Source organism: Rhizobium sp. 2MFCol3.1, from assembly GCF_000377565.1.
Taxonomy (GTDB): Bacteria; Pseudomonadota; Alphaproteobacteria; order Rhizobiales; family Rhizobiaceae; genus Rhizobium.
This window is the reverse complement of sequence record NZ_KB898355.1, coordinates 57,672-115,342: the sequence shown is the minus strand read 5'-3', so window position 1 is coordinate 115,342 and position 57,671 is coordinate 57,672. Positions and strand designations below refer to the sequence as shown.

At 61.6% G+C, this 57,671-nt stretch carries 51 protein-coding genes (2 of these 51 cut by a window edge); 10 read left to right on the top strand and 41 right to left on the bottom strand.

All coding sequences use genetic code 11. From position 1 onward, the window contains the following. Positions 1-379, top strand: the 3' end of a protein-coding gene (locus D460_RS0106485) for a LacI family DNA-binding transcriptional regulator (RefSeq protein ID WP_348625617.1). 632 nt of this gene lie to the left of the window's left edge; 379 of the gene's 1,011 nt are visible here — the last part of the coding sequence; its start codon lies beyond the left edge, outside the window; the stop codon is at positions 377-379. A 215-nt stretch (positions 380-594) separates the two neighbouring features. Here D460_RS0106485 and D460_RS0106480 read toward each other — a convergent pair whose 3' ends face one another. The 5 genes from D460_RS0106480 to D460_RS0106460 are packed head-to-tail and all read right to left on the bottom strand — an operon-like array spanning position 595 to position 7,188. Next, entirely contained in the window at positions 595-1,086 is a 492-nt protein-coding gene (locus D460_RS0106480; protein ID WP_018897708.1) for a hypothetical protein, read from the bottom strand. Beyond that, the gene (locus D460_RS0106475; protein WP_018897707.1) at positions 1,083-4,163 is read right to left on the bottom strand and encodes an efflux RND transporter permease subunit; all 3,081 of its coding nucleotides are present in this window, start codon (positions 4,161-4,163) and stop codon (positions 1,083-1,085) included. Before D460_RS0106475 ends, D460_RS0106480 begins: the two co-directional genes overlap by 4 nt. Further along, on the bottom strand, positions 4,160-5,242 hold the full coding sequence (locus tag D460_RS0106470; RefSeq protein ID WP_018897706.1) for an efflux RND transporter periplasmic adaptor subunit: 1,083 nt from the start codon (positions 5,240-5,242) through the stop codon (positions 4,160-4,162). The genes D460_RS0106475 and D460_RS0106470 overlap by 4 nt, the downstream gene beginning before the upstream one ends. Then, positions 5,239-6,396 carry an efflux RND transporter periplasmic adaptor subunit gene (locus D460_RS32645; RefSeq protein ID WP_018897705.1) on the bottom strand — a complete coding sequence of 386 codons (1,158 nt, stop codon included), beginning with the start codon at positions 6,394-6,396 and terminating at the stop codon, positions 5,239-5,241. The genes D460_RS0106470 and D460_RS32645 overlap by 4 nt, the downstream gene beginning before the upstream one ends. Positions 6,397-6,429: 33 nt before the next feature. After that, entirely contained in the window at positions 6,430-7,188 is a 759-nt protein-coding gene (locus D460_RS0106460) for a glucose 1-dehydrogenase (RefSeq protein WP_018897704.1), read from the bottom strand. A gap of 178 nt (positions 7,189-7,366) precedes the next feature. Between D460_RS0106460 and D460_RS0106455 the strand changes: the two genes are divergently transcribed. After that, entirely contained in the window at positions 7,367-8,059 is a 693-nt protein-coding gene (locus tag D460_RS0106455; protein ID WP_018897703.1) for a TetR/AcrR family transcriptional regulator, read from the top strand. Positions 8,060-8,349: 290 nt separating this feature from the next. Here D460_RS0106455 and D460_RS0106450 read toward each other — a convergent pair whose 3' ends face one another. The 7 genes from D460_RS0106450 to D460_RS0106420 form a co-directional block, all read right to left on the bottom strand. After that, entirely contained in the window at positions 8,350-9,129 is a 780-nt protein-coding gene (locus D460_RS0106450; protein WP_018897702.1) for an SDR family oxidoreductase, read from the bottom strand. A gap of 10 nt (positions 9,130-9,139) precedes the next feature. Further along, positions 9,140-10,288 (bottom strand): galactonate dehydratase, encoded by a 1,149-nt coding sequence (gene dgoD, locus D460_RS0106445; protein ID WP_018897701.1) that lies wholly within the window; start codon positions 10,286-10,288, stop codon positions 9,140-9,142. A gap of 13 nt (positions 10,289-10,301) precedes the next feature. Continuing rightward, positions 10,302-11,927, bottom strand: coding sequence for an FAD-dependent oxidoreductase (locus D460_RS0106440; protein WP_018897700.1), 1,626 nt, complete (start codon positions 11,925-11,927; stop codon positions 10,302-10,304). A 23-nt stretch (positions 11,928-11,950) separates the two neighbouring features. Beyond that, the gene (locus tag D460_RS0106435; protein ID WP_018897699.1) at positions 11,951-12,841 is read right to left on the bottom strand and encodes an aldose 1-epimerase; all 891 of its coding nucleotides are present in this window, start codon (positions 12,839-12,841) and stop codon (positions 11,951-11,953) included. Positions 12,842-12,845: 4 nt separating this feature from the next. Then, entirely contained in the window at positions 12,846-13,847 is a 1,002-nt protein-coding gene (locus tag D460_RS0106430) for an ABC transporter permease (RefSeq protein ID WP_018897698.1), read from the bottom strand. Positions 13,848-13,858: 11 nt separating this feature from the next. Beyond that, entirely contained in the window at positions 13,859-15,385 is a 1,527-nt protein-coding gene (locus tag D460_RS0106425) for a sugar ABC transporter ATP-binding protein (protein WP_018897697.1), read from the bottom strand. 74 nt (positions 15,386-15,459) lie between these two features. Beyond that, entirely contained in the window at positions 15,460-16,440 is a 981-nt protein-coding gene (locus D460_RS0106420; protein WP_018897696.1) for a substrate-binding domain-containing protein, read from the bottom strand. A gap of 260 nt (positions 16,441-16,700) precedes the next feature. Here D460_RS0106420 and D460_RS0106415 point away from each other — a divergent pair, with 260 nt between their 5' ends. Next, the gene (locus D460_RS0106415) at positions 16,701-17,462 is read left to right on the top strand and encodes a FadR/GntR family transcriptional regulator (RefSeq protein ID WP_026282859.1); all 762 of its coding nucleotides are present in this window, start codon (positions 16,701-16,703) and stop codon (positions 17,460-17,462) included. 326 nt (positions 17,463-17,788) lie between these two features. On the opposite strand, the gene D460_RS0106410 is transcribed toward D460_RS0106415, so the two are convergent. The 3 genes from D460_RS0106410 to D460_RS0106400 are packed head-to-tail and all read right to left on the bottom strand — an operon-like array spanning position 17,789 to position 21,314. After that, the gene (locus D460_RS0106410) at positions 17,789-19,741 is read right to left on the bottom strand and encodes an iron ABC transporter permease (protein WP_018897694.1); all 1,953 of its coding nucleotides are present in this window, start codon (positions 19,739-19,741) and stop codon (positions 17,789-17,791) included. Next, positions 19,738-20,571, bottom strand: coding sequence for an ABC transporter ATP-binding protein (locus D460_RS0106405; protein ID WP_018897693.1), 834 nt, complete (start codon positions 20,569-20,571; stop codon positions 19,738-19,740). The genes D460_RS0106410 and D460_RS0106405 overlap by 4 nt, the downstream gene beginning before the upstream one ends. Beyond that, the gene (locus D460_RS0106400) at positions 20,568-21,314 is read right to left on the bottom strand and encodes a helix-turn-helix transcriptional regulator (protein ID WP_018897692.1); all 747 of its coding nucleotides are present in this window, start codon (positions 21,312-21,314) and stop codon (positions 20,568-20,570) included. The genes D460_RS0106405 and D460_RS0106400 overlap by 4 nt, the downstream gene beginning before the upstream one ends. A gap of 470 nt (positions 21,315-21,784) precedes the next feature. Here D460_RS0106400 and D460_RS0106395 point away from each other — a divergent pair, with 470 nt between their 5' ends. Together D460_RS0106395 and D460_RS0106390 are read left to right on the top strand one after the other, a co-directional pair. Beyond that, positions 21,785-23,821 (top strand): TonB-dependent siderophore receptor, encoded by a 2,037-nt coding sequence (locus D460_RS0106395; RefSeq protein WP_245267718.1) that lies wholly within the window; start codon positions 21,785-21,787, stop codon positions 23,819-23,821. Between the two features lie 47 nt (positions 23,822-23,868). Continuing rightward, on the top strand, positions 23,869-24,690 hold the full coding sequence (locus D460_RS0106390) for an iron-siderophore ABC transporter substrate-binding protein (RefSeq protein ID WP_245267717.1): 822 nt from the start codon (positions 23,869-23,871) through the stop codon (positions 24,688-24,690). 91 nt (positions 24,691-24,781) lie between these two features. Here the strand turns inward: D460_RS0106390 and ugpC (D460_RS0106385) are convergent, their stop codons facing one another. The 14 genes from ugpC (D460_RS0106385) to D460_RS0106310 all read right to left on the bottom strand — a co-directional run bounded on the left by ugpC (D460_RS0106385) (position 24,782) and on the right by D460_RS0106310 (position 41,452). After that, the gene (gene ugpC / locus D460_RS0106385; protein ID WP_018897689.1) at positions 24,782-25,846 is read right to left on the bottom strand and encodes a sn-glycerol-3-phosphate ABC transporter ATP-binding protein UgpC; all 1,065 of its coding nucleotides are present in this window, start codon (positions 25,844-25,846) and stop codon (positions 24,782-24,784) included. Between the two features lie 11 nt (positions 25,847-25,857). Continuing rightward, positions 25,858-27,948, bottom strand: a complete 2,091-nt coding sequence (locus D460_RS0106380) for an ADP-ribosylglycohydrolase family protein (RefSeq protein WP_018897688.1) — start codon at positions 27,946-27,948, stop codon at positions 25,858-25,860. Between the two features lie 13 nt (positions 27,949-27,961). Then, a complete protein-coding gene (locus D460_RS0106375) occupies positions 27,962-28,795 on the bottom strand; it encodes a carbohydrate ABC transporter permease (protein ID WP_018897687.1) in 834 nt (277 codons plus the stop codon). After that, the gene (locus D460_RS0106370; RefSeq protein WP_018897686.1) at positions 28,792-29,637 is read right to left on the bottom strand and encodes a sugar ABC transporter permease; all 846 of its coding nucleotides are present in this window, start codon (positions 29,635-29,637) and stop codon (positions 28,792-28,794) included. The genes D460_RS0106375 and D460_RS0106370 overlap by 4 nt, the downstream gene beginning before the upstream one ends. Positions 29,638-29,737: 100 nt before the next feature. Continuing rightward, entirely contained in the window at positions 29,738-31,048 is a 1,311-nt protein-coding gene (locus tag D460_RS0106365) for an extracellular solute-binding protein (protein WP_018897685.1), read from the bottom strand. A 25-nt stretch (positions 31,049-31,073) separates the two neighbouring features. Beyond that, a complete protein-coding gene (locus D460_RS0106360) occupies positions 31,074-32,072 on the bottom strand; it encodes a LacI family DNA-binding transcriptional regulator (RefSeq protein ID WP_245267716.1) in 999 nt (332 codons plus the stop codon). A 326-nt stretch (positions 32,073-32,398) separates the two neighbouring features. Beyond that, on the bottom strand, positions 32,399-33,040 hold the full coding sequence (dhaL, locus tag D460_RS0106350; RefSeq protein WP_018897683.1) for a dihydroxyacetone kinase subunit DhaL: 642 nt from the start codon (positions 33,038-33,040) through the stop codon (positions 32,399-32,401). 57 nt (positions 33,041-33,097) lie between these two features. Continuing rightward, complete coding sequence (locus tag D460_RS34965; protein ID WP_018897682.1) at positions 33,098-35,122, bottom strand: bifunctional sugar-binding transcriptional regulator/dihydroxyacetone kinase subunit DhaK; 2,025 nt, start codon at positions 35,120-35,122, stop codon at positions 33,098-33,100. A 200-nt stretch (positions 35,123-35,322) separates the two neighbouring features. Then, positions 35,323-35,970: a dihydroxyacetone kinase subunit DhaL gene (gene dhaL, locus D460_RS0106335; RefSeq protein ID WP_018897681.1), complete on the bottom strand. Its 648-nt coding sequence runs from the start codon at positions 35,968-35,970 to the stop codon at positions 35,323-35,325. 11 nt (positions 35,971-35,981) lie between these two features. Next, positions 35,982-36,974 (bottom strand): dihydroxyacetone kinase subunit DhaK, encoded by a 993-nt coding sequence (locus D460_RS0106330; RefSeq protein WP_018897680.1) that lies wholly within the window; start codon positions 36,972-36,974, stop codon positions 35,982-35,984. Positions 36,975-37,007: 33 nt separating this feature from the next. Next, positions 37,008-37,781 (bottom strand): SDR family oxidoreductase, encoded by a 774-nt coding sequence (locus D460_RS0106325; protein ID WP_018897679.1) that lies wholly within the window; start codon positions 37,779-37,781, stop codon positions 37,008-37,010. A 62-nt stretch (positions 37,782-37,843) separates the two neighbouring features. After that, a complete protein-coding gene (locus D460_RS0106320; RefSeq protein ID WP_018897678.1) occupies positions 37,844-38,830 on the bottom strand; it encodes a substrate-binding domain-containing protein in 987 nt (328 codons plus the stop codon). Positions 38,831-38,914: 84 nt separating this feature from the next. Further along, entirely contained in the window at positions 38,915-39,919 is a 1,005-nt protein-coding gene (locus D460_RS0106315; RefSeq protein WP_018897677.1) for a sugar ABC transporter permease, read from the bottom strand. A gap of 54 nt (positions 39,920-39,973) precedes the next feature. Further along, a complete protein-coding gene (locus D460_RS0106310) occupies positions 39,974-41,452 on the bottom strand; it encodes a sugar ABC transporter ATP-binding protein (protein ID WP_018897676.1) in 1,479 nt (492 codons plus the stop codon). 127 nt (positions 41,453-41,579) lie between these two features. On the opposite strand from D460_RS0106310, the gene D460_RS35860 reads away from it, so the two are divergent. Beyond that, positions 41,580-41,840, top strand: a complete 261-nt coding sequence (locus D460_RS35860) for a hypothetical protein (RefSeq protein WP_155947691.1) — start codon at positions 41,580-41,582, stop codon at positions 41,838-41,840. A 504-nt stretch (positions 41,841-42,344) separates the two neighbouring features. Here the strand turns inward: D460_RS35860 and ugpC (D460_RS0106290) are convergent. From ugpC (D460_RS0106290) to D460_RS0106235, 12 genes are all read right to left on the bottom strand, one after another. Next, on the bottom strand, positions 42,345-43,490 hold the full coding sequence (gene ugpC, locus D460_RS0106290; protein ID WP_018897672.1) for a sn-glycerol-3-phosphate ABC transporter ATP-binding protein UgpC: 1,146 nt from the start codon (positions 43,488-43,490) through the stop codon (positions 42,345-42,347). Positions 43,491-43,495: 5 nt separating this feature from the next. After that, positions 43,496-44,440: a carbohydrate ABC transporter permease gene (locus D460_RS0106285; RefSeq protein ID WP_018897671.1), complete on the bottom strand. Its 945-nt coding sequence runs from the start codon at positions 44,438-44,440 to the stop codon at positions 43,496-43,498. After that, positions 44,424-45,320 (bottom strand): sugar ABC transporter permease, encoded by an 897-nt coding sequence (locus tag D460_RS0106280; RefSeq protein WP_018897670.1) that lies wholly within the window; start codon positions 45,318-45,320, stop codon positions 44,424-44,426. Before D460_RS0106280 ends, D460_RS0106285 begins: the two co-directional genes overlap by 17 nt. A gap of 57 nt (positions 45,321-45,377) precedes the next feature. Then, on the bottom strand, positions 45,378-46,658 hold the full coding sequence (locus D460_RS0106275; protein ID WP_018897669.1) for an ABC transporter substrate-binding protein: 1,281 nt from the start codon (positions 46,656-46,658) through the stop codon (positions 45,378-45,380). A gap of 260 nt (positions 46,659-46,918) precedes the next feature. Next, positions 46,919-47,119, bottom strand: coding sequence for a hypothetical protein (locus D460_RS0106270; protein ID WP_018897668.1), 201 nt, complete (start codon positions 47,117-47,119; stop codon positions 46,919-46,921). 349 nt (positions 47,120-47,468) lie between these two features. After that, positions 47,469-48,266 carry an SDR family oxidoreductase gene (locus D460_RS0106265; RefSeq protein WP_018897667.1) on the bottom strand — a complete coding sequence of 266 codons (798 nt, stop codon included), beginning with the start codon at positions 48,264-48,266 and terminating at the stop codon, positions 47,469-47,471. Positions 48,267-48,322: 56 nt separating this feature from the next. Continuing rightward, positions 48,323-49,108, bottom strand: coding sequence for an SDR family oxidoreductase (locus D460_RS0106260; RefSeq protein ID WP_018897666.1), 786 nt, complete (start codon positions 49,106-49,108; stop codon positions 48,323-48,325). A gap of 13 nt (positions 49,109-49,121) precedes the next feature. After that, positions 49,122-49,967 carry a sugar phosphate isomerase/epimerase family protein gene (locus tag D460_RS0106255; RefSeq protein WP_018897665.1) on the bottom strand — a complete coding sequence of 282 codons (846 nt, stop codon included), beginning with the start codon at positions 49,965-49,967 and terminating at the stop codon, positions 49,122-49,124. A gap of 21 nt (positions 49,968-49,988) precedes the next feature. Further along, positions 49,989-50,690 (bottom strand): deoxyribose-phosphate aldolase, encoded by a 702-nt coding sequence (deoC, locus tag D460_RS0106250; protein ID WP_018897664.1) that lies wholly within the window; start codon positions 50,688-50,690, stop codon positions 49,989-49,991. Positions 50,691-50,752: 62 nt separating this feature from the next. Continuing rightward, positions 50,753-51,997: an MFS transporter gene (locus D460_RS0106245; protein WP_018897663.1), complete on the bottom strand. Its 1,245-nt coding sequence runs from the start codon at positions 51,995-51,997 to the stop codon at positions 50,753-50,755. 33 nt (positions 51,998-52,030) lie between these two features. Then, positions 52,031-52,912 carry a sugar phosphate isomerase/epimerase gene (locus D460_RS0106240; protein WP_018897662.1) on the bottom strand — a complete coding sequence of 294 codons (882 nt, stop codon included), beginning with the start codon at positions 52,910-52,912 and terminating at the stop codon, positions 52,031-52,033. A gap of 117 nt (positions 52,913-53,029) precedes the next feature. Beyond that, a complete protein-coding gene (locus D460_RS0106235) occupies positions 53,030-53,809 on the bottom strand; it encodes an SDR family NAD(P)-dependent oxidoreductase (protein WP_018897661.1) in 780 nt (259 codons plus the stop codon). Positions 53,810-54,026: 217 nt separating this feature from the next. On the opposite strand from D460_RS0106235, the gene D460_RS0106230 reads away from it, so the two are divergent. From D460_RS0106230 to D460_RS0106215, 4 genes are all read left to right on the top strand, one after another. Continuing rightward, positions 54,027-54,872, top strand: a complete 846-nt coding sequence (locus D460_RS0106230; protein WP_245267715.1) for an amidohydrolase family protein — start codon at positions 54,027-54,029, stop codon at positions 54,870-54,872. A gap of 64 nt (positions 54,873-54,936) precedes the next feature. Beyond that, positions 54,937-55,710 (top strand): SDR family oxidoreductase, encoded by a 774-nt coding sequence (locus tag D460_RS0106225; protein ID WP_018897659.1) that lies wholly within the window; start codon positions 54,937-54,939, stop codon positions 55,708-55,710. A gap of 20 nt (positions 55,711-55,730) precedes the next feature. Beyond that, positions 55,731-57,239, top strand: a complete 1,509-nt coding sequence (locus D460_RS0106220) for an aldehyde dehydrogenase (NADP(+)) (RefSeq protein ID WP_018897658.1) — start codon at positions 55,731-55,733, stop codon at positions 57,237-57,239. A 104-nt stretch (positions 57,240-57,343) separates the two neighbouring features. Next, on the top strand, positions 57,344-57,671 hold the 5' end (the start) of the coding sequence (locus tag D460_RS0106215; RefSeq protein ID WP_037110901.1) for a GntR family transcriptional regulator. The gene runs 653 nt beyond the window's last position; the window shows 328 of its 981 coding nt (coding positions 1-328); the start codon lies at positions 57,344-57,346; the stop codon falls past the right edge of the window.

The following is a 57,671-nucleotide window of genomic DNA, read 5'->3' as shown; positions in this document are numbered from 1 at the left end:
TGCTGGCCTCGACAGCCACCGGATAGTGCTTGTCGACCAAGCGGACGGTTTCAGTGCCGGCGCAAAGGCGCTTGAGAGGCTATGCGCGATCGATCCGGAATTCGATGCAATCGTCTGCCCTACCGACATCGTGGCCGCCGGTGTCCTGTTCGAATGTGGCCGCCGCGGCTGGAAGGTTCCCGACCGCCTCGCTGTAGCCGGCTGGGGCGATTATGAGATTGCTTCGGAGATCACGCCCGGAATTACCACGATACAACCCCATTCCTATGAGATGGGGCAACGGGCGATGACAATGATCGTAGAGCGCGCGAGCGGCATCGATCACCGAGGTGTCAGCCATGACACAGGCTTCCAGGTCCTTCGGCGAGAAAGCGCCTGACATCGAACGCAAGGTCCGCGCATCACTAAGCACTGTCGCTCAACGCTTCGATATATTTCAGGCGCTTGCGACCTTCAGCGCCGGCCCTCGAGAATTAACGATGACCTGAAGTATTGGATGCCGAGGGGCGATTGTGACAGTCGAGACCGTCTGGCAAATGCAGGATGCGGTTCCTCTGATGGATCGGAAACGCCGCTCCCATGGGAGCATCCACGCTATTCACCTGCCTTCACGCGGCTCCACTCCCTCTTTAGGATCACCTGCGACTTCTGCACCACTTCTTCGACCGCCTGGCGAACGCTGGGGTCGAGATCCTCGTCCAGCGGTGCCGTGCGCAATGTGGTCATCGTTTTCGTGAGCACCGTGATGAGCTCCTGATGATCCGCTTCCAACGGGTTGGTCATCAGCCGGATCATCGTGAAGGTCTTCATGATCTCCTGCAGCCTGTTGAGGATATCCGGGTCCGTGACCAGGATACCCCCATTGGCGTCAAGCAGCGTCCTACGCATCGGCGCCGCCGTCGTCACCTGCGCGCAGAAGGCCGCGATCAGATCGCGCAGGGTCTCGATCCAGCGCTGCCGGTTGTTGGAGATCACCGAAGCGCGGATCTGGGCGCGGCCCATGCGCATGGTGATCATCGGCGCGACCACCGATGACACCAGCGCCGTGCAAGCCGTGACGAAGGCGACGGCGATGGGGCTGATCATGCGACGTGGCCTTCTTCAGCCGCATCATCCGCGTGCACTTCCGGCTCCTTCAAGCGGAACCAGCCGATGTAGAGCGCGGGCAGGAAGAACAGCGTCAGCAGCGTGCCGACGACGATACCGCCCATCATCGCGAACGCCATCGGTCCCCAGAAGATCTCGAAGGCGATCGGGATCAGCGCCAGGCTGGCGGCAGCCGCCGTCAGCATGATCGGCCGCATGCGGTGTTCGGTGGCTTCGACCACCGCCGTCCAGCCATCAAGGCCTTCCGCCCTGGCTTCCTCGATCTGGACGACGAGGATCACCGAGTTACGGATCAGGATGCCGATCAGCGCCAGCACCCCGAGGATCGCGACGAAGCCGAGCGGCGCGCCGCTGGGCACGAGTGCCGCCACCACGCCGATCAGTCCGAGCGGCGCCACGACAACGACCAGGAACATACTCTGGAAGCTTTGCAGCTGCAGCATCAGGATCGTCGCCATCACCAAGAGCATCATCGGGATGACAGCGAAGATCGGTGCCTGCCCCTTGGCGCTCTCCTCAACCGCACCGCCGGTTTCGGCCTTGTAGCCGACGGGCAAGGCTGAGATCAGCGTATCGATCTTCGGCTTCAGCTCCTCGACAATAGTCGCCGGCTGGGCATCCGAGGTCACCGCGGCCTTCACCGTGATCGTCGGCATGCGATCACGGCGCCAGACCACGGGCTGCTCCTGCTCGTAGCGGAAGGTGGCAATCGCCGCGAGCGGCACGGTGCCGCCGTTCTGCGTCGGAAGCTGGAGATTATAGAGGGTGTCGATGTTCGAGCGCTCCGTATCGTCGGCGCGCCCAACGATATCGACCAGATAGATCGAGTCGCGCACCTGTGTCGCCGTGCTTCCGCCGATGACGCCGTTCAGCGCCGTCGATATGGCCTCGTTGGTGATGCCGAGCTGCGCGATCTTGTCCTGCAGCACATCCACCTTCACCACGCGACCGGGCTCGTACCAGTCATACACCGCGACACCGAGATTGGGGTTTTCGGATACGGCGGAGGCGAATTTCTGTACCTGCGCGCGTACGCCATCGATATCGGGACCACTGATGCGATACTGAATCTCGCGACCGACGGGCGGGCCGATTTCCAGCAGATGGACCCAGCCATCCGTACCGGGGAAATCCTTGTGGATCACGCCCTCAAGCTTCTCGCGCAGCCGATCGCGTGCCTCGATATCCTTGGCGACGACGATGATCTGGCCGTAGTTCGGAAGCGGCGGCTGGACGTCGAAGGAGAGCAGGAAGCGCACGGCGCCCTGGCCGATATAGGTCGACCAGCGCTCGACATCGGCATCCCCCTTGAGCGCGACCTCTTCGAAGCGGCTAAGCTGTTCGCGCGTATCGGTGATCGAGGAGTTCTGTGGCAGCGTCCAATCGACCACCAGCTCGACACGATCCGAAGACGGAAAGAACTGCTGCTGAACGAAGCGCATGCCATACATCGATGCGCCGAACAGAAGCACCGTCACGACGACGGTCGTCCATTTGAAGCGCACGCAAATCCGCAGCATCTTGCCGAAGCCGCGAGTGAACCAGCCCTTGTGGTCTCCATGCTTCTTCATGGTCTTCGGCAGTAGGGTGACGCCGAGCAGCGGCACGAACAGCACCGCGACGACCCACGAGATCAGGAGCGAAGCCGCGATCACGATGAACAGCGTGAAGGTGAACTCGCCGGCCGAACCGCTGTTGAAGGCGACAGGAAAGAAGCTCACGACCGTGACGAGCGTACCCGTCAGCATCGGAAAGGCCGTGTGGCTGTAGACATAGGTCGCCGCCTTGTGCAGCGGATCGCCCTCCTCCAGCCGCGCCACCATCATCTCCACCGCGATCATCGCGTCATCCACCAGAAGGCCGAGCGCGATGATCAGGGCGCCAAGCGAGATGCGCTGCATAGAGACGCCGTAGATCTCCATGATGATAAAGGTGAGTGCCAGCACCAGCGGGATCGTCACCGCGACCACAAGGCCGGCCCGCATCCCGAGACTGACGAAGGAGACGACAAGCACGATGGCGACGGCCTCGAGCAGCGCCTTGACGAAGCCGCCGACGGCCTCCTCGACGATATGCGGTTGGTCGGAGACCAGATGCACGTCAATGCCATGCGGCAGCTTGTTCTGGATTTCTGCAAGCTTCTCAACGAGCTGCTCGCCGAAGGTGGTGATGTTCTCACCGGTCTTCATGCCGATCGCCAGGCCGATGGCCGGCTCGCCGTTATAGCGGAACTGCGGCTGTGGCGGATCGACATAGCCGCGACTGATCTCGGCCACATCGCCCAGGCGGAAGAAGCGGTCGTTGATGCGAAGGTTGATCGACCGCAGGCTCTCCTCCGAGGTGAACTGTCCTGATGTGCGCACCGAGACGCGTTCGCCATTGGCTTCCACCACGCCCGACGGCACGACCGCGTTTTGCGATTTCAGTCGCTCGATTACCATTTCCTGCGTGAGACCGAGGGCTGCTACCTTGCGTGTCGAGAACTTGAGATAGATCACCTCGTCCTGCGCACCGATGAGATTGACCTTGCCGGCGGCGGGAACTTCGAGGATTTCGCGGCGCACGTCCTCGACATAATCGCGCAGTTGGCGCTGCGAAACGCCGTTGGCCGTAAACGCGTAGATATTCCCATAGACGTCGCCGAAGTCGTCGTCGAAGACCGGCCCCTGCACACCCTCGGGCAGTTCAGGGCGGATGTCGCCAATCAGGTTACGCGCACGGATCCAGGTCGCCTCCACGTCCTTGGCGGGTGTCGTATCTTTGAGATAGAGGTAGACAGCCGTCTGGCCCGGAGACGAGATGCTCTTTGTGTAGTCGATATTATCGATCTCCTCGAGCTTCTTCTCGATTCGGTCGGTGACCTGATCCATGGTTTCCTGGACCGTGGCGCCCGGCCAGCTGGCGCGAACGATCATCGTCTTGATGGTGAAATCGGGATCTTCGGCACGGCCGAGGTTGAAATAGGCAAGCATCCCGGCGACAGCGCCAATCAGCATGAAATACCATATCAGCGACCGATGACGGAGTGACCACTCCGAAAGGTTGAAGGACTTCATTTTGCATCCGCTCCATCGAATTGGATCTTCTGGCCGTCCTTGAGGTCCGAAACCCCGGCGACGACGATGATTTGGCCTGAAGACAGGCCGTTCGAGATCTGCATTTCATTGTCCGTGCTTTGCTGGATCGTGACGGCGGTGGCACGAACGGTTTGCTGCTGCGGGTCGACGACCCACACGCTTGCGCCGCCATCGGCGTCCATGACCGCACTGCGCGGAATGCGCATGGCGGCGGCCGTGCGAGGCGGGTTGCTAAGCTTGGCCGTTACCGTTGCGCCGAGCCTGAAAGGTTCCGGCGGCGCTTCCAGCGCGATCTTGACGCGCCGTGTCCGAGTTGCGGCATCCGCTTGCGGCGCGATCTCCCGCACGCGGCCCCTGGCCGTGACCGAAGGATCGGCCTGCAGCACGATGTCGAAGGCTTCCTGCGCGCCGAGTGACGCGGCAAGCTCGGGGGCAACGTCCACCACCACTTCCCGCGCATCGGTCCTGGCAATCGTCACGACGGTCTGGCCGGGATTGACGGTCTGGCCGACATCCGCATCCTTACTGACCACGACGCCGTCCTCGCCGGCATTAAGCGTCGTGTAGTCGACGCGGGTTCTCGCCTTGGCGAGCTCGGCATTGGATTGATCCAACGCCGCTTGTGCTGCGGCAAGCGCCTGGATATCGGCTTCAAGCTTGGCCTGCGTCGAGGCTCCGCTCGAGACGAGACGTCTGGTGCGATCGAGCGTCGAGGCCGCATTCTTCAGCCTGGCCTCGGCGCGCGCGGTATCGCCGATCTTGGAGTTGACATCGAGCTGGAACGAGGTCGGGTCGAGTGCGGCCAGCCTCTGGCCTTTCTCGATCCAGTCGCCGACCTCAACGTCGAGGCTTTCGATCCGGCCCAGCACCTGGAAGCCGCGCGCCGTCTGGTAGCGCGCCTCCACGGTGCCGGCGAAACCAGGACCGTCGTCAAAGGCGGAAGCGACCTTCATCGTCAGCACCGGCCGCGGCGGCTGCGGCGCCGCTTCATCCTTGGCATTGCAGGAAGCGAGCGAAACGCAGGCGGAGAGAATAGCCATGCGATAGGAGATGTTCATTGCGCATCTCCCTGCATCCTGGGCTCGACGGTGATGCCCGGCTTCAGAAACGGGATGCCCGCCGTGACGACGAGATCGCCTTCGCCAAGCCCATCGCCGACGAGGACGGTGTTCGAACGATAGGCCGAGACGGTGACCGGCTTGACCGACACCGTGTTCGTTGCGCGATCCACCACCCAGACGGCGGGCTTTCCGCCTTCCCTGCTGAGCGACCGCCAAGGCACGGTGACACCATGCCCTGCGTCGAACCGCGCCGTGCCGGCAACCGGCGCGCCAAGCGAGAGCGGAGCCGGCGACTGCCGCGGCAGACCGACCTTGACGCGTATCGTTCCAGTCCCGGTATCGATGACCGGCGACACCTCCCGCACCGTGCCGGTGACCTTAACCGCAGGGTTGGCCACCAGCCGGATATCGACGCGATTTTCGCTGAGCGGCCTAGTCAACAATGCCTCGTAGACCTCGAAGACCGCATCGCGATCGCCATCCTCGGCAACCGCATAGACGGCTTGCGCCGCCTCCACCACCTGTCCCGCCTCTGCCTTGCGCGCAGTCACCACGCCGGTGACCGGCGCCCGCAGCACCGTGTTCGCGAGGTTGTCACGGGCAATGCCGAGATTGGCGCGCGACGTCGTCTGTGTCGCGGCGGCGGCTTGCAGTTGCTCCTGGGCGTTGTCGACCTGGGCCTCGGTGCCGACGCCATTTTCGAGCAGCGATACCTGCCGCTGGAAATCGGCCTCCCGCTGCCGGTAGGTGGCGTCGGCCGATTGCACCGCCGCCTCGGCGGCAAAGACGTCGGCGTTTTGAACATCCGCTTCCATGTTGGCGAGGACCTGCCCCTTCGTCACCCTGTCGCCGACATCCACTTCGCGAGACCGCAACCGGCCGCTGATGCGAAATCCGGCCTCGCTGACCTTGCGCGCGGCGACAGAACCGGTGAGTTCCACGCCGAATTCAGGCGTGTCGGCAGTGGCGGCCTGTACCGTCACCGCGATCGGGCTGGAAGCATCGGCCGCATGGCCGGGGATTGCCGCGGCAAGGCTGAGGCCGCATAGCGCCGCGAGGCGGAGCGCTGGCTTCGGCAGCCTGCCGCCAGCGGTCGCTTTCGACATCGCAAACGGCTTGGCGCGGTCATGGAGATTGCATGACAGGGTCATTGTCGTCCCTTTCGGACAGCTGTTGGGGAAGGTTCAGAGCACGGCGGTCTGGCCGCCATCGACGGGCAATGCGACGCCGGTGACATAGGAGGACAGGTCGGAAGCGAGCCATGAGACCACATGGCCGACCTCCTCAGGCCGGCCGAGACGGCGCAACGGCATGCGCGCGATCAGCCCGGCCATCTTCTCCGAAACGCCTGATGAAGAAGACTGCGCCAGCGTGGTGTCGATGAGGCCGGGGCAGATCGCGTTGACGCGGATGCCCTGAGGGCCATGCGCATCGGCGAGAGCTGCGGCCAGAGAATTGACGCCGGCCTTGGTCGCGCCGTAGCCAAGGTTGACGGCCGTGCCCTTCAGCCCAGCCATGCTGGAGACCAGCACGATGCTGCCGCCGCGCCCGGCCATGGCCGCAGCCGACGCCTGGGCTGTCAGAAGCAGGCCCTTGAGATTGACGGCGACCAGCGCATCCATGTCTTCTTCACTGACATCAGGCCCGTCTCCAGGCCGCGCGATACCGGCATTGCAGACAACACAATCCACACCGCCGGCGTCCTGCGCAGCCGTGATCAACGCATCGATCTGAGCGCGATCCCGCACGTCAACGGAGATGAACCGGCTTTCCGCGCCATAGGAGCGGACCAGATCGACCGTCGTCTCGCCACCTTCCTTCGGTTCCGGCACCAGGTCACCAACGATCACCGCGCGGGCGCCATGGGCGGCGGCCGCAACCGCGATCGCCTTTCCGATCCCGCTTGCCGCTCCGGTTACAACAATCACTTTGCCATCGAGCATGTCTTTCTCCTTCGTCATCGTCGGTTGCTTGCGGCGGCAGCGGCCAACACTGGCCGGCGCCCCGTCAAATTGACGTTTGTCAAAGTTGACGGTGTCTACATAAAGCAAATGTTGCCATTGTCAACATTAGATGGCAATAATGTTGACGGCGTCACCATCAGGGATTACACGAGGTGTCATGACCCAATTGAAAACCACATCCGAAGAGCGGCCCTACCATCACGGCGATCTCCAGCGCGCGATCTTGAACGCCGCGTTCGACGTCTTGAGTGAATCTCAAAGCACGGAGTTTTCTTTACGCGAACTGGCCCGCAGGGCCGGCGTCAGCCACAACGCGCCCTACAAGCACTTCGCCGACAAACGCGAAATGCTGGCGGCCGTCTCCGCTGTTGGCTTCGAGCGTCTCGCCGAAGAGATGCACAAAGCCCAACTGGGAAAAGCCGAACCGCGCGAACGCCTCATGCTCTTGATGCGCGCCTATGTCCGCAGCGGCGTGACCAACCCGGCGCTCTATCGACTGATGTTCGGAGGACTACTCACCGAGCAGGGCAACAACCGCCCGGCCATAGAGCGAACCGCCGCTTTCGAGATGCGATCCCTGATCGTCTCAGCGATTTGCGATGGGGCGATCGGCAGAGCCATTGCGGATACGGAGGAGGACAATAGCCGCATCGACACAGCGGTGCTGGCGCTCTGGTCGCAGGTTCACGGCCTGACCCTGCTGCTGATCGACGGATTGGTCGGTCCAGTCGACGCCGCGGATGCGTTGGTCGATATAATGCTGCAAGCGTTGATCGACGGCCTTTCTACTCTGCCATCAATCGTACCGGCACGCGTCTGGATCGGCCCTCAAGCGACGACATTACGATAGACAAGGAGTTTTGCGGTCCGTCTCTCTGCGATGCGGCGGCTAAGACTGGGATAAACTCGTGCGGTAACTTGCGCCGTCGCGGCACCGATTAAGATATCGAACCTCTGCTGCAGGGGGACAAGAAACCGTATCGTCCTCACTCACTGCCACCCGAAAAACGTCGACGCAGGCGCGTCGTGACGTGTTCGCAGAGTGCCGACCTTGGAAGGTCGGCTGCACCACGGCCTCAGGGGCCACCCCTGTCGTTCTCCCGATATTTGATACGCCGCCACAGGCAACACAAGTTTTTATCACGCGGGATGTTGCTGGACGCTCAGGCCTCCGTCCAACGTCAGGCATGTCGCGTTCATGAACGGGCACTCGTCCGAAATCATGAACACCGCTGCCATGGCGATCTCTTCCGGCGTGGCAATACGTCCACCCGGATGCAACTTCATCGTCTCGGCCTTCGCCGCCTCAGGATCGGGAAAGCCGTTCCAGTAATCGATGACCTTCTGCGTCGCGACATAGCCGGGCGCGAGCGCATTTACGCGGACGTTCTTCGGCGCGTATTCGAGGCCGAGCGACTTCGTCATGCCGAGCAGCGCATGCTTTGCCAGCGGATAGGGGAAGGTATGCGGGATGATGGTGAAGGCGTGGGTCGAGGCGATGTTGAGGATCACGCCTCCGCCTTGATCGATCAGCCCAGGCAGAACCGCCTTCGAGCAGTTCCATGCGCCCTTGAGATTGATATCGAAGCAGCGGTTCCACTCCTCGTCGCTGGTCTCGAGCGGCTCGGAAAACACGTTGACGCCCGCATTGTTGACCAACGCGTTGATGCGCCCGATCTCGGTTTCCGCCTCGCTCACAGCCGCAACAATTGCCTCGGCATCGGTTATATCGGCCGAGCGCACACTGACGCGATAGCCCTCATCCTTAAGCTTCGCAGTTTCTTCTTGGAGTAACGCCTCGTCGCGATCGATCAGAAACAGGCTCGCGCCTTCCCGCGCGAATGCCTTTGCAGTCGCAAGGCCGATGCCCTGTGCCGCGCCGGTAATCATTATACGCTTGTCGAGCAGACGATGTGACATGACTGATACCTCACCACTCGGCGAAACTGCCGTCCTCGTGACGCCAGATCGGGTTGCGCCAGCGGTGCCCCTCTTTCGCACGCTCGATGACATAGGCTTCGTCCACCTCGACGCCAAGGCCGGGGCCCTGCGGGATCGAGACGAAACCATCAGCATAGTGGAACACTTCCTTGTTGGAGATATAGTCGAGAATGTCGTTGCTCTTGTTGTAGTGAATGCCGAGGCTCTGCTCCTGGATGAAGGCATTGTAGCTGACCGCATCGAGCTGCAGGCAGGCGGCGAGCGCGATCGGGCCGAGCGGGCAATGCGGCGCGACCGCGACGTCATAGGCTTCCGCCATCGCCGCGATCTTGCGGCATTCGGTGATGCCGCCGGCGTGGCTCAGATCCGGCTGGATGATATCGACGTAGCCATCTGACAGCACCGACTTGAAGTCCCAACGCGAATAGAGGCGCTCACCCAGCGCGATCGGCGTCGAGCAGTGATTGGCGATTTCCTTCAGCGTCTCGCGGTGCTCGGACAGGACCGGCTCCTCGATGAACATCAGCTTGTAGGGCTCCAGCTCCTTGGCGAGCACCTTGGCCATGGGTTTGTGCACGCGGCCGTGGAAGTCGACGCCGATGCCGACATTCGGCCCGATCGCCTCGCGTATCGTAGCGATCGTCGCAACGGCCTTGTCGATCTTCTCGTTGCTGTCGACGATCTGCATCTCCTCGCAGCCATTGAGCTTGATCGCCTTGAAGCCGCGCGCGACGACGTCCTTCGCATTGCGCGCGACATCGGCCGGCCGGTCGCCGCCGATCCAGCTGTAGACATTGATCTTGTCGCGCACCTGGCCGCCCAGCAGCGAGTGGATGGGCTGGCCGAGCGCTTTGCCCTTGATGTCCCACAGCGCCTGATCGATGCCCGAGATCGCGCTCATATGAATGGCGCCGCCGCGATAGAAGCCGCCGCGATACATGACGGTCCAGTGATCCTCGATCAGGAACGGGTCCTTGCCGATCAGATAGTCCTCGAGCTCGTGGACCGCCGCCTGGACGGTGAGCGCCCGGCCTTCCACTACCGGTTCGCCCCAACCGACTACCCCCTCATCGGTCTCGATCTTCAAAAACAGCCAGCGCGGCGGGACGATATAGGTCGTGAGCTTTGTGATCTTCATGGTCTTACTCGCGTTAGCTGAGAATGAGGTCGGCGGCTTTTCCAGCGGCGGCGAGAACCGCCGCGTTGGTGTTGCCGCTGACGATGGCAGGCATCAGAGAAGCATCGACGACGCGCAGGCCGCGAGTGCCGCGAACTCGCAATTGCGTGTCGAGCACGGCTTCCGGATCGCTGTCCGCCCCCATCTTGCAGGTTCCGACAGGATGGTAGCCGGTCTTGACGGTACGCTTGCAATGGGCAGCGATGGCCTCGTCGCTGGTAACGTCGGGGCCGGGAAAGATTTCCTTGTCGATCAGTTCCTTCAACGGGGAGGCATCGAGCACCGTGCGGGCAAAACGAAAGCTCGCCATCGTCAGCCTCAGATCATCGGGATGCGCGAAAATCTGCGTATCGACGATTGGGTTGGCGAACGGGTCGCTCGAGGCCAGCGTAACGGAACCGCGCGCCTTGGGCCGTAGCAGCAGCGAGTTGATCGTCACCCCGTCGCCCGGATCGGTGCCCATCACATCGCGATCGAGATAGACCGTCGGCACGCAGAACATCTGGATGGTCGGCCGCTCGTTGTTGCCGTCGGGATCGTAGAACGCGCAGGTCTCGACGCCCGTCGTCGACACAGGGCCGGACTTGAACATCAGATATTGCAACCCGGCCTTTATCATCGGCCAGCCGCGATCCTGGCCGTAATAGCCGAACGATCCCTTGGTGGTCGCGACGACAGGGCACTCATAGTGGTCCTGAAGGTTCTTGCCGACGCCTGACAGCGCTACGGTCGTCTTAATGCCGTGACGTTTCAGCTCGTCTTCGGGGCCGATGCCTGAGAGCATCATCAGCTTGGGCGTCTGGTAGGCGCCGGCCGCCAGGATGACCTCGTTTCCGGCTTCGGCGTGCTTCGGCGTGCCGTTCTGCATATAGCGCACGCCGGTGACACGGTCGCCGTCCATATCAAGCGAGGTGACGGTGGCGCCCGTCTCGATCGTCAAAAGCTGATCGCTCATCACAGGCGCCAGGAAGGCATCGACGGCGCTCGAACGCTTGCGCGTTTTCCAGTCGATCGTGTGCTGCATGAAGCCGACACCGAACTGCTGGGCGCCGTTGAAATCCGGGTTGTAGGGAATGCCCATGCCCTGCAGCGTCTTCACATAAGTCCGCGTCATCGGGCTGGTATGGCCAAGATGCGAAATCTTCAGCGGGCCGCCGACGCCGTGAAACTCGCCAGCGAGATGATCGTTGTCCTCCTGCGCCTTGAAGTAGGGCAACAGGTCCCGATAGGACCATGCATCGTCGTTCGATCCTTCAGGCGTCGACAGCTCGTTCCACAGATCGAAATCCGCCGCCTGACCGCGCATGTAGACCATGGCATTGACGGTGCTGCCGCCACCCAGAACCTTGCCCTGCGGCACGATCGGGCCGCGCCCGTCGAGCTGCGGCTGCGGCTTCGTCTGGTGCATAGCGAGGTAGGTGTCCTTGGCGAGGAACTTCATGTAGCCGGCAGGAAAATGCATGATCGGGTTCGCCTTCGCCGGCCCCCGCTCAAGCATCAGAACCTTCGCCTTGCCCTCTCGCACCAGTTTGGCCGCGACCACGCAGGCGGAGCTTCCGCCGCCAATAATGATGTAGTCGTAACGGTCTTTCGCGGACATTCACCAACTCCGGTCTAGTATTCTTAGATGGCCTCAGGGCGCAGCCGAACGCTGCCCGAGAGGCTTTCATTCGGCGCCAGCACCTTCAGATCACCGAGATCGGCGAGGTGATGGCCATCCGCCAGGTGCGTCATCGGCTCGAAGCAAAAATAATCGCGCTTGAAGCTCGGGTCGAAACCGGTGTCGGACACGAAGACGAAGGCATGCTTGAAGATGGGATCCGCCTCAAGCGTCAACGCGGTCCGCCGCTTGGGCCAGGCGATTGTTGCCTTACCGTCCCAGCCTTCAAAGCCGTTGTTGACCCAGCGATGCGGCAGCCCCGCCGGTTGGCTGAAGTCGAGATCGGCTGGAATATCCGTCCGCTCGCCCGGCAACCAGCCCTCGACCTCGGTCCAGAATGTCTGCGACCGCGCTTGCAACGTCGTCCGCAGCGTCATCGGGAAATAGGGATGCCAGCCGAGGCCGAAGGGCATCGCCTTGTCGCCGCGATTTTCTACCGTCAGCGTCATCGTAAGGCCAGATGCGTCGAGCGCGAAGCGTTGGCTCGCCCGGTAGACATAAGGCGTGTTGCCGCCGCGATGAGCAAAGCTCATCTCGACCATGTCATCGGCCTGCCGGTCGATCGTCCAATCGGACTGCCAGCCTTCGCCGTGGAGATAATGCTTGTCCCAGTCGGTATTCGGCTCGAACCGATACTCAGCACCGTCGAAGACGAAGCTGTTGTCGCGGACGCGGTTGCCGAAGGGGACGAGCGGGTAGCAGGCGGACGAGAGTGCATCCGCCTCCACCGATGGCGCCGGGCGCAGCAGGGGCACGCTTTCGCTCCGCGTCTCCTTCCAGAAGCCCAGGACCAGACCTCCCTTGGACGAGACGCGAAGCGAAAGCGATCCGGATTTCAGATCGAGCACGGTCATCGCATCAGCCCTTGTTGCGCGACATGCTGCGCTTGATCGCCTGGATGTTGGCGAGCACGGCGATGACGATGATGAGACCGCGCACGACCTGCTGGAAGAACGGATTGATGCCGAGCAAGACAAGGCCGTTGCCGATGAGCGTGATGACGAGGACACCGAGCAGCGTTCCAAGCATGGAGCCGCGTCCGCCGGAGAGCGACGTGCCGCCGACGACCACAGCCGCGATGACGTCGAACTCAAGCCCGTTCGCCGCCGTCGCATTGCCCGAGCCAAGACGGGAGACGAGCAGGATGCCGGAGATGGCGGCCATGGCGCCGGCGATCGCGAACAGCGCCACGCGGATCTTCGAAACGCTGATGCCGCTCAAGAAGGCGGCGTGCGCGTTGCCGCCGATAGCAAAGACCGAGCGTCCGAACGCGGTCTTGCGGCTGACGAAAGCGAAGATCGCGAAGAAGACCAGCATGATGATCGCTGCTGGCGGAATGCCGAGCACGGAGCGATCAAGCGCGTCGAGCGTGTCGTTGCGGCCGATAGAGACAGGAAGCGCGTCGGTGACGAATAGCGCCGTTCCGCGAAGCGCGCTCCAGAGACCAAGCGTCGCGACGAAGGAGGGAACGTCGAAATACGCGCGCAGGGCGCCGGCGATCGAGCCGAGCAGCGCGCTGATGACAATCGACAGCGCGAAGGCTACCGGTGTCGGCACGCCCCATTGCAGCAGGAAGGCCAGAACCACCGAGATGAACGCCACCATCGGCCCGACGCTGACGTCGATCTCGCCGGCGATGATGATCAGGGTCGCTGCCCAGGCCGCGATGCCGATCGTGGCGGCGTCGCGCAGGATGTTGATCTGGTTGTTGAAGGAAAGGAAGCCGTTGGCCGTCGATGTGAAGACCACATAGAGAACGACGATGGCGACGAAGAGGCTCAGCTCGTTCATGTGCTGGGAAAAGCTGAAGCCCGACTTCTTGCTTGATGATGCTGACGTTGCAGCCTGGTCGAGTGACATCGCGTCTCTCCTCAATGTCCGGCGATGCAGGCGGCCATCAAGGCATCCTGATCGATGTTTGGTGATTTGAATTCTTCGCAGAGCGTTCCGTCGCGCAAGACCAGTACGCGGTCGCAGACGAGCGGCAGTTCCTCGATCTCGCTGGAGACGAAGATGACGCTGCGCCCTTCGGCCGCCAGCTGGCGGATGATGGCATAGATCTGCGCCTTGGCTTCGACATCGACGCCCCTTGTCGGCTCGTCGAGCAGGAGAACGCGGCTGTCGGCATAGACCCAGCGGCCGATGACGACCTTCTGCTGGTTACCACCGGACAGCGTGCCGATCGGCGTGTCGGTGCGGGCGGTCTTGACGTGTAGACGTTCGATGACCTTGCGCGTCGCCTCGGCCATCATTTTTGCAGAGAGAACACCGCTCTTGCTGACGCCGGAAAAATTCGTCGCCAGCGTGTTTTCGTCGACGCCGAGAAGCGGAACGATCCCTTCTTCCTTGCGGCTCTCCGGTGTGTAGCCGAAGCCGCGCGACAGCATGCGCTTGTAGTGGCCAGGCCGGACTGACTTGCCGTCGACAAGCACATCGCCCTGATCCTGGCGCCGTACACCCATGATCGCCTGCAGCAACTCAGTCCGGCCGACGCCCAGCAACCCGGCGATGCCAAGAACCTCGCCCGCCTTCAAATGGAACGAGACCGAACTCAGCTTCGGCGCCAGCGCGAGGTTGCGAACCTCGAGCACTGTCTTTTCCTGGCTTCTGTTTTCCAGCGCCGCTGCCTGCGACCCTTCCGAACCCAGCATGAGCCGGACGATCTCGCGCGTATCGGCGCCCTTCACGTCAACAGTGTCGATGATGCGCCCGTCGCGCATGACGGTGGCTGAATGCGCGATCTGGCGGATTTCGTTCATGCGGTGGCTGACATAGATGACGGCGATGCCTTCGGACGCGATGCGCGTCACGGCGGCCATGACCTTCTCGGCCTCGGCTGCGGCCAGCGAGCTCGTCGGCTCGTCGAGAATGACGAGCTTCGGCTTTCCGAGGAGAACGCGGGCGATCTCCAGCAGCTGCCGTTCGGCGGGGCTCAGGCTTGCCACCAGCGTGTTGGGCGCGCGGTCGAGACCGAGCCGGCCCATCGCCTCGGAAGCCTCCGCCTCCATCTCGGCATACTGGATGACGCCACCCTTTCGCGGCCAGCGCCCGAGAAACAGGTTTTCGGCGAGCGTCATGCCTGGAACCAGGCTAAGCTCCTGGTAGACGACGCGAACGCCCTTGTCGAAAGCGTCCTGAGCGCGCCCGGAGCCGCTGTGGCGCAGCTCCTCGCCATCGACCTCGACGGTGCCGCTATCTGGAATTTCCGCGCCGGTCAGCATCCGGATCAGCGTCGACTTGCCCGCGCCGTTCTTGCCGAGCAGCGCCCTCACCTCTCCGCCGGCAACCTGAAATGTCGCGTTGTCAAGCGCGAGCACGCCGGGATAGCAGCGCGTGCACCCCTTGATGGATGCGATCGGGCGGTGAGCGAGGTTGGGCGCAAGTGATGTCTGTGTCATGAAACTTTCCACCGATGAAAGATGCCGCCAGTCGCCTGGCGGCCTCGATTGTCGTGAAACTCAGGCCCTGGGCCTCACGGAATACCGTCGGCGTGGGCCTTCAGCCAAGCCTTGCCGTCTTCGGAAGACTTGTAAACGTCGATGTCGTAGGGAACCTTGATGTCGGCTGGCGCCTGGCCATCGACGGACTTGATCGCCTGGGCGAGCGCCAGCTTGCCGAGGCCCTGGCCCGAGATGTCGACGACGGCCTTGATGACCGTGAAGTCGGAGAGTTCCTGGGCGATCTCGGTCGTCATGTCGCCGCCGAAGACCACGACCTGACCGGTCTTGCCCTGGCTCTTGACGGCACGCGCCGCACCAAGGGTCGCGCCGCCGGCTTCGCCGAAGAACGCATCGATATCAGGGTTCGACGACAGCATGGTGCTGGCGACCGAAACCGCCTTGTCGAGAATCGCGCCTTCCTGGTTGGCGACGATCTGCGCACCCGGCACCTTGGCCTTCAGCGCTTCCTCGAAGCCCTTGCGGCGCGTCACGCAGACTTCCACGAATTCGCAGTTCAGAACCGCGATCTTTGGTGCATCCTTCTTCTCGGCGATAAAGTAGTCTGCGGCGGCTTCGCCGAGCTTGTGGCCGAAATCATAGGGATCGCCGACTGCGTAGGCGGAGATGTACTCCTTCATGTCGGCATCGTTCAGGCACGTATTGTAGCAGACGACGGGAATCCCCGCGTCATGGGCGCGACGGATAGCACGCGAGGAACCGTCGGCCGAAACCGGGGAAACGATGATTGCCTGAACGCCGGAAGAGATGAGGGAATCGATGAAGGACGATTCCTTGCTCGCATCGCCCTGGGCATTGGTTTCGATGACATCGAGCTTGCGGCCGGCTTCGTTGGCACCGGTCTGGATGCCCTTGCGGACGCCGGCGTAGAAGCCCTGCGCGTCCATGTAGATCGCGCCGACCTTGAGGTCTTTGTCCTGTGCGAAAGCGGGCGACAGCCCGGCCGCGGCGAATGTTCCAAGTGCCAGCATGGTGGCGCGCGTAATGAGCTTCATCGCTCCCTCCCTTGAGATCTGATGGTGTCAGGAACGCGGACCCGCCCGGCTCCTCCAGCCGCACCAACCATATTCCTGGTCTTACTAATGTCAATATAAATAGGATTTATTTTTTATAAGATGTGTTTTTATGTGCCTATCCTGTGCTAAAGATTTCTCAGCGGGGGACAGCTGCGCCTATAAATCGTATTTTTCGACACCCACGCTTGACTGGCTTGAGACCGACAGCAAGCTGAGACCTAGGGAATCGGAGGCACATCGTGGCGATAGCGCGGACGGACAGGAAGTTGACAGAAGGTGGCGTCGAGATCGCCTCCCGTGGGAGGAGGACCGTTCGCGAGTCCTTGCTGTCGCGTCTCGTGCACATGATCGTGGCCGGTGAGTTCGCCGAAGGTTCGACGCTACCCAATGAGGCAGAACTGACCGAGCAATTCGCCGTCAGCCGTACGAGCCTGCGCGAATCCATGCAGTATCTGGGCGCGCTCGGCATGGTTCGATCGCGCACCCGCGCCGGAACGATCGTGCTTCATCGAGAGAACTGGAACTACCTCGACCCGCTGGTGCTCGACGCGATGCTTGAGATCGGCGGGGACGAGGCATTCTACACCTCGCTGATCGATGCACGGCAGCTGCTTGAGCCAGCCGCCGCCGCCCATGCGGCGACGAAAGCCACCGCCAAGCAACTCGCCCGGATCGCCCAGGCCTTCGAGGACATGGTCGATGCGAACGCCCGCGACAACGAGGAATGGAGCCGCGCCGACCTCGAATTCCACACGGCGATCATCAACGCCAGCGGCAACTGGGTCTACCGCCAATTCGCCAGTGCGATCCGCGCGGCGCTGCTTGCCAGCTTCCGGCTGACCAACCGCGCCAGCCAATCGCACGAGCAGGCGATCCAGAAGCACCAGGACGTGCTCGAGGCAATCCGCATGCGCAATCCTGATGATGCGCGCCGCGCGATGGAAACGCTGATCGGGGTAGCGCGCGCGGAAATCACCGAGGCCCTGAAGCGGAGCCGCTGACTGCATCGGCCATGTGGGCAGGCTAACCGGACGATCTTCGATCAATCTCCAAACGCATAACGGCCCGCTCGAAGCGCGCAGTGTGTCTTACGCCATTCCTTGCCGTCGTAGTATGTTGTGTCGCATGGCGGACGGCTCCAGGAATCTCGAGTCTACGCGACGAAATAGCATGACACAGAATCGACATTGCTGTGCTGCGCACTCGTAGAAGTGCATTGTGACGGCATTCACTTGCCTCCTCGAGAACGCACATTTTTTGTTCTGCTTCTCTTGTGCAACGATTGAGTGCCGGCATGTCGCGCGGAAGCATTTAAATCCGCGCCCCCTCAGCCCGCCAGGCGTCGTCGCCAGACAAGGACGAACAATGGCGCGCCGAGAAGGGCGGTCACGATACCGGCCGGAATTTCGTTTGGGGCAAGGATGGTCCTTCCCACCACGTCGGCGGCTGCCAGAAGGAAGGCTCCCAGCGTCATTGAGACCGGCAGAAGCCTGCCGTGCCGCGCGCCGGCGAGGAAGCGGGCGGCGTGCGGGGCGAGGAGCCCGATGAAGGCCACGGGACCGATGGCGGAAACGGCGATCGCCGTGCAGAAGCATGCGAGAGTGGCTGCAATCATTCTCGCCGTCGATGTGGGCATGCCCAGCGAGTGAGAGGTATCGTCGCCGAGGCAGAGCGTGTCGAGGTGGCGGCGTGCCATCCATGCGATCATGCAAAGACATGCGAGCCATGGGAGCATCGCGAGGACGTCGGCGTTGCCGCGACCGTGAGTGGAGCCGGCCATCCACGACAGTGCCTGCGCGGTTTGCAGGCGTGCGGATACGACTATGAAGGTGCTGGCCGCCGAGAAGGTGGCCGCGACCGCCACGCCGGCAAGGATCAGCCTTTGCGGTGAAGGCCGCGTTCCGAAAAACAGGATTGCGGCGAGCGCTGTAAAGGCGCCCGATATGGCCGACAACTGAAACCCCAGGCTGCCGGGTTCGAGGCCAGCAAGAAGCGCGACGAGGCTGAAAAGCCCGGCGCCCTGGGATATCCCCAGCGTTTCCGGTCCGCAAAGCGGATTGCGGCTCGCCGCCTGAAGAACGACGCCTGCCGCGGCGAGCAGCGCTCCGGCCCCCAATGCGATGATCATTCGCGGAAGGCGGATGTCGAGGTTGGCGAGCGCATCCTGCAGCGATGGCGTCGCATCGCCCCCGAAGATCAATGCCGCCGGCAGCGTCAGCACCGACAAGCCGATGAGCAGCGCCGCAAGCTGGAATGCCGAAAGACGCCAGGACGATGCCGCTGTTCGCGCAACGCCATCCTGCCTGGTGGCAGCGAAGCGAAGGGCGAAGAACATCGCCGGCGCGGCCATGCAGGCAATCGCCGCTCCGGTCGGGATGATCGATCCGCTGCGCGACAGGAGCTGAACGATGACATCGGCAGATAGCACGGCGTTCGCACCCCAAAGCCCGGCAAGCGGAAGAAGACGTACGTGGCGCACGACACCGAATGTGCGCAGCAGGTTGGGCACCGCCAAACCGACGAAGCCGATGGGTCCAGCCAACGTCACGGCGGCGGCCGACAGCACGATCGACGCGGCTATGCCGCCAACCGTCACGCCGCGCGTCAGGCCAAGGCTCTTCGCTGCGTTGTCGCCGAGCGCAAAGAGATCGAGGGTTCGCGTCATGAGCGCCAGCGCCGCGGCTGCGCCAATGATCGCCGGACTGGCCGTGGCGATCTTCAACCAGCCCGTCTGGTCGAGAAGACCCGCGGACCAGAGAACCATCCCCGAGGCGCGATCGTCCTCGACCAATATGATGGCAGACGACAGGGCCGTGAAGCAGAGCGAGACCGCGACACCCGCGAGCGCCAGGTGAATCGGCGTCGTCCTGATGCCGCCGGCGACCGTTATGCAGATCAGGGCGCCAAGGGCACCGCCGACGATCGTCGCGGCAAGCGGCGGAACATAAAAGGGCAAGACGAGCGTCGCCAGAACAAGCGCAAACTGCGCGCCGCTTGTCACCGCCACGATGTCTGGTGCGGCAAGCGGATTGCGCAATGTCGTCTGCATCACCGTGCCGGCCATCGCCAGCGCGGCGCCGACAAGAACGGCGGCCACCAGTCTGGGAAAGCGCACCGTTTCGAGGATGACCTGTGCCAACGTTGTGGGTCTGCCGACGAAAGCAACAAGATCGCTCCAGCCCACCTTCACGCTGCCGGATGTCAGATCCAGCACCGCGAGCACCGACAGGATAAACAATCCCGTCAGCCACAGAATCGGTTCGGCAGCCCGACCTCTCACCGCGCCACCTGTTTCTCATCAGCATCGTCGAACGTCCAGTCGACCAGACAGAACGGACGCCCGTCTCGCGGGTGGGGTACGAGATCGACCCTGCAGTCGAAGGCATCGCTCATGAGGACGGGCGTCAGCACATCCGCCGTCGGACCGGATGCCAATATCCGGCCGCCCTGCATGAGAACAACGTCATCGGCTATGTCCATCACCTGGTTGAGGTCGTGGAGGACCACCACGATCGTCAAATGGTCTCGATGGTTCAATTGTCGAAGCAGGCGCAGCAACTCCGACTGGTGGCGAATGTCGAGGAAGCTTGTCGGCTCATCGAGAAACAACACGCGTGGCGCCTGGGCCAGTGCCATCGCAAGCCATGCCCGCTGGCGCTCGCCGCCGGACAATGTCGCGACCTCACGGCCCTGCAGCTCTTCCATTCCCACGCGCGCCATCGCCGCATCGACCGCCTCGTTATCTCCACGCCCTGGACGCCCTAGCCAGGGCAGATGGGGATAGCGCCCCTGGGCGACGAGTTCGCGGACATTGAAGCCGGCGGGCACCTCGGGATTTTGACCGACGACCGCCACTTGCCGGGCGATCTCCTGGCGCGTGTAATCGGCAAGCGGCCGACCCATGAGGGCGATCTCGCCCGCGCTCGGCGTCTCCAAGCCGGCCAGACATTTCATCAGCGTACTCTTGCCGGAACCGTTGGCGCCGCAGATCGCCGTTATTCGCCCCGGCAGAATATCGACCGTCACCCGCGCCAGCGCGTCCTTCTCCTGGAAGGTCACCGACAATCCGCGCGCTTCGACGATCGGCTGTTTCTGCACGATGCCGGTCACGCGATTGCGTCCCGGATCGCACGGCGAAGTGCCGAAACGCTGCTATAGCCGACGTCGAGCGCGGCCTCCTCCAGCTTGGCGCCTTCGGCCCGGCGTCTGAGCACATGCGCAATACGTAGCCGTCGGCGCCATTCGGCAAAGCTCATCCCGGTCTCGCTCCTGAACTTGCGGGTCATGGTTCGCCGGCTCATGCCGAGCTTGTCGGCCCAGTTGTCGATATCGAGATCGATGGCGGGTGCACTTTGCAGATCGGTGCAAAGGCGCTGCAACCTCTTGTCGGTCGGCTCGGGCAGCGCGAAGCCGCTTTCCGCAGCATTTGCGATCTCGTCCAATATGAGCGCGACAAGGTGTCCGCCTCGCCCATCTTCATCATAAAGCACCGGCTCTGCCAGCAGCGCCTCCACGGCAGCCGAGAGCAGGCTGGAGCTTGGTACGACGCGAACAGGATCCCAGTTCAGCCGCGCGGCAATGCCGGGTTCGATATAAAGCGAGTGCATGGTGACTCGACCATGGGCGACCACGGCATGGGGAACCGCCGGCGCAACAAGCAATCCGTGACCGCTCGGGATGATGAAGGAGGCGCCGGATACACGCGCCGTCATGAAGCCGTCGATCACCTGAAGCAGTTCGCCGCGACGATGACTATGCCAGCCGAAATCGAAGCTCCCCTCATAGGACCGCGCCATCGCGGCAACCGGCCGCGGCACATTCTGCAGGTCAATTGCGCGAGGCCAACGCTTCAAACGATCTTCCCTTTCCCCACTTCGGTCGCTAGGCAACGTGTTCTCACGCCGCTTTTGCGGAGGCATAGTCCGAACATCGGTTCTTGTGAAACTCATGCATTGGCCCATCTGGTATCGAAAATCGCAATCCGGCCCGAACGGGCGACAATATGGCCCGTACGCGTCGAAGATTGACCTGACAATATTGAGTTAAAAAGTCTACTTAAATCGCAATCCGATGACTCAGCCGCTTCATCAAGCGGTCGCGCCGTCGGCTTCCGATCGATCCGCCAGCGTCGGGTCCCAGAGTTGAAAATCAGGTCTTCTTCATGCGCAATCCATGCCGTTCCCGAGGGAATACCGTCGCTCTCACCTCGATAGCCGCGACCTCTGCCCGCCTTATTTCAGGTGTGTCGCTCCTCATCCTCGCAGCTCCGTTCACGTCAGCCCAAGCGCAAGATCACGAGCCGGGAACCGAGCTGAAGCAGATCGTGATCGAGGGTGGGAAGGCGGAGAAAGGCGCGCGGCTGGAGCAGCGCGGCTACGTCGCCCGCGACAGCGCCTCGTCGACCAAGACATCGACCCCGATCGCCGAAACGCCGCAATCGATCTCGGTCGTCACACGCGGCGCGATGACGGATCGCGCGGTGCAGACCGTCGCCGACAGCCTGCTCTACAGCGCCAACGTCAACGGCCAGCGTTATGGCAACGACACGCGGTCGGACTACTTCACCATTCGCGGCTTCCCCGCCGATCTCTATCTCGACGGCCTGCGCCTGCCGCAGATCGCAAACCAGCCCGGCGGCTATGCCGGCTTCCGCGTCGATCCATTCTTCCTGAACCGGGTGGATATCCTGCGCGGCCCGAGCTCCGCTCTGTTTGGCCAGACAAACGTCGGCGGCGTGGTCAACATGATCAGCAAGGACCCTTCCGATGAAGCCAAGGGCGAGGCCTATACCCGCTTCGGCAGCTTCCAGCAGAAGGAAGTCGGTTTCGACACGACGGGGCCGATCGGCCAGGATTCTGGCGTCTCGTACCGGCTGGAGGGAATATACCGCGACAGCAATGCGCAGAACGATTTCGGCAAGAACGACCGCGTCGCCATCAGCCCCACCGTCAAATGGGCGCCCGATAACGGCACCAGCCTGACAGTCTACGGCGCCTATATGAAGGATGACGCAGGCCAAGTTCCGGCGATCATTCCGGCGCGTGGCAGCGTCCTGCCCAACAGCCTTGGCCTCTCGATCCCAACGGATTTCTCCGACGGCGATCCCTCGCTGGCGATCTACGACAAGAACAGCGCCTATCTCGGCTACCGCTTCGAGCACGAACTGGCGGACGATCTCATCCTGCGCCAGAACTTCCGCTACTCCTATCTCGACCTCAACTACCAGAACCTCTTTACCAGCGGACTGCTTGCCGACCAGCGCACAATCACCCGCACGGTCTACAACGCCCAGCCGACGCTCGACGCCTTCGCGCTCGATACAAACCTGGAATACAAGTTCGACACGGGCGCCATCCAGCATACGCTGCTCGGCGGCATCGATCTTCAATACCAGCACCTGGTCAATAACACGGGATCACGGGTCGGCCCGACGCTCGACCTGTTCAGCCCCGTATACGGGCTCAACGTCGCACCCGCGGCGTTGCAGACGCGGCTTGATCAGACTCAGCGCCAGGCCGGCATCTATCTTCAGGATCAGATGGAACTCGGCGACTTCAGGCTGACGCTAAGCGGTCGGCAGGACTATGTCGGCATCGATTCCGACAGCACCGCACTCTCGACCGGCAGGACGACGCCGTATTCCAGCAGCCCGAGCGCCTTCACCGGCCGGATCGGTGCCGCCTATGTGTTCGACAACGGCCTTGTGCCTTATGCACTCTACTCGACCTCGTTCCTGCCCGTTCTGACACTCAGCGATACGCCGCTGAAGCCTACCACGGGCGAACTGAAGGAAGTCGGCATCAAGTACGCGCCGTCTGGGCAGGACTACAGCATCACGCTTTCCGGGTTTGAGGCAACGCAGCAGAACGTCGTCAACCGCGTCGCCGGCGTCTACTATCAGACCGACGAAGTGCGTGTGCGCGGCATCGAGATCGAGGCGACCGCCAATCTGTGGGACGGCGTCAACCTGACAGCGGCGGCAAGCTGGCAGAATCCCGAAGTGACGGAGAGCCAGACGGCTTCGCAGATCGGAAAGATGCCCTATACCGTGCCGAAGGAGCAGCAGTCGCTGTTCGTGAGCTACGACGTTCCACTTCCCGACAGCTGGGACGGAAAGCTCACCATCGGTGGCGGCGCAAGGCATGTCGGCAAGACCGCCGGCAACTCGGAAAACAGCTTCTTCGTTCCCGGCTACACGCTGGTGGACGCCTTCGCCCGCTACGAACACGACCGCTACTCGTTACAGCTGAACGGCTACAATCTCGGTGACAAGACCTATGTGGCCGGTTGCAACACGCTCACTCAGTGCTACTACGGCCAGGGCCTGACCGTGGTGGGAACTCTGAGCGTGAAATGGTGATAGCAACAGGACGGCGATCGTTCCTTTGGGGTGCCGCGGCGACGCTCGTGGCACCATCCCTGGCGTTGTCGGCCCAATCGGAGCGGGTCGTGACACTGGAGTGGAACGCGACCGAGATCTGCCTCTCCCTCGGTGTCCACCCGGTGGGCGTCGCCGAAATCGCCGGATACCGGCAATGGGTCGACGTCGAGGCCGACGCCCTTGCCGGATCCACCGAGATTGGCCGCCGGCAGCAGCCTAGCCTGGAAGCAATCCGCAAGCTTGCACCGACCCTCGTCCTGTCTTCGAAATTCAGGCACCAGTCGCTGGAAGCACGTCTGCGCACCTTCGCACCGACAGTGCTTCTCGACGACCAGCCAGACGATAACGACCTACTGGCCGCCGTCTATGGCAATGTCCGCGACGCCGCAGACGCCCTCGACCGTCGGCCTGCCGCACAGGCGCTTCTCGCCGATTTCGATGAGCAGATAGACCGGCTGAAAACGCAGATCGCCGGCGGCGCAAGCGGCAGGAAAATCCTGGTCGCGCAGCCGCTACCCGGTGTCCCGAGGCTCCGAATCTTCGCGCCCAACGCGCCGGTCGCCCGCCTTCTCGACAGGATCGGCCTTACCGCCGCCCTTGATATTCCACCCGAGCCCTTCGGCTTCACGACCATCGACCTCGAAGGCCTCGCCACTATTGGCGATGACGCATGCCTGGTTCTGCTCGCGGACGGCGTCCCGACCGACTTTTCAAGCGCGGCTCTGTGGCCGATGCTGCCCGTTGTCATCAATGATGGCGTGAAACTTGCGGGAAGCCGGAACTGGCCGTTTGGCTCAACCGCATCGCTTGCGAAAATCCTTCAGGATATTGCCAGCGCGCTTTTGTGAGACAGAGGTGGGTCGCCAGCGCGAAGGCACTGGCCATGGGCCAACGCTCGGCCGTGCGCCAAAGCGCGGGCGAGCGTTGGGATTGGTTGATTTATACGGACGCGATCCGTCGTCCCGTCTCCTGATCGAACAGATGCACGCTGCCCTTGGCGAGCGAAAGGTATTGCCGGCTGGCGATGTCGAATTGCGGCCGCTCTCGCAAGACGACAGAGACGAGTTGGTCGCCGAGGCGCGCCTCCACGAAGGTTTCCGCGCCCGTCGGCTCGATGTTCTCGACAACGGCCTCAAGATCGCCCTCGGCAACGAGCGCGATTTCTTCGGGACGCTTGCCGATCAACACCGTCTGCCCTTCACGGACGCCGGCGGGCGCTTTCAGCCCCGTCCCCTTGCCCGTCTGCAGAACAAGATCGCCCGAGCGGGCGACCGCCGGAAACAGGTTCATGGCCGGAGAGCCGATGAACTGCGCCACGAAGGCATTCGCGGGGCGATCATAAAGCTCGAGTGGCGAACCCACCTGCTCGATCTTGCCAGCCTGCATGACGACAATACGATCGGCCATGGTCATCGCTTCGATCTGATCGTGCGTGACATAGATCATCGTCGTCCCGAGGCGGCGATGCAGCGACTTGATCTCGCCGCGCATTTGCACGCGAAGCTTGGCGTCGAGATTGGAAAGCGGCTCATCGAACAGAAAGACCTGCGGCTTACGGACGATCGAGCGGCCCATGGCGACACGCTGACGCTGGCCGCCGGATAAGGCCTTCGGCTTGCGCTGAAGCAGCGGCACAAGGCCGAGGATTTCGGCCGCCTCACGCACCTTCTTCTGCTTCTCCTCCTTGCTGGCGCCCGCCAGCGTGAGCGAAAACGCCATGTTCTCCTCGACGGTCATATGCGGATAAAGCGCATAATTCTGGAAGACCATCGAGATATCGCGGCTCTTCGGCGGCAGATTGTTCACCACCTTGCTGCCAATCGATATCTCACCACCGGAGATCTCCTCCAGGCCCGCGATCATCCGCAGCAAGGTTGATTTCCCGCAGCCCGATGGGCCGACGAGGACGACGAATTCGCCCTCGTTGAAGGTTGCCTCAATGCCGTGAATGACCTCAGCGCTTCCGTAGCGCTTGACGACCTTGTCGATTGTTACGCTGGCCATCCTGTCACTCCTTAGGCTGCGCCGATTGCGATGCGCGTGGCCGACAATGCGCCTTCATGGATGATGAGGCCGGCCGACCCACCTGCGAAAGCCGCATCCTCGGCTTCGACACGGACATCGCCAACGCGCGCCTCAAAATGCCCGCCCTTGGCCGAGACCTTCAGGGTGAAAGTCTTCTCGAACTCGACGTTGAGCGCGACGGAGGCAAGAACCTTGCGATCCTCATCCTTGCACCTGACGATCTGCAATTCACCGGCACGAGTGACAAGCGCGGCATAATACCGGCGCTGACCCTGCGAGCGAAACACCAGGCCGCCGTGATCACCGAGGTGCAGCATCAAATCCGCCTCGATCGCGTAATCCGTCCAGTCCCGCGTGCCCTGCATGATCATGCCGTCGCCGCGGTTCTGGCTGATGCGGAAATCCTGCGGGAAGTGCTTGGAGAAGAAGTGCACATTGCTGACCCAGGCACGGCGCCAGAAATCGCCGGCACCCTCGGGCCGGCGGAAGGTCACTGACGGGCAGCCGTCCCAGGTCAGGCTGTCGATGACGACACGACCGTTCGCCCTGCCATCGGCCGTCGTCAGCACTAGGCCAACCTCGGCGATCGGCTGGTAGCCGGTCTCCGGCACTGTCCACGAGAGCGAGGCGGATGCGCCGGCTGCCAGCAACTCGCCATTCGGCATGTCGATGGTGACAAGGTTGTCAGTGCCGTCATAATGACGGATGCGCAGCTTAGCTTCAACGATCCCCTTGTTGCTTGCATCGGCACTGACACGCGCCTTCAGCACCTGGCCGGCATGAATGCGCGGGCTGGCCATCAGATCATAGGTGCGCATCTTCGTCACTTCGGCCGGCGTAAACACAGGTGTGGTGGTTGCCGCCTCGCGGCCCGCGGCAAGCGCGGAAAAATCGATCGCCAGACCGTTGCCCGTGCCGCTCACCTTGAGATCGGCGAGCGCGGTATCGGCCGCTTGCGGACGGAAGCCTTGAACGGAACCCGGTAGCGAGAAGTGGAACTTGGCACCGTCCTTGGGCGCCGGTTCGGCGGCCTCGCCGGCAAGCTTGCGACCGAGATTGGCAAGCCAGAGAGCGACATCGACGGCATCGGCGATCGAGCGGCCACCGTCGGCCGTCGACATGTAGAGCCGGTCGGCAACCGGGCCGCGCCAATCCGGGCCGGCGTCCAGCCCCTCGAGCCCAAGCATGATGCCATGCAGGCAACCGAGATTGCCGGCGTTGCAATCGGTATCCCAGCCGGAGGTGTTGACGATCATCTGGCCACGCTGGAAATCATGCGGCGCATGCAGCAGCGCCATGATCATCAACGCATGGTTTGGAACGACATGGCAGTTGCCCGGATATTTGTCGTAGCCGTAGTTGTCTTCGATCCGCTGGCGGGTTTCCTCCCAATCCTCGTTGCCGGATGTCCAGTGGCGGATATCGGCGACCAGCTTGGCGATCAGGCTATCCTTCGGAATATAGGACAGGCCGGTGTCCAGCAGATGATTGACATCCTTGCTGACGAAGGCTTCCGCTTCCACCGCAGCCCAAAGCACCGCGGCGTGGACCGCTTCACCGTCGTGGCTGACGGAACCCGCCGCACGCGCGAGCTTTGCGGCCTGCGCCGGATTGCCTGGAGAAACGAGCGCCCAACCGTCGATGAAAATCTGAGCGCCGATCTGCTCGGCAACCGTTGCGCCGTTGGTCTCGATCGAGCCGGAGGCGGGTGCGGGAATACCGCGCTTCAGGTTGAGCCAAGCCGTGTGTTCGGTCGAATTGCCGGCTCCGCCCCACCAGAGGATCGAGCGTTCCTCGATGATGTAGTTGAGCCAGGCCTTGCCGATATCCTCGGCGGAAAGGTCGGGCGAGATGCCGTAGTCGTCGAGCGCGCGCGGGAAGGCGAAGGTGCCGCCGACGTCGTCGTCGGTGACGACAAGCGGATCGCCCAGCCGTTCGTGGACGTAGTAGGTGATCGGTCCGAGCTTCTGGAGAATATCCTTGTAGCGCCAGTTTTCGAACGGGCGGCCGAGATAGACGCCGATCAGCTTGCCGAGGACGCCGGCGTAGACGCGGTTGTTGTAGTCTGCAGGTATGGACATCAGAAGCTCCTTGTCAGCCCTTCACCGAACCGCCGGCCATTCCTTCGATGAAATGGCGCTGCAGCAGGATGAAGAGAATTACGATGGGTAGAATGATGATGAGGGCCGCCGCCATGATCTCGCCCCAGTCGGACGAGTACTGGCCGGACAGCAGGAAGAAGGAAACGACGGCCGTCAGCCTGTCCTGATCCTGCAGGAAGGTCGTTGCGATCAGGAACTCGTTCCACGAGTAAAGCCCGATGATCAGCGCGACCGTGAGGATGCCGGGCGAGACAATGGGCAGGAAGACACGGCGGAACACCTGCCAATGCGTCGCCCCGTCGATCAAAGCGGCTTCCTCGAGCTCCTTGGGCACGGCAAGAAAATAGGTGCGCAGAAGCATGATGGCGAAGGGCGAGTAGACCGCCGTGTAGATAAAGGACACGGCAATCGGATTGTTGATCAGCCCGAAGCGGGCAAAGCCGAAGTAGAGCGGGAAGAGGAAGAGCTGGATCGGCGCCGTGGTGCTTGCCAGGAGATAGAAGGTGAGGATCTTCCATGTCTTGATCTTGCGGCGGGCGAGAACATACGCCGTCAGCGAACCCGTGGAGCAGACGAGGATGATCGTCATGCCGGTCAGCACCGCCGAGTTGAGGAGCGTGCGCCCGAAATTGGCATCCGACCATGCGCGGGTAAAGTTGTCCCAGCGCAATTCCGATGGCCAGGAGAGCGGATTTTGCACGATCTCGGCGGACGCCTTCAGCGAATTCAGTACCATCAGCACGATCGGAAATAGCGTGATGATCAGCAGCAGCGATAGCGTCGCATAGACGAGGGTCAGCGTGATGCGGCTCTCGGTCATGTTCATTGTTCGAACTCCGATGCTTGCGCGCGGATATAGAGGACTGTGGCAGCCAGCCCGAAGAGGCTGATGACGACGGAAACGGCGGCCGCCTTGCCGACGGCGAGATCGTAGAAGGCCGAACGATAGGCCAGCGTCGACAGCACTTCGGATGAATAGGCGGGGCCGCCCTGGGTGAGGATGTAGACGAAGTCGAAGACGAGGAACGACCAGATGACGGTCATGATCATCATCAGCGTGATGGTCGGCATGATGCCCGGAAGCAGCACGTAGCGGATCATCTGGAAGAAGGTCGCGCCCTCGATGCGGGCTGCTTCGATCTGCTCGGCCGGCACCTGGCGAAGCGCGGCAAAGAAGATGACGCACAGGAAGCCCCACCAGTGCCACAGATCGACGACGGCAATGCCGTAAAGCGCGCTGGATGTCTCTGTCAGCGGGTTGGCAATTTCGATACCCAACCGCTGGAGAAGGCCCGTAACGCCCGTCACCGGCGAATAGATCATGCCCTGCCAGACACGGCCGGTAATGGCCGTGGCTATGATGACAGGGAGGAAGTAGATCACCTGGAAGGTGTTGGAGCCACGACGCGCAACCAAAAGCATCGTGGCAGCCAGGAGCCCCATGCCGATCGGCACCGTCAGGAAGATGATCGTCCAGATGATGTTGTTGGTGAGCGCCGTCCAGAACACGCTGTCGTCCCACAGCGCCGCGAAATTGTCCAACCCGACGAAGACAGGCGTGCTGATGCCGTCCCATTCGAAGAAGGCAAGCGCCACCGTCAGCAGCGCCGGAATGGCGATGATCACGATGTTTATGATGAGGGTCGGCAGAACATAGAGTCTGTGCATGTATATTACCTTTTCGGGCATGATCCGGCCTGCCCGCCACCGGCAATCGGTGGAAGGCGAGCGGGAGGCGCGCGCATGAGCGCGCCTCACAAAGTCCTGATCAGCGAGCCGGGACGGCAGGCGCCTTTCCGTCCTTGGATTCCTTCTGGAAGGACTCGTCGAGCTTGGTCAGATAGTCCGTTGGCGAGATTTTCTTCAGCCAGACTTCCTCGATGCCATTGATGATGTAGCTGTCGGTCGCTGGCGGCAGGAAGGTCCAGGTGGTGTAGCCGTATTTCCCGTCGGCAACGGAGGCGGAGAGGTTCTTCATCGTCTCGGTAAAGAGTGGCGTCACCTCGCTCGCCATCTTGACGCTCGATATATCCTTGAGCGGGATATTCCACTCGCCCTGCCAGGCGGAGTTCATCGTGCCGTAGACTTCAGGCGAGAAGACGTAGTTTATTACCGTGGCCGCACCTTCGGGGTTCTTCGCTTTGGTCGCGATCGAGAAGGTCGAGCCGATCCCGAGCGGGAAGATCGGATCGCCGGACGCACTCGGGAAGCCGACGAAGCCGGCCTCGGATCCGGCTTTCTTGCCGTAGGTCGCAACGTTCTGGAACTGCCATGTGCCGGTCGGCATCATGCCGGCTTTTCCGGAGGCCATCGCGTCAGCCGCCTGCTCGCTGCTGGTCAGCGAGAAGTAGTTCTTGCCGAAATAGCCCTTCTGCCACCAGGAGTTCAGGCGATCGATCGACTTGACGAAAGGCTCGGCCGTCCAGGGCATTTCGCCACGCAGCGCCTTGTTGAGATTGTCGGGGCCGGCAACGGAGTTGAGCGCCAGTGTCACGAACCATTCATTGGCGCCGCGCCAATCGGCATTGCCGGCGGCGAAAGGCGTGATGCCTTCTTTCAACATCGCGTCGGCGAGCGTTTCCATCTCGTCGAGCGTTTTGGGCGCCTGCCAACCGTGCTTTTCAAACAAGGTCTTGTTGTAGAAGAGACCGACGGTTTCGTAAGTCTTCGGCAGCGCATAGAGCTTGCCGTTATACTCGCCCATTTTCAGGAAGACCGGCAGGATACGATCCTGCCACTTGTACTTGGCGGCATAATCGTCGAGCGGCATGAGCTGGCCCGACTGGGCCATCGGCGCGACGTAGCTCGGGCCAGCCGTGTAGACGACATCGGGGCCGTTGCCCGAGAGCATGGCCACGCGCAGCTGCTTGTCGAGCTCGGTGCCGCGGTAGTCGATCTTCAGGCTCTGATCCGGATTGGCCTTATCGAAAGGCTCAACGATATTTTCCTTGATCAGCTTCTGCTGATCGGGGGTTGCCTGCTCGTACCACCAGGTCACGTGATCCTGGGCGGCGGCGATCTGAGCGGCGCCGATGACGATGGCGGCAGCGGCAAGCAATTTCGTCTTCATCTTGGTCATGTTCATTCCTCCCTTGTTCGATGGATTAATTCTGTACGTCTGGCGGCGGAGCGACCGATGCACGGATGACGAGCTCGAACGGCATTTCCTCAGGCTGAGCCGGCTCGGTTTCGCGGGAAATCAGGCGCGACAGAAGTTTTTCGGCAGCGCGCGCGCCGAGGCGATCCTGGAACTGCGCAACCGTTGTCAGCCCTGGAGTGACAAGCGCCGAGGCCATGATGTCGTCGAAGCCCGCGACTGAAATATCGTGCGGCACCGACAACCCGTTTCGAAGCAGGCTCTTGATGACACCAATTGCCATCAGGTCGTTGGCGGCAATGATGGCCGTGACCCGCTGATCACTCGCCACGATGCGATCCGCCATTTCGCTGCCTGCCTCCACGGTGAAATGCGTGGCCTCCAGAACGATCGGCTCAGCGCCGCTCGCGGCCATCGCATCGAGATATCCTTGGAGACGAACGCTTTGCGGACCACCACGGGCGGCGACCATGGCAATGGCGCGGTGGCCGAGACCGAGAAGATGGGCCGTGACAGCACGCGCGGCCGCCTGGTTGTCGATAAACAGATCATCTATCGGAAGCGAACCACCGGATTTGCGCCGCACCTCGATACGCACGACCGGGACGCCGTTCTTGCCAAGCGGCGCAAGATCACGGGCGGACAAGTTGAAGAAGACACCAACCACACCGTCATAGCGCCCCTGCAAGGCAGCGGCGACCACCTGCCGCTCGTTCGCGAGCTCGCCTTCGGTATCGATCGTGATCACCTCATAGCCGGCATTGCGCACAACCTTCTGAACGGCAACGACAAGCGAGGGATAAAATGGGTTCGTCAAATCCGGAACGACACAGGCAATCACATGCGATCGGCTGGTGCGCAACGCCTGTGCAAACCGGTTGGGCTGATAGCCGAGTTCGGCAATGACAGCCTCGATGCGATCAGCCGTTTCCGGCGCAACCTTGTCTCTGCCGCCGTTCAAGACAAGCGACACCGTCGCCTGCGCTACGCCTGCTCGCTCTGCCACTTCTTTCTGCGTTATTCTGCGACCAGCCACTCTAAATTCCATAATTGATACGTAACAATTCATTATTGATACGTATCAACGATAGAGTCAAGCGACAGCTGGCCAAATCTCTAAAACGAGCGATGGCCAATTCGGATCAAGAAGATGACTACCAACTTGAGGTTCTAGCCGACCTGCGGCAGCTCGATAATGTGGTGATCGGTTGATTGATCGCTCGGTGGGCGGACACCGACACAAGGGTTCCGGAACCGACTTAAACGGACATGCGCTTAAGGTGTGCGGCCCAGAACCGGGCAGCACTGCTGCAGGCTGTCATCTGACAAAGCTCAATCCGCGAAAACTTCCGCCATGGCCTTCAAAATGAGAACCGCCGAAGCCGCTCCGGGATCGACATGGCCGAGTGAACGTTCGCCCAGTCTGGCGGCACGTCCGCGTACCGCGACCATCGAACGTGTGGCCTCAGCACCTCCCTCGCCTGCCGCGACCACTTCGCGCCACAGTTCCGCAGGCCCGCTCGCGCGCTCCAGTGCAGCGCCGCCCGCTTCTGCTGCGGGCATCCAGGTGTCGAGCATGGTCTTGTCGCCACGTTGACCCTTGCCTCGCTCTTGTATTCCGAGCGCCATCGCCTGCAACATGGCGACCTGGCCAGCAACATCCAGAGACTGGCGCGCTTCCAAGGCCTTTGCAGCACGCAAGAAGGCGGTCGCGTACAAGGGGCCAGTCGAGGCCCCGACGGCATTGAGGAATACAGAGGCGGCGATTGTCATCACGGCCGATGGCGGCATGTCGTCAAGATCGGATCGCGCCAGTTCACTGGAAACGGCACCAAAGCCGAGCAGCATGGTAATGCCATGGTCGGCGTCGCCAATCGCACCGTCAAGCTCGGTCAGGTAATCCTTTTCCGTGGCAATCAGGCTGGATATCCGGTTGAACATCCGGTTCAGTTTGCGCGCGTCGTTCTCTGCCATCGTTTCCCCTCCCATCGTCAGAATTCTCCCGGCGGCGAGCCGGGCGCATTCTGCTTCTTACGTTATCTTCAAGACTGCGGTGTCGCATGGATGATGCAGCAGCCCCGTCAGTTCCTCATCAAGCTCCATGATGGAGATCGACGCCCCGACCATGTCGAGCGACGTACAGTAATGACCGATCCAGTTTGCCTCGATGGCGATGCCCTTGGCGCTCAAGCGCTGCTCTACGCGACGGAACAGAACGTAGAGCTCCATCATCGGTGTTGCCCCGAACGAATTGACGAGGACAGCGACACGGCTGCTTTCGACCGCCTTCATCTCGGCGAAAATCCGGTCCATCACCTTGTCGACGATCTCGTCGGCGCTGATCATCTTCTCGCGAATGACGCCCGGTTCGCCATGGATGCCCATGCCGAACTCGATATCCTCCGCTCCGATCTCGAAGTTGGGGCGCTGGGTCTGCGGCATCGAACACGCCTCGAGCGCCACGCCGACCGTAAAGGTCCGCATGTTCGCCTTGCGCGTCACGGCTTCGCAAAGATCGAGCGACAGACCGCGATCGCAGGCCGCACCGGCGATCTTAAAGGTGAAGAAATTGCCGGCCACGCCGCGGCGACCATCGCGGTCCTCGATCGGCGAAGAGGTGATGTCGTCAGTGGTCAGAACCGTTCGGATTGGAATACCCGCCGTCTCGGCCATCTCCGCGGCCATTTCGAAGTTCATCACGTCGCCGGCATAGTTGCCGTAAACGAAAAGAACGCCCTCGCCACCCGATGCTGCCTTCGCGCAATGGAGGATGGGGATGGGAGGGGGCGACGAGAAGATGTTCCCGACCGCAACGGCATCGGCAAGCCCCTTGCCGACATAACCCAGAAAGCCCGGCTCGTGTCCGGATCCGCCGCCGATGACCAGACCGACCTTTCCGGGCCTTGGCCCGTCCCGCGCGATCAGGGCGCGATTGGATTTGTCGATCGGCGACAGATATTTGCGATGCGCACGCACCACGCCATCCAGCATCTCCTCGACGATCTTGTCCGGATCGTTCAGAAACTTCTTCACGCGCATTCGCGCAGCGGATGGCAACGGAGTTTGACTTTCGGGACGCAGACGCTGCGATGACCGCTGATCGATATCGGTCACCCCATCGGCGTTGAGAATGCCACGGCCGGTCGCGGCGTCCGTGATCAGCACGTTGACATAGCCGCCGCGCAAAGCCGCGAGGATGGCCGGCACCTTGTCGAAGCCACCTGCGGCGGCGATACGCAAATCGATGTTCTTGAGCATCTCAAGGGAAATGCCGATCGTTCGATCGTCGAGCGGCCCTGCCACAGCGCGTCCGTGCACGTCGATAAAACGGCCAGCCACCACGCCGACGGCGCCCTTGGCAAGATAATCCTGCAGCGGAACGGACTCGAAAAAGCCGCTGGTGTGGATAGTGGAATTGGGACGCAGCGAAGAAATACCAAAAAGTGCCTTGTTGGCGGCGGCAAGCGCGTCGAACTGGCTCTCGATCAGAGGCTCCTGGAGGAACGCATCGCGCACTCCGGGGGCGGAGACAATGGCGGGCGCGGAAATATTGATCAGCTTGCCGTTGATGGCCTTGGCGAGCGCCGTCGCACAGAGCTCCGGTGTATAGGCAAAGCTCGCGCGCGTGCCCCCGGTCGCCTGCACGACCGTCACGTCCTGCAACCCGGGAACCTCCGCGTGCTCGCTTATCGCCAGCACCGTACGCCCCCACGACACGGCGATCGTATCGCCCGACTTGACCAGCCGGTGCAACGCCTGACCGCCTGCGACACCGATTCTGTCGATCAACGGTCTGGCGGTATCCTCGCTCGGAACGACAAGACAGTCCGTCAGGCCAAAATGCCGTTTGAGTGCCTGCGCCACGGTCAGTGAAGCAAGGCGGGCCGGCTCGATCGCGATGTTGACGATGCCGCGCTCACGCGCTTCGGCGAGGTAGCTGTTCACGGTTGCGCGGGATATGCCCATGACGTCGGCGATCTCGCCCTGCGTCAGTCCGTCCTCGTAGTAGAGCCAGCACGCCCAGACATAGGGGTCGTCGCCATAGCGCAGTGGCATCGCATCCGGTGCCTGTGCGAGATCGCTCTTGCCTCCGCCGGCTTTTCTCGCCTGCTGTGTCTTAACCGTTGCCACTCTGGAATGAACTCCCGCTTACAATTGCCGGGAAGATGCCGCCAATGCGGCCCGTTTGCAACCGCGCGGCGCGCGACCCGCCGCCAAGGGACGGGCCGCGCTGTCTTGGGAGACAGACTGCGATATCAAGCGTTTTCCAGGCGAGAAGAGACGCCCACGGAAATCTCCTTCAGAATGAGAGCGCAGGAGGTGGCGCCGGCGTCGAGAATGCCGAGCGACCGCTCACCGAGACGGCTGGCGCGGCCAATTTTCGCGACCAGGTCGATTGTCGAATCGCGTCCCTTTTCGGCAGCGTCAGCCAAGGCAGCGAGCGCGTCCGCGAAGGACTTTCCAGACGCTGTGGCCTCGTCGAAGGCATTCACTGCCGGGACGAAGGCATCGATCAGCGTCTTGTCGCCGACCTTGGCCGACCCGATCGACTGAATGCCATCCAGACCGGCATGCAGCATCTGGCTGAACAGCCTGGCATCGACGGCATCCTTGCCTTCGAGCGTCTCACCAAATTCGGTGAACATCACCCCATAAAGCGGACCCATCGAGCCGCCGATCTCCGTCATCAGCAGCGTGCCGAGCGTTTCAAAGGCACCACTGAGCGAGGGGTCCTGCCCCTTCAGCCGCTCCGCCGCCATGCCAAAGCCCTTGGCCATATTGACCCCGTGGTCGCCATCGCCGATCTTGCCGTCGATCTCGCTGAGATAGGCCCGATTTTCGATGATGCGTTCCGCCAGCGAAAGGACGATCGCACCCGCCGAGGCGTTCTTGAAAGTTTGCATGTCAGCGTTCCTCAGAGCAAGATTGTGCAGGACGTTTCGAGGTCGAGAAGCGGCTTGGTCTCGGCATCGAGCGCAAAAACCGTCAACGTCGCGCCGACCATTTCAAGCGATGTGAAATAGTTGCCGACATAAGTCTTGTAGACGACGAGGCCCCGGCCGGTGATCTCGCTCTCGATGGTGTCGTTCAGGATATAAAGTTCGTTGAGCGGTGTGGCGCCCAGCCCCGAGACAAGGACCGCAACCTCCGTGCCGGCGGGAAGGTTATGATCATCAAGAACGATCTTGCACATATCCTTGGCGACGTCCGCCGCCGGCTTGAGCGGCTCGACGCGTACACCAGGCTCACCGTGATGGCCGATACCGACCTCCATCGTACCCGGCTCGATCTGGAAGTTCGGATGACCGACGGCCGGCAAAGTGCACGGGCCGAGGCCGACACCGATCGAGCGGCAGTTGTCGATCGCCTTTTGCGCGGCGGCTCGCACCTCTTCGAGACTGCCGCCCTGCGTCGCCTTGGCGCTGCCGATCTTCCACATGAAGATTTCGCCGGCAACGCCGCGGCGCTTTTCGCGCTCCGACAGCGGCGCCGAGCAGACGTCGTCATTGGCAACGACGGTCGCGACCTCGATACCGTCCTTGGCGGCGAGCTTCGTCGCCATCTTCACGTTCATATTGTCGCCGGCATAATTGCCGTAGAGGCAGACCACGCCTGCCCCGCCGTCAGCCGCGCGAATGGCATCATGGAAGCTCTTGGCGGTCGGGGAAGAGAACAATTCGCCGACGGCAACGGCATCCAGCATGTTCTTGCCGGTGTAGCCCATGAAGCCGGGCTCGTGGCCGGAGCCACCGCCGGTGATCACGCCGACCTTGCCGCTCACCGGAGCGTTCTTGGCGACAACGACGCGCGGATTTTCGGCAAGCCGCACGATATCGGAATGGGCCTTGATGAAACCCTTGACTGTATCCTCGACGACGAGATCGGGATTGTTGACGAACCGTTGCATGAAGTCTCCTTGAAAATGTCCTGGCGCTTCGGCTCAGAGAATTGTGTAGCCGCCATCGATCAGAAGATCGGCGCCGTTGATCATGTTCGCGCCGTCCGAAACCAGGAAGACGGCGGCGGCAGCGATCTCTTCGGGATAGGCGAAGCGGCCGGTGGGAATGCGCTTCTTGGCGGCCTCTCCCTTTTCACCGGCCCAGGCCTTCTTGCCGAGTTCGGTCAGAACCACGGTCGGCGAGATGGTGTTGACGGTAATCCCATACTTGCCCCATTCGGCGGCGAAGGTCTTCGACATGCCGACAACGCCGAATTTCGAGGCACAGTAGGCGACGTGCTCCTCGATCGCGACCGTGCCTGCCTGCGACGCGAGGTTGATGATCTTGCCGCCGTTTCCTGCAGCGATCATGGCGCGGCCGACAGCCTGGGTGACGAGAAAGCTGCCCTTGAGATTGATGTTGATCGTCTTGTCCCAGTAATCGAGCGACAGGTCTTCGGCGGGCGCCAGGAAGACCACGCCGGCGCTGTTGACCGCAATGTCGATGCGGCCGAACGCGGCGACGACGTCCGATATGGCGCGATTGACCGAGTCCGGCTGGGAGACGTCACAGACGAAGGATTTGGCACCACCACCGAGCGCGGTCGCCTTGGCAGCGGCGATATCGGCATTGATATCGAGCACGGCCACCGTGGCGCCTTTTGCCGTCAGCGCGTCGGAGATCGCCGAACCGATCCCGGATGCGGCGCCAGTCACGACGGCGATCTTGCCTGTCAGGGGGAAATTGAGGTCAATCTGGGGAGCAGTGTCTGTCATCTCTTCAAGCCCTTGCGATGTGGATGCTAGGGCGGCATGATGCCGCCCCGGCTTTGCGTTCGTTACTTGCGGGATTCGAGCAGCTTGTCGGCGTTTTCCTTGGTGACCGGCGTCCAGGGAACGAGGTAGTCCTTGGAGGCGCCATCTTCCCACTTCATTTCCGGATACTGGGTCCAGATCGCCGATTCCGGCTTTGCGTCCTTGTTCGCGGCCTTGATGGCGACGTCGAGCGCGCCTTGTGCCTGTGCGTTGGCATCCTGCAGGATCGAGGCCATTTCGCCGCGCTTGACGGCATTGATGGCATCGGTGACGCCGTCGACGCCGGCGATTGCGAAGTCTTCAACCTTCAGGTTCGCAGCCTTGATCGCCTCGATGGCGCCTAGCGCCATTTCGTCGTTCTGGCCGATAACGCCGTTGATCTGGCCCGGATGCGACGTCAGCCAGTTTTCCATCAACGTCTGGGCTTCGGCGCGCGACCAATTGGCCGTCTGCTTTTCGAGAACCTTGACGTCGGGGCACGCCTTGAGCGCCTTTTCATTGCCTTCAAGGCGCTGGATCTGGCCGGACTGTCCGATCGGGCCTTCTAGGATGACGAGGTTGCCCTTGCAACCCATCTTGTCGAGAACAGCCTTGGCTTCGAGTTCGCCGGCTTCCACGTCGTTCGAGCCGACATAGGAGGTCAAGAGGTCGGAGTTGACGCGGGCGTTGGAGCCGACAACAGGGATGCCGGCATCATGAGCGGCCTGAACGGCAGCAGCACCGGCTTCGATATCCATCGGCACGAAGATGATCGCGTCGAACTTCTGCGTGATCATGGTGTTGAACTGTTCCTGCTGGACCAGCGCGTCATAGCGGCCATCGAACACCGTCAGTTCGACCTGACCGCTCTTCACTGCCGGGTGCTGCTTCAGCGCGGCAGACCAGATCTGCATAAACTCGGCATTCAGGCCGTATGTCGTGGCGCCGATCTTCAGCTTCTTTTCCTGGGCCATGGCAGGCGCAGTCAGGATCGCCGCACTGGCGATAAGTGCGAGCATCAACTTCTTCATCTGTTTCTCCTCCATAGAGATGTCCGGTCGCCGTTATGACGCGCGGTTTGCCAACGGATCGCGGATACGATCCGAATTATCAGGTCAGAGACCTTGATTTCGCTTCTGGTCCAGCATGACGGCGCCGACGATGAGCGCGCCCTTGAGCACCTGCTGGTAGTAGGATTGGATACCCATCAGATCGAGGCCGTTGTTCATGACACCGATGATGAGCGCGCCGATCAGCGTTCCCGTCACCCGACCGACACCGCCCGAGAGGCTGGTGCCGCCGATGACGACGGCTGCAATGGCATCGAGTTCGTAGGCGATGCCGGCCTGCGGCAGCGCCGACCCCGTGCGGGCAGAGAGTATCATGCCGGCGAGACCTGCTAGCGAGCCCGAGATACCGTAGACGGCGAAACGGATGCGGGTGACGTTGATGCCCGAGGTGATTGCAGCATGCGGGTTACCGCCAACGGCATAGATGTAGCGGCCAAAGCGCGTGCGCGTCAGAACCCACCAAGACACGATGAAGACGACGGCAAGGATGACCACCGGCATCGGCACGCCGAGGATGTTTCCGGTGCCAATCCAGCGGAACTCCGGGATCAGCGCCGGCACGGGCTTTCCACCGCCGTAGATGAGGGTCATGCCGCGTGCCGCCGACAGCATGCCGAGCGTGGCGACGAAGGCGGGAACGGCGAAGCGGGAAACGATGAAGCCGACGATGGCGCCACAGGCAAGGCCCACTGCGATACCGACCAGCAACGCAACAGCCGCAGGATATGGCGCGCCGGCAATGCCTGCCGTCGCCGATGTCGTGACAAAGCTGGCGCTGACGATGCCTGCGAGCGCCACGACCGACCCGACAGACAGATCGATGCCGCGCGTCAGGATGACGAAAGTCATGCCGATCGCGAGAACACCGTTGATCGACGTCTGCAACAGCACGTTCGAGATATTGCCGGCCGTGAGAAAATACTCGTTGGAAAACGACAGGATCACGGACAGAAGCAGGAAGGCGAGAAAGATGCCGTATTCCTGAATGAGCAGCCTGCGGCGATCCGAGTTGAACCAGCCCGTCGTTGGTTTGTTATCTGTAAGGGACACTGTTTCTGACCTCTTCCCATGCCGATCCGTATTGAGAAATTCGCGGTGCGCCGATCACGTCGACAGATGCACCAGCGCCTGCGCGTCGGTCTCGGACCGCGGGTAGACGCCCGCCGAGCGACCGTTGCGCATGACGAGGATGCGGTCGGACATGCCGAGCACCTCGTCTATCTCCGATGAAATCATCACCACCGTGCCTCCCGCGGCCGCGAATTCGCAAATGATGCGATAGATTTCGCGCTTGGCGCCGACATCGACGCCGCGCGTCGGCTCGTCCAGCAACAACACCTTCGGGTTGCGCAGGAACCACTTGCCGAGAACAACCTTCTGCTGGTTGCCGCCGGATAACCCCGACACCGCCATGGTGTCGCGCGCGGTCTTGATACCGAAGCGTTCGATCATCTTTTGGCTGGCAGCCTGCTCCTGGCCGCGACGCATGACGAAACCAGGGCTGAATTCCGGCAGGCTGGCGAGCGCGATGTTGCCCCTGACGCTGTCGACGAGATTGAGGCCCGTCAGCTTGCGATCCTCGGTGACAAAGGCAAGCCCGTGCTCCATCGCGTCGACCGGCTTGCTGACGGTGATCGCCTTGCCATCAAGCTTGATCTCGCCCTTGTCCATCCGGTCGAGACCGAACAGGCAGTTGAATATCTCAGAACGGCCGGAGCCCATCAGCCCGTAGATACCGAAGATCTCGCCTTTCTTGACGGAGAAGGACACATCCTCGACCTTGCCCGTCGCGCTCAAACCCGTGACCTCAAGCCCGGTGACGTCGGTCGGCGTGTTGGTCTTGACGTATTCTTCGCCGAGTTCACGGCCGACGATCATGCGGATCAATTCAGGACGATCGATATCCGCAAGGTCGCCCGCACCGATGTACAAGCCATCTCGGAACACCGTGTAGGCGTCGGCGATCTGGAAAATCTCTGACAGGCGGTGGGAGACGTAAACGACACCCTTGCCGGCGGCTTTCAATCGCTCGATGGTCTTGAAAAGCTGCTGCGCTTCCTTCTCGCCGATCGCCGAGGTCGGCTCGTCCATGAATATCACTTCAGCATCGTGGCTCAGCGCCTTGGCGATCTCGACCAGCTGGATCTGCGCGACCGACAGGTTCATCATGAATTGCGTCGGGCGGATGTTGAACTCGAGTTGCTCCAGCAGCCGCTGCGCATTCTGGTTCATCGTCTTGAAATCGATGCCGCCGAAACGACCCGAGGGTTCCCGCCCGAGGTAGATGTTTTCCGCGACCGTCATGTGCGGAACGGGGCTGAGCTCCTGCTCGATGATGGCAATACCGGATGCCAGGGCCGCAGCCGGGCCGGAGAACTCCACGTCCACACCACGTCGCCGAATGGACCCGGCGTCGCGCTTGTGGATGCCCATCAAGATCTTGAGGAATGTGGATTTTCCCGCGCCATTGCCGCCGCACAGCGCATGCACAGACCCAGCCTTGAGCTGAAACCGGCCATCGCGCAGAGCCGCAACACCATTGAAGGACTTCTTCAGCCCCTCGACATCAAGAAGATATTCCACGTCAATTCCTCCCAGCATCGACCACCGGTCAGGTGAATCGACGGATCATCGCGCCCTCTCCATTGGAGCGATTTTTACAAGTGTCAATTACAATCCGACAAATGTCAATCGCCCAGTCGCTCGTTTCTTGAAGTGGAGTTTTGTCGTCGAACAGTCCGGCTGCGAAGACGCCGAGAACGCCGCGTGCGACGGCGCGCGCGAGGTCCGGAAAAAGTTTAGCTTGCTGGATAGCCAGAACGTTCGCGAGAGCCGCGCGAAGCCTCGTTTGAGCGCAGAGCTGAACATGCGCCGGTTGATGATGTGGAGCGCAAGGGGCAAGGGCGAAAATGCCAAACGCGGCCTGATGCCGATCGGTGCGCGTCAGCCCCGACAAGCCTCGATTACATGAGCAGCCGCTTCGTCTCGGAGAGTCACGAGGATTTCGTGGAAAGGCTGGACGCCGGCGAGTTGGACAGCGAGGAGACGAAACAGATGCTGCACGGCCCACATCTGCACCTGCTGCGCGATCCTCAATCTGCTATCCGGCGCGTTGGCCATCCGCATCCGCCCACTGAACCTCGTCCGATTCTTCGGCAGCGCCATCGTCGCCCTCATGCTCTCGCTGCTTACCTTCCTGATGGAATTGCTCGCCGCCGGCGTCCGAAGGTAGGGCGGTAGATTTTTATTGTTTGTTTTGGGGAAAGAAAGAATATTGGTTGCGGGGGGCCTGATGGCACGGAGACTTGTAAATTCGTGCATTGAAGGCTTCTGAACCTGCGAACACATTACTTGATGCCTAAGTGGCCGACTACAAACGTCGAGTAAGATCTACTGCCTGACCCAAAACGACGCCGAGCCATACGGTATCGAGCGTCGGCTGCCCAGACAGCAGCCGACAGAAGCGGTTCGCAGATCAGATCGCCTGAGCCGCGGTGCGTGCCGCGAGCGACGGAGGGGTATTTCCGGTCGCCCCCTTCTTATCGAGACGCCTTCCAGACTTGGTGTCGAACAGATGGAAGTTGGCCTGCGAGAAGCCGAACTTCAACGTCTGGCCGGCGTTGATCTTGGTCGTCGGCGCCGTGCGAGCGGTCACTTCCTTGCCCGCCACGTCGAAGATGACAAGTGTGTCGGCACCCGTTGGCTCCACTAGATCAACGCGCGCGTCGAGAACCAGGCAGTTTTCGTCCAGTGCCTCGCCGATCGTGATGTTCTCAGGGCGGATACCCAAAGTCACGGCCTGACCGCTGACGGCGAATCCGTTCGGCAGCGGAATCGACAGTTTTGGCGACACCTTGAGAACCTGCGCACTGCCGTGGGTTTCCACCGTGCCTTCGAGCAGGTTCATCGCAGGCGATCCCACGAACCGGGCGACAAAGAGATCCGCCGGCGAATTGTAGATATCATTCGGCGTTCCAATCTGAACGATCTTGCCGCCGTTCATGACGACGATCTTCGTCGACATCGTCATCGCCTCGACCTGGTCATGCGTGACGTAAACAATGGTGGCGCCTAGCTTCTGGTGGAGGCGCTTGATCTCGATGCGCATCTCGGTACGGAGCTGGGCATCGAGGTTGGAGAGCGGCTCGTCGAAGAGAAAGAGCTTGGGGTTGCGCACGAGTGCGCGCCCCATGGCGACGCGCTGGCGCTGGCCGCCGGAGAGCTGCCACGGCTTGCGATCGAGCAGATGATCGATGCGCAGCATGGTCGCGACGTTCTGGATTGCCTTCGCGCGCTCCGCTGCCCCCACGCCACGAATTTTCAAACCGAACTCGATGTTCTTGCGGACGGTCATCGTCGGATAGAGCGCATAGGACTGGAAGATCATCGCGATGTCGCGGTCGCGTGCCAGCGTGCCGCTGACATCGGTTCCGTCGATCCTGATTTCCCCTGACGTCGGATAATCGAGTCCGGCGATGATGCCGAGCAAGGTCGACTTCCCACAGCCCGATGGTCCGAGAAGCGTGAGGAACTCGCCCTGGCCGGCCTCGACGCTGACACTGTCGAGCGCGAGGAACGCCCCGTAACGGCGGGTGACGTCTACGATTGAAAGAGAACCCATTTACTTCATCCTTTCACGGAGCCGACAGTGAGCCCGCGGACGAAGTACTTGCCCGCAAGTACGCAGATCACGAGTGTCGGAAGCGCGGTAATAATGGTGCCAGCCATGTCGACGTTGTATTCCTTGACGCCGAAGGTGGTGTTGACGAGGTTGTTCAGAGCGACGATCACGGGCTGGCTTGCGCCCGAAGAGAACGTCACGCCGAACAGGAAGTCGTTCCAGATCGCGGTGAACTGCCAGATGAGGGTTACCGCGATGATCGGCGGCGACAGCGGCAGGATGATGCTGAAGAAAATCGTCCAGTACCCTGCCCCGTCGATCTTGGCCGCCTTGATCAGCTCATCCGGAATCGAGGCGTAGTAGTTGCGGAAGAACAGCGTGCAGATCGGGATGCCGTAGACCGACTGGACAAGGATCAGACCCCAGATCGTGTTCAAGAGACCCAACTTCCCGAGAAGCTGAGCGGCCGGAATCAGGATTGCCTGGTATGGGATGAAGACGCCGAACACGATCAGGATGAACAGCAGGTTGCTGCCCGGGAAGCGAAGCTTCGACAGCGTGAAGCCATTGATGGCACCGAGCGCGGTGGAGAATATCGCCGCCGGTATCACGATCATGAAGGAATTCAGGTAATAGGCCTTGAGGCCCACACAGCGCGTTCCGATGCAGGCTTCGCCCCAGGCCTTCGTCCACGCATAGAGCGACCAGGCGCCCGGCCAGCTGATGATTGACTGTCCCCGGAAGTCCTCTGTTGGCCTGAGAGAGGTAATGAGCATCAGCGCGAGAGGGGCGAGGAAGAACAGCGCCAGCGAAAGAAGCACAGCATAAAGAACCACCCTGGCAACAGGGTTCGTCCGCTCGACTGTCCTCGGTTGCGAACTCGTCATCGCCTTGGCTTTCTTCTTCAGCGGCCGAATGGTCGGCTGAGCGAAATCATTTGTTGCGGTCACGGCCTGGCGCTCCAATCAAAAGTGCAGGAAGGGCGATGATCAGCGCTGCGAGCAGGATCATCACCGCCGACGCGGAGCCAATGCCGAGCTGGTTTCGGCGGAAGGCCATGTCGTACATGAAGGTCGCAGGGAACTCCGACGAGCTTCCCGGACCGCGCTGCGTCATGACGATGACGAGGTCGAATGTCTTGAGCGCCATTCCGACAAGGATTGCGCCCGCGGAGAGGAAGACGGGCCAGATGGATGGCACGATGATCGAGAGATAGATACGCCATGGACGGGCGCCATCGAGGCTGGCGGCCTTGATGATCTCGCTGTCGACGCCACGCAGCGCTGACAAGAAAAGCACCATCACAAAGCCGGCGACCTGCCAGAGGCCGGCGATAACAAGCGTGTAGACGACGAAGCGCTCGTCGCTGATCCAGGCGAACTCGAAACTCGGAAAGCCGAGATCGCGGATGAACCGCTCGACGCCGATCGTCGGGTTCATGATCCACCGCCAGACGACACCGGTGACGACGAAGGACAGAGCGATCGGATAGAGGAAGATCGTGCGCCAAAGGCTCTCGGCGCGGATACGCTGGTCGATGAGAATTGCAAGGAATAGTCCCAGTGCCAGACCGATCGCTACATAGAGAACGCTGAACACCATGAAGTTCCCGACGGCCAATCGCCATGGCCCGAAACGCCAGAGTTTCCAGTAATTCTCGATCCCGACCCAGGTGAAGTCGGGAACCATTTTCGACGCCGAAAGCGAGACAAGAACAGTCCAGGCGATGAAGCCGTAGACGAAGACGCTCAGCGTGATGAGCGATGGCGACATTGCGATGACGGGTGCGATATGTTCCCGCCACGGAGCCGCCAGTTTTTTTCTGGTCATTGCGACCTCCCTACATGAAACTGGCCGCGACCCGTGGATCGCGGCCATCGATTATGATCACTGCGCGAGTTCGACGGCGTCGAGCATTGCTTGGACAGCCTCGTCCGACGTCATCGTCTTCGAACTGAAGTGCTGCGAGGAGACCTGGCGAATGGCGGCGTCGATGGAGGGCGATACGCCCTGGGTCATCGTCCACATATCGCCGACAAGCGTGCCGGCTTCGTTGTTTGCCTTGATGTCGGCGGCCGAACGCTGGGCGCAGCTATCGTACTTGTCGAGCGGCACGTCGTTGACCGAGGGAACCGAGCCCTTGATCATCGTGTAGGCAATCTCCGCGTCGGGGTTCAGCAGCGTCGATGCCAGAAGTTTCTGCCCGCTCGAGGCGTCGTTCTTGCCCTTCTCCTTGACGAAGAAGCCCATCGAGTTCGACACCATCACCATGCCGGGACGGTTGGCGACCTCACCCGGAACCGGCGAGCAAAGGATGTCGGTGCCCATCTTCTTGCCAGCCTGCAGGAATTCGCCCTTTGCCCAGTCGCCCATGATCTGGAAGGCTGCGTCACCCTTGGTGACCATCGCCGCAGCGAGGTTCCAGTCGCGGCCGGGAGCACCACGGTCGACGTAGGTGGACAGGATCCTCATACGGTTAAAGATGTCACGCGTCGTCTTGCTATCGATCGCGGCAGGGTCGCCCTTTGCGAGCTTGCGGAAGTAATCAGCGCCGCCCATGGCCAGAGCGACCGTCTGGAACGTCGTGCCGTCCTGCCATTCCTGGCCACCGTGTGCGAGAACGATCTTGCCGGAAGCCTGGATCTTCTTGGCAGCGTCGTCGAACTCGGCCCAGGTTTCAGGCATTTTGTCCACGCCGGCCGACTTCAGCACCTCGGCATTGCCCCAGAGCCAGTCCAGGCGATGGATATCATACGGCACGCAAACATAGTGCCCATCGACCTTGGCGAAGTTCTTGAGGAGCTCGGGGAGACGTTCGTCCCATTTGCCCTTGGCGGCAACGTCATCGATGTTGGCGATGTAGCCCTGCTCGTACCAGCGAGCAGCTTCCGGGCACTTGGGAAGCGCTGCGCCAGGGGCGTCGCCGGCGAGAACACGAGCGCGAAGGGTCGTGTCATGCGCGTCGCCACCACCACCGGCGACCGGAGAGTCGATCCACTTGCCGCCGGACTTTTCGAACGCATCCTTGAACTTGTAGAACGAAGCGGCTTCGCTGCCAGACGTATTGAAGTGCAGGACTTCGACACTGTTGTCGTCGGCTGCCATCACCGTGTTGCCGTGAAGCATCGGCAAGGTCAGCGCTGCGGCGACCGCCGCAATATATCTCATTCGCATTTACATCCTCCCGGGTGGCCGCGCTCGACGGCCGGTTAGTGATCGATGCGCCCCTAAGTCTCAGGGCATTGTTGCTTCCGCTCAGATTTTTGGGCGCAAGAGATCGTTCTCTGAACCGCAGCGCGGCAGAGTTGGACACGGCTTCGCCATCGGCGATTGCTACGTCGCCTTCGGCATGAAGCGCTTTATGAGACACACGTCCGCAGGAACGCGCCTGCTTTGATGCTCGGCCCTACGACCGGCATCGTCACGTGTCAGATGTCGATTGGGCTCTGGTGTCGAGGGCGCGCCGCCTCCGAATGGACCATCAACCCCGGCAAGCCGGTGAGGTCCCCAACGACGCAACTGTAATCCAGAAAGCGAACGAACCAACTGCCCGCGGCAGCCGACAGACCTCGGGCGCCACGCATTGCTGCGCCCACCTCGTTCTGCTTTTTCCTCTTGGTATTTTCCATCCAACAACCTCCCGATGTCGCGGACTTCGACCTAGCAAACGAACTCGAGTGAAACCGCGAGCGCGAAGGTGTCCCGCACGATGCGGGCCATCGACAAGGCTCACTCTCTCCCCTTCCCGAATGATATCGGTGCTGCTCGTTCTCAGACGATTTAGCCCAGACATCACTCGAAAACTGCCTGTATTTGTCTTTTTTAACGCTAAACAAAAAATATATGGCTGTCAATCTTGGTTGGAAACTCATTGCTGTTTTCAGGAACTTTAATATCGGAAGATTGGATATGCTCGCAGACAGGCCAACCCCGCTCCAGCCATCGCGTGCCTGGAGCGGACAACATCCTGCCAGGGGATCAGACGAAGAATTGCCCACCGTCCGCGACGATCGACTGCCCGGTCACATAGCCGGAATCACTGGAAGCGAGGAACGACACGACCTTTGCGATGTCCTCAGGCTGCGCGAACCGCCCCATAGGTATCTTGGCGCCAACCTTCGCCATCTCGCTACCGGCAGGTGTTCCCTCGCTCGTCGTAACGACCGCGTCGATCGAGGCATACATATCGGTCTGCGTCGCTCCGGGGCTGTATAGATTTGCCGTGATGCCGTATTTGGCGAGCTCGAGCGCGACGGTCTGGTTGAAGCCGCGGACCGCGAACTTCGAGGCAACATAGGCGCATTGCCACTCGCCGCCCCTGTGCGCGCTGACGGAGCCCGCCGCAATCAGCCGGCCGCCGCGCCCCTGCTTGATCATGTGCTCCGAGGCCGCCTTGTAGCAATTGAAGACCCCGCGCACATTGACGGCCATCGACCGGTCGACGTCGTCAGCCGTCGTATCGACGAAATGCGCGGTGATGGCGATGCCGGCGTTGGCGACCATCACGTCGATACCGCCGAAATCGGCAACATGCTCGGCAACCATCCGGCTGACGTCTTCCGCCTTGGTAACGTCCACCGTCGATGTGCGGGCCTTGCCGCCAGCGCTCTCGATTTCCGCGCGAACGGCATTGAGCTTTTCCTGGTTCGACGGCAGGTCCGCCAAGGTGACCGATAGACCGTCTTTGGCCAGACGCATCGCGATGCTGCGGCCGATCCCCTGCGCCGACCCCGTTACAACCGCCGTGCGGGCTACCGCCGACTTGCTCTCATTCATGATAACCTCCCGATAAGAATGGAATCCGGACTTCGATCGCCCGGACGTTTTCCGCATCAGACCATGTAGATGCCGCCGTCGACGACGATCGATTGTCCGGTGACATAGGCTGCGTTTTCGGACGCAAGGAACGAGACGACCCTGGCGACATCCTGCGGTGTTCCGGTGCGACCGAGCGGAATGTTCGGCAGCATCTTGTCCCACTGGCTCCCCCGCGGTTTGCCTTCCTTGGTGGTCACGATCTCGTCGATCGAGTCCCACATCGGCGTCTTGATGACGCCAGGGCTGTAGATGTTGGCGGTGATGCCGTGCTTGGCCAATTCGAGAGCGACGGTCTGGTTGAAGCCGCGAACGGCAAATTTCGACGCCACATAGGCGCATTGCCACTCGCCGCCCTTATGGGCGCTGACGGAGCCGGCGGCAATCAATCGGCCGCCCCGCCCCTGCTTGATCATCCTGGTGGCGGCAGCCTTGTAGCAGTTGAAGACGCCGCGGACGTTGATCGCCATCGTGCGATCGATGATCTCGACCGTGGTGTCTTCAAACAACGCCGTGACCGCAATCCCGGCGTTTGCGACCATCACGTCAATCCCGCCGAAGGCGGCGACGTGCTCTTCAACCAGCCGGTCCACATCGGTGGCCGAACTGACGTCGGCGGCGGCGATACCGCATTTGCCGCCTGCTGCGGTGATTTCAGCCGCAGCTTTTTCGAGTGCGGCCTGATTTCCCGGAAGGTCCGCGAGAGTGACCGCGAGGCCATCCTGCGCGAGACGCTCTGCTATACCGTGACCGATGCCCTGAGCGGCCCCGGTGACGATCGCCGTGCGATTTTCTGTGGTCATAGTAATTCCTCCTTTATACGGCGACTTTGGTCTTTAGGCCGGCTTCCATGCGTTTCAGGTTGGAGATCGCCGTTTCGGCGTATTGATCGAAAACCTTGGGATCGGTGGTGAAGGCATTACGCCTGTAGCGATCCAGCGCCTGCACATCGCACTCCATGGCAATAGCGCCGCGATAACCAATGCTGAACAGCGTTTCCAGGAAACGTCCGAGGTCCAGGTGGCCCATGCCGGGCGCCGTCCGGTTGTTGTCGGCAAGGTGGACATGCTTGAGGTATCCAGCAACCGAGCGGAGCGCGGCGTGAACGTCAGTCTCCTCGATGTTCATATGGAAACTGTCGGCCATCAGCGCGACATTCGCGGACCCGGTATCCTTGACAAGGCGATGAGCAGTCTCCAGACGGTTCGCGAGATAGGTCTCGGCCCGATTGACGCATTCGATGACGGCGGTCACGCCAAGCCCCTGCCCGATGCGGCCAATTTCTTCGAGACTTTTGACGACATTGGCCCACTCCCGTTCCAGGGAGGTGTCGGGGCTGAGCTTGCCGATACGCGTCGGCACGATGATCGCAACCGGCGCGCCGATGTGCGAGGCAAGCTGCAGGCAGGACCGGACATACGATACGGCGGCCGATCTCACGGCTTCGTCCGAACTTGAAAGGTCCCGATCCCGGCCAACGAAGCGGCCGTTCACCGATGTGCAGGTCAGCCCGTGATGGCTGAGGCGGCTTTTGACCTCGGATGGCAGCATCGACATGACGGGGAGTTCCACCCCGTCATATCCGTATCGGCTCAAACGCTCGAGGCTGTCTTCCAGCGTCTCGTCGGTAAACAGAGCCTGTGACCAGCTATATCGAAACATGGGATTCTCCAGTTCTCGTCATCAGTCGATGGTGAGCCCGGCCTTGGTGCGAGCCCTGAAGTCGTTGAGGATATTGGCCGTTTCCGACGCACCGAAGCGACGCGCGCCATTCCGGTAGTAGAGAAGGATCGCATCGAGGTTGAAGCAGCCACCGGACGCCTTGATGATCGTCTCGGGCTTGAGGACAGATCGCATCTCGCGGACATCCTCGGCAATCGATGCCTGCATATCGGCGCGCTGGCCCGTTGAGGTCTTCACGAAATCCGCGCCGGCGGCCTCGACGATGCGGGCTGCGGCGATCCGCTGTTCGCGCGTCAGGTAGAAGCATTCGATGATGCCTTTGACCGTGACCTTATAGGGCTTGGCCAGGCTCACGATCGCCCTAATATCATCCTCGACATAGCCGACATCGCCAGACAGAAACGCCGAGATATTGATGACCATGTCGAGCTCATCGACGCCGTCATCCAGCGCCTGCTGCGCCTGAAGCACTTTCGTCGCCGTGTAGTCGTTGCCATGCGGGAAGCCGACATAGGTCTGAAGGGCGATGCCCTTGCCGTCGAGCCGCTTTTTAGCGGCCTTCACGCGAAACGGCTGGGTCGTGAACCTGCCCGCGCGGTATTCGATCGCGCTTTCGATACCGGCGATCATGTCCGCTTCGGTATGGTTGGGATCGATGATCGAATGGTCGATCATGGATGCAAGAGCATCGACTGTAAGCATGGGTTTCCTCCTGTTGACTTGATGTTGCATTGCTGTTCACCGCCGGGTCCTGAGATGCCTCCTCACTCGGACCCTGCAGGACAAACTTGTTGATCAACCGGGTAGCGCGGCGATCGGTTTCGTTCTCGACGTCCGGTCGCGGTGATCGCAAACAGGACCAGCCCCATTGAAAAGGCGGCGGCGGTGAGCGCCCCTGTTCCGCCGGCGAAACCGGCTGCTGACGTGAGGACACCGACAAGCGGCGGCATCAGGCCTGCACCGAAGCTGCCCGATCCGAACGCGATACCGGTCGCTGCCCCCGTATTTCGCGGGTAGGCGTTTCGCAGGATCGAGAGAGCCGATGGCAAGACCGGCCCAAGACCAGGTCCGAGAAAGGTGACGGCTGCGATCGCGACCATCGCGCTTCCGGTCACTGTCGCTGTCAGGAGAAGCGAGCACCCGATCGTCGAGAGGGTGACGACGAAAACCAGGATCGCGAAAGCCGAATACTTCCGGCTTGCCCACGCCGCAACAAAGCGGGATGCTGTCAGCAGAAACCAGAACCATGACAGGACCATCGAGGCTGCCGTGAGAGAGAGTCCAGCCGATCGGTTGAGGAGCATTGGCAGCCAGACGCCAAGGCTGGCTTCGATGGACGACTCCAGCAGCAACAGCGCCGAGATCAACCAGATGAGCCGGGTCTTCAGTATCGGCGAATGCCCCGCCGAATGGACCACCTCGGCGATCGCTTCCGAGTCCGCCGATGGTATCGATAGCTTCGGCCGCCAGACCAGCAGAAGCGCCAGCGCGCTCGCCATGGTCAGGGGAACCAGCCACAGTCCGGGAATGCCCGAGCCCGCGGTTATCACTGCGACGCTCATCACCGCCGGCGCGATAATTGCTCCGACACCAAACATCGCATTGACCAGATTGAGCGGACCTGCCCCCTTCGAGGACTCGGCCGCCAGCACATTGCCCAGGAGCAGCAGAGCACCATCGCCAATCCCCTTGCATGTGGCCGCGATCAACAGCCAGGTCAGGGACGTCGAGAGTGCGATCCCGCTGATCCCGCAGAGGAAGAAGACCATACCGACGAGCATGATCGGCCGGTGGCCGGTGTGCTTCAAGACAAGTGCCGTGATTGTCTGCGATGACAGCGATGTCAGGGACACCACCGTCATCAGACTGCTTGCGGCGACGGTGCTTGAGCCCGTCTGGCGCGCCAGATCCTGCAGCACAGGTCCAATCCCGCCCTGGAACAGCCCGACTGCCAGGAACACGATGCAGACCACCAGCAATAGTCGGTTGGTCTCCGACAAGGCATTCATAGGACGATCCTCAGGGACGGAACGGGCTCAGTGTCAGGCGGCGCGATAGGCCGCCCGGCGGCCCTTGGCCTCATTGATCTTCATTTCCACGAAGGTCTTGGAAGTCCGCGCGAAATTATCGCCGTCGCTCCAGTTCTCCCGCCAAACGGCGCAGATCGCTTTCAACCAATCGCCGCAGCCGGCGTTCGCGAAGGCCTCAATCCCGATATTCCTGGAATAGCCGATGTCCAGGAGCGCATCGAAGATCGGAGCATACTGGATGGTGCCGGAACCGAGATTGCCGCGATTGCTTTCACCGATATGGAAATAGCCGATGCGGTCGCCCGCCAGACGGATCGCCTGTGCCGGGTCCTCTTCCTCCATGTTCATATGAAAGGTGTCGAGGTGCAGGTAGATGTTGTCAGAGCCGCTGTCGCGGATGTAGGCGAGCCCCTGCTGGACCGTGTTGATCAGGTTCGTCTCGTATCGGTTGACGAGTTCCATGCACAGCGCCACGTTCGCGGCTTTAGCCTTCTCGGAAACTTTCTGAAGCACGCCGACGCTCGTATCCCAACCACGGCGGGTCGGCATCGTCTTGAACTTCTGATGCGCCGAGAACATCGGGCCGCTCATCTGCCGGCTGCCCAGATCGCGGGCAACGCTGACGGCCTCGTGGAGGAACGCCTCGCCGCGACGGACGACTTCGGGGTCTTCGCTTGTGAGGTCGTATTCAGGCGCAAGGCCCGCCGAGGCGAGAACGCCGAGACCGAGCTGTTCGGCGCGCTTTGCGATGCGGTCTACATTGATCTTGTTGCGATCGACACCGGGGAATTCGATCAGGCTGTATCCGGTCGCAACGGCCTTTTCCATCACCAGTTCAAGGCTGTTCTGGTCCTGGGCGTCGCTCCACACGAAGGAATGGATTGCGAGTTTCATCGTACGAGTTCCATTGTTCCGCCAGCGTCCGAGCTGGCTCGTTCGCGAATAGGTGGCTGCCCCACGCCGTTCAACGAGCGGCGATAGGGCCTCCTCTTCAGTCGGCTCACGCAGAAATCAGTCGGTACGCACCGCGCCGCCTTCGACGCGCAACAGCGCGCCACGCGTCGCGTTGGACGCCGGGCAGCAGAGATAGACGATCATGTTGGCGACCTCGTCCGCCTCGGCGAAACGGCCGAGCAGCGACGTCGGCTCATTGACCTCGAAGTGGCGTTTCTCGAACGCCTCGAGAGACATGCCCTTGGCCTCGCGATAGACCCATTCGCTGATCGTGCCGCCGGGAGCGACGCAGTTGACCGTGACGTTGGTGCGGTGAAACTCCTCGGCGATGCTGCGAGACAGCCGAATGACGGCTGCCTTGCAGACGCCGTAGTCGATCAGCACGGGCGTGCTGACGAGGCCGGACTCGCTGGTCATGAAGATGATCCGACCGAAGTCCTTCTTCTTGAGAAGCGGCGCATAATGGCGCGTCAGTCGAACGCCGCTCATGACGTTGAAATCCCACTGGAACTGCCAGTCCTCGTCGGTCAGCTTTTCAAATGGTACAAGGTTGCTGGTGCCGCCGGCCATATTGATCAGGATATCGACGTCCTTGACGATATCGATGACCTTCTGGCAGCCCTCCGCGGTCGCAACATCCGCCTGAACCGTCATGACCTGGGCGCCAGGAACGCGCTCGCGCACCTCATCCGCAGCCTTCGTCAGGCGATCCGCGTTTCTCCCGTTGATCCAAACCTTTGCGCCACGCGCCGTCAGGCCCTGGGCGGTGGCAAGGCCAATCCCTGTCACCGATGCGGTGATCAGCGCGGTCTTGCCTGTCAAATCGAGGTCCATCATCGCCACGAGTACATCCTCCTATTTCGTGTGATCGTTACCTGATTCCGAGCGCGTCACTTGGAGCGCTAAACTCGGCGGTCGGCGCTAGATTTAGCGTTAAAATATTGACTGCGCAAGCGCTTCTGTATAATGCACGCAATAATCAGATCATATGTTGGTTTTGGCGATGAACTAAGGCCGATGTGGCACTTCGATGGGCGGGAAGCGGAGGGACTGCGTGGAAAATCGTGACGGATCATCCCAAATCTTGGACTCACATTGCCATTTCTGGCAGCTATCGCGCAGCGACTACGGCTGGCTGCAGACCGGCGACGAAACTCTCGCCTCTATTCGAATGGATTTCGGGCCGTTCGATTATCCGGCCAAACGCAACGTCATTGCAGTCCAGGCCGCACCAACGGTCGCGGAGACCGACTACCTGCTGGCACTAGCCACCGAACACACCTTCATCTCAGGTGTCGTTGGCTGGATAGACCTCACTTCAAGCGGTTCCATCGCGACGCTCAAAAGATGGTCGCCAAACCCCAAGCTCAAGTCCGTGCGCCCGATGCTGCAGGATATCGAGGACACCGAATGGCTGCTGACCGCACCACGATCGGATGTCCTGGGTGCAATTAAGCAGCTGGGTCTGCGCTTCGATGCACTGATTACCGAGCGCCATCTACCCGTTCTGGCGAAATTCGCTGCGGACAACCCAGAAATTCCGATCGTTGTCGACCATGGCGCCAAGCCGCAGCCGGGCGACAAATCCGCTTGGGAACAAGGAATGCGCGCGCTTTCGCGCGACGGCAGGATTCATTGCAAACTATCGGGACTTCTCACGGAGTTTTCGCGTCAGGAGTTGCGCAATCCGAAGCCATCCCTCGACGCGATCTTCGGCCGTTTACTGGACTGGTTTGGCCCTAACCGTCTGATGTGGGGGAGCGATTGGCCGGTTCTGACACTTTCTGCCGGCTACGAGGACTGGTTCGGCTACGTCGGCGAACTTCTCGACGAGCTTTCTCCCACGGAACGAGCGGCGATCATGGGCGGAACCGCGATCCGCTTCTACGGGATCGCCTGATGGTCCTGAGATCATAGGTGACAACCGGCCTTCGACTTTCAGATCACACAACAGGAGCAAAGTGATGGATTTACACCTCCAGGGCAAAGTCGTTGTCGTCACGGGCGGCGGTTCCGGCATCGGAGCAGCGATCTGCGAGGTCCTAGCCGAGGAAGGCGCAAAGCCCGTGGTTCTCGCACGCCGCCGGCCGTCCGAGGAATGGCTTTCGGCAACCGGTGCGGATTTCCAGCAGGCCGAGCTCTCGAATGACGAGGCTTGCCGCGCAGCGGTCGGCGCGATCAGGCAGCGTCATGGTTCGATCCATGGCCTGGTCAACAATGCCGGCGCGAACGACGGTGTCGGGATAGACAAGGGGCCGGATGCCTTCCGCGACAGCCTCGACCAAAATCTCGTCCACTACTACACCATGGTGCACCTGCTGGCCGACGACCTCAGGGCAACCCAGGGCGCGATCGTCAACATATCCTCCAAGACCGCGCTGACTGGCCAGGGCGGCACATCCGCCTACATTGCAGCCAAGGCGGCGCAACTGGGGATGACGCGCGAGTGGGCTGTCGAATTCCTGCCCGACAAGGTCCGTGTGAACGCGATCGTCGTCGCGGAAGTGATGACACCGCTTTATCGCCGCTGGCTCGACACAATGGCTGACCCGGAGGCGGCGTTGAAGGAGATAACCAACCGCATCCCGCTCGGACAACGCATGACGGAAGCCCGCGAGATCGGCGACGCCTGCGCGTTCCTCTTGTCGGATCGCTCGAACCATACGACCGGTCAGTGGATATTCCCGGATGGCGGCTATACCCACCTTGACCGATCGATCGGCGCTGGATCGCGCTAACAAAACTGGAGGATAGACACATGACCTTTAAACCCCACGGAAAACACCTGATCGCGGGAAACTGGATCGGCGGAGGAGCGACCTTCCAGAACGAGCCGGCGACGGGCGAAGCCTCGTCCTTCTCGATGGGCACCGTCGATCTTGTCAATCAGGCCTGCAACGCCGCCGAAGACGCCTTCTGGCCTTACGGCTACAGCACGAGGGCCAGCCGCGCGGCATTCCTGAATGCGATCGCAGACGAAATCGAGGCCCGTGCAGCCGACATCACAGCCATCGGATGTCAGGAGACCGGCCTGCCCGAGGCAAGACTGAACGGAGAACGCGGACGCACGACCGGCCAGCTGCGCCTTTTCGCCAAGGTCATTGAGGACGGTGACTATCTCGACGAACGTCACGACGCTGCGCTTCCCGACCGCCAGCTGCTTCCCCGCCCTGACCTTCGCCTGATCCAGCAGCCGGTCGGACCGGTCGCGGTGTTCGGCGCTTCGAATTTTCCGCTCGCCTTCTCGGTGGCTGGTGGCGATACCGCCGCAGCCTTGGCGGCGGGATGCCCCGTCGTCGTCAAGGGCCACTCCTCACACCCCGGCACCTCGGAAATCGTGGCAGAAGCCGTTCACGCCGCAATCCGGAAATGCGGCATTGCCCCTGGCGTCTTCTCGCTCGTCCAGGGCGGGCGGCGCGATGTCGGCACGGCTCTTGTGCAACATCCGATGATCAAGGCCGTCGGCTTCACCGGTTCGCTCGGCGGCGGACGCGCGCTCTTCGATCTCTGCGCCTCCCGTCCAGAGCCTATTCCCTTCTTCGGTGAACTGGGTTCGGTAAACCCGATGTTCGTGCTGCCGCATGCGCTGAAGGCTAGAGCCGATGCCATTGCCAAGGGTTGGGCGGCGTCGATGACGGCATCCGCCGGGCAGCTTTGCACGAACCCCGGGATTGCCGTCGTTCCCGAGGGATCGGACGGTGACGCCTTCGTGGCATCGGTCGCGGACGCATTGAAGGCGATCGCCCCACAGACGATGCTGACATCGGGTATGGCAGACGCCTACCGCTCTGGAAAATCGCGCTTCGAAACCCGCAACTCGGTGAAAGCCGTCTATACCACCGACAGCACCGGGCGGAACGCATCGCCCAACCTTTACGAAGTGCCGATGAGCACCTTCCTCGACGACCATACGCTCGCGGAAGAAGTCTTCGGCCCGCTCAGCCTCGTTGTGCGTGTTCCAGGTGCGCAAGATATGCCTTCGCTGGCCAAGAGCTTTGTCGGGCAACTCACCGCCACGTTGCACATGGATGCCGAGGACACCGATCTGGCACGCCGCCTGATGCCGATCCTGACGCGCAAGGCCGGCCGAGTTCTCGTCAACGGCTATCCGACCGGCGTCGAAGTGGTTGATAGCATGGTGCATGGCGGTCCCTACCCGGCCAGCACGAACTTCGGAGCGACGTCGGTCGGCACCATGTCGATCCGCCGATTCCTGCGTCCCGTCTGCTTCCAGAACATGCCCGAGGGACTTTTGCCCGCGGCATAAGAGCCGTCAAATCCCGGTCAGCCGAGCTGTTGGCTGACCGGCGCAGTAGTCGACATGCCGAGCCGAGGACGATACAATCGCTTTCATCGAACGATCGAAGAGGCATGGGCTCCGAATTGCAGCGCAAACAGACGTTGGCTGAAAAGCTAAGCCGGAGCCTCAGGGATGCTATCGTCAGCGGGGATATCGCGCCCGGGACCGTCTTGACGGAGGTGCCACTGTCCCAGCTTGTCGGCTCCAGTCGGGTACCTGTACGAACTGCGCTGCAGGAGCTGATGGCGGAGGGCCTCATGCACCGCGCCGGAGCCCACGGCTATATCGTCGGCGCCTCGGGGGTCGAGCCGATCCGCGTTCCATTGGCCCAATCTCTGGCCCGCCTGTCGATCCTCCACGAGCCCCGCATCAATTTCGCGTGGCAGACGCTTTACGACG

Excerpts from the sequence above, each read along its gene's own strand:
- D460_RS0106375 (WP_018897687.1), bottom strand. The coding sequence starts at position 28,795 with ATGAACATGACCGAGAGCCGCATCACGCTGACCCTCGTCTATGCGACG.
- ugpC (WP_018897672.1), bottom strand. The coding sequence starts at position 43,490 with ATGGGTTCTCTTTCAATCGTAGACGTCACCCGCCGTTACGGGGCGTTC.
- D460_RS0106260 (WP_018897666.1), bottom strand. The coding sequence starts at position 49,108 with ATGACCACAGAAAATCGCACGGCGATCGTCACCGGGGCCGCTCAGGGC.
- D460_RS0106475 (WP_018897707.1), bottom strand. The coding sequence starts at position 4,163 with ATGAAGTCCTTCAACCTTTCGGAGTGGTCACTCCGTCATCGGTCGCTG.
- D460_RS0106280 (WP_018897670.1), bottom strand. The coding sequence starts at position 45,320 with ATGACCAGAAAAAAACTGGCGGCTCCGTGGCGGGAACATATCGCACCC.
- D460_RS0106240 (WP_018897662.1), bottom strand. The coding sequence starts at position 52,912 with ATGAAACTCGCAATCCATTCCTTCGTGTGGAGCGACGCCCAGGACCAG.
- dhaL (WP_018897681.1), bottom strand. The coding sequence starts at position 35,970 with ATGCAAACTTTCAAGAACGCCTCGGCGGGTGCGATCGTCCTTTCGCTG.
- D460_RS0106450 (WP_018897702.1), bottom strand. The coding sequence starts at position 9,129 with ATGTCACATCGTCTGCTCGACAAGCGTATAATGATTACCGGCGCGGCA.
- D460_RS0106245 (WP_018897663.1), bottom strand. The coding sequence starts at position 51,997 with ATGAATGCCTTGTCGGAGACCAACCGACTATTGCTGGTGGTCTGCATC.
- D460_RS0106430 (WP_018897698.1), bottom strand. The coding sequence starts at position 13,847 with ATGTCACTCGACCAGGCTGCAACGTCAGCATCATCAAGCAAGAAGTCG.
- D460_RS0106425 (WP_018897697.1), bottom strand. The coding sequence starts at position 15,385 with ATGACACAGACATCACTTGCGCCCAACCTCGCTCACCGCCCGATCGCA.
- D460_RS0106460 (WP_018897704.1), bottom strand. The coding sequence starts at position 7,188 with ATGCTCGATGGCAAAGTGATTGTTGTAACCGGAGCGGCAAGCGGGATC.
- D460_RS0106380 (WP_018897688.1), bottom strand. The coding sequence starts at position 27,948 with ATGTCCATACCTGCAGACTACAACAACCGCGTCTACGCCGGCGTCCTC.
- D460_RS0106235 (WP_018897661.1), bottom strand. The coding sequence starts at position 53,809 with ATGATGGACCTCGATTTGACAGGCAAGACCGCGCTGATCACCGCATCG.
- deoC (WP_018897664.1), bottom strand. The coding sequence starts at position 50,690 with ATGCTTACAGTCGATGCTCTTGCATCCATGATCGACCATTCGATCATC.
- ugpC (WP_018897689.1), bottom strand. The coding sequence starts at position 25,846 with ATGGCCAGCGTAACAATCGACAAGGTCGTCAAGCGCTACGGAAGCGCT.
- D460_RS0106270 (WP_018897668.1), bottom strand. The coding sequence starts at position 47,119 with ATGGAAAATACCAAGAGGAAAAAGCAGAACGAGGTGGGCGCAGCAATG.
- D460_RS0106320 (WP_018897678.1), bottom strand. The coding sequence starts at position 38,830 with ATGAAGAAGTTGATGCTCGCACTTATCGCCAGTGCGGCGATCCTGACT.
- D460_RS32645 (WP_018897705.1), bottom strand. The coding sequence starts at position 6,396 with ATGACCCTGTCATGCAATCTCCATGACCGCGCCAAGCCGTTTGCGATG.
- D460_RS34965 (WP_018897682.1), bottom strand. The coding sequence starts at position 35,122 with ATGCCACTGCGCTATGGCGACGACCCCTATGTCTGGGCGTGCTGGCTC.
- dgoD (WP_018897701.1), bottom strand. The coding sequence starts at position 10,288 with ATGAAGATCACAAAGCTCACGACCTATATCGTCCCGCCGCGCTGGCTG.
- D460_RS0106365 (WP_018897685.1), bottom strand. The coding sequence starts at position 31,048 with ATGACCAAGATGAAGACGAAATTGCTTGCCGCTGCCGCCATCGTCATC.
- D460_RS0106225 (WP_018897659.1), top strand. The coding sequence starts at position 54,937 with ATGGATTTACACCTCCAGGGCAAAGTCGTTGTCGTCACGGGCGGCGGT.
- D460_RS0106265 (WP_018897667.1), bottom strand. The coding sequence starts at position 48,266 with ATGAATGAGAGCAAGTCGGCGGTAGCCCGCACGGCGGTTGTAACGGGG.
- D460_RS0106480 (WP_018897708.1), bottom strand. The coding sequence starts at position 1,086 with ATGATCAGCCCCATCGCCGTCGCCTTCGTCACGGCTTGCACGGCGCTG.
- D460_RS0106325 (WP_018897679.1), bottom strand. The coding sequence starts at position 37,781 with ATGACAGACACTGCTCCCCAGATTGACCTCAATTTCCCCCTGACAGGC.
- D460_RS0106220 (WP_018897658.1), top strand. The coding sequence starts at position 55,731 with ATGACCTTTAAACCCCACGGAAAACACCTGATCGCGGGAAACTGGATC.
- D460_RS0106370 (WP_018897686.1), bottom strand. The coding sequence starts at position 29,637 with ATGCACAGACTCTATGTTCTGCCGACCCTCATCATAAACATCGTGATC.
- D460_RS0106420 (WP_018897696.1), bottom strand. The coding sequence starts at position 16,440 with ATGAAGCTCATTACGCGCGCCACCATGCTGGCACTTGGAACATTCGCC.
- D460_RS0106330 (WP_018897680.1), bottom strand. The coding sequence starts at position 36,974 with ATGCAACGGTTCGTCAACAATCCCGATCTCGTCGTCGAGGATACAGTC.
- dhaL (WP_018897683.1), bottom strand. The coding sequence starts at position 33,040 with ATGGCAGAGAACGACGCGCGCAAACTGAACCGGATGTTCAACCGGATA.
- D460_RS0106470 (WP_018897706.1), bottom strand. The coding sequence starts at position 5,242 with ATGAACATCTCCTATCGCATGGCTATTCTCTCCGCCTGCGTTTCGCTC.
- D460_RS0106255 (WP_018897665.1), bottom strand. The coding sequence starts at position 49,967 with ATGTTTCGATATAGCTGGTCACAGGCTCTGTTTACCGACGAGACGCTG.
- D460_RS0106275 (WP_018897669.1), bottom strand. The coding sequence starts at position 46,658 with ATGAGATATATTGCGGCGGTCGCCGCAGCGCTGACCTTGCCGATGCTT.
- D460_RS0106440 (WP_018897700.1), bottom strand. The coding sequence starts at position 11,927 with ATGTCCGCGAAAGACCGTTACGACTACATCATTATTGGCGGCGGAAGC.
- D460_RS0106435 (WP_018897699.1), bottom strand. The coding sequence starts at position 12,841 with ATGACCGTGCTCGATCTGAAATCCGGATCGCTTTCGCTTCGCGTCTCG.
- D460_RS0106455 (WP_018897703.1), top strand. The coding sequence starts at position 7,367 with ATGACCCAATTGAAAACCACATCCGAAGAGCGGCCCTACCATCACGGC.